The organism is Streptosporangium lutulentum (assembly GCF_030811455.1).
GTDB classification, from domain to species: domain Bacteria; phylum Actinomycetota; class Actinomycetes; order Streptosporangiales; family Streptosporangiaceae; genus Streptosporangium; species Streptosporangium lutulentum.
Map to the genome: position 1 here is coordinate 7,445,446 of NZ_JAUSQU010000001.1, position 57,089 is coordinate 7,502,534.

At 66.8% G+C, this 57,089-nt stretch carries 58 protein-coding genes, 1 tRNA gene and 3 pseudogenes (2 of these 62 only partly in view); 27 read left to right on the plus strand and 35 right to left on the minus strand.

Annotated elements, in window-relative coordinates:
- From J2853_RS33345 to J2853_RS33355, 3 genes are all read left to right on the plus strand, one after another.
- Window positions 1–26 carry the end of a hypothetical protein gene (locus tag J2853_RS33345; RefSeq protein WP_307564677.1) on the plus strand. The gene continues 2,224 nt to the left of window position 1, outside the view, so only the last 26 of its 2,250 coding nucleotides appear in the window; its start codon lies beyond the left edge, outside the window; the stop codon is at window positions 24–26.
- Window positions 27–194: 168 nt separating this feature from the next.
- The gene (locus J2853_RS33350) at window positions 195–365 is read left to right on the plus strand and encodes a hypothetical protein (RefSeq protein ID WP_307564678.1); all 171 of its coding nucleotides are present in this window, start codon (window positions 195–197) and stop codon (window positions 363–365) included.
- Between the two features lie 42 nt (window positions 366–407).
- Entirely contained in the window at window positions 408–758 is a 351-nt protein-coding gene (locus J2853_RS33355) for a hypothetical protein (protein WP_307564679.1), read from the plus strand.
- 322 nt (window positions 759–1,080) lie between these two features.
- Here the strand turns inward: J2853_RS33355 and J2853_RS33360 are convergent, their stop codons facing one another.
- Window positions 1,081–1,530 carry a MarR family winged helix-turn-helix transcriptional regulator gene (locus tag J2853_RS33360; protein ID WP_307564680.1) on the minus strand — a complete coding sequence of 150 codons (450 nt, stop codon included), beginning with the start codon at window positions 1,528–1,530 and terminating at the stop codon, window positions 1,081–1,083.
- Between the two features lie 239 nt (window positions 1,531–1,769).
- Here J2853_RS33360 and J2853_RS33365 point away from each other — a divergent pair, with 239 nt between their 5' ends.
- From J2853_RS33365 to J2853_RS33375, 3 genes are all read left to right on the plus strand, one after another.
- Window positions 1,770–2,732: an ATP-binding cassette domain-containing protein gene (locus J2853_RS33365; protein ID WP_307564681.1), complete on the plus strand. Its 963-nt coding sequence runs from the start codon at window positions 1,770–1,772 to the stop codon at window positions 2,730–2,732.
- A 29-nt stretch (window positions 2,733–2,761) separates the two neighbouring features.
- On the plus strand, window positions 2,762–3,517 hold the full coding sequence (locus J2853_RS33370; RefSeq protein WP_307564682.1) for an ABC transporter permease: 756 nt from the start codon (window positions 2,762–2,764) through the stop codon (window positions 3,515–3,517).
- Window positions 3,518–3,807: 290 nt separating this feature from the next.
- Window positions 3,808–4,746 carry a DUF8094 domain-containing protein gene (locus J2853_RS33375; protein WP_307564683.1) on the plus strand — a complete coding sequence of 313 codons (939 nt, stop codon included), beginning with the start codon at window positions 3,808–3,810 and terminating at the stop codon, window positions 4,744–4,746.
- A 194-nt stretch (window positions 4,747–4,940) separates the two neighbouring features.
- Here J2853_RS33375 and J2853_RS33380 read toward each other — a convergent pair whose 3' ends face one another.
- From J2853_RS33380 to J2853_RS33390, 3 genes are all read right to left on the minus strand, one after another.
- Entirely contained in the window at window positions 4,941–6,131 is a 1,191-nt protein-coding gene (locus J2853_RS33380; protein ID WP_307564684.1) for a TolB-like translocation protein, read from the minus strand.
- Window positions 6,128–6,628: a SigE family RNA polymerase sigma factor gene (locus J2853_RS33385; protein WP_307564685.1), complete on the minus strand. Its 501-nt coding sequence runs from the start codon at window positions 6,626–6,628 to the stop codon at window positions 6,128–6,130. Before J2853_RS33385 ends, J2853_RS33380 begins: the two co-directional genes overlap by 4 nt.
- Window positions 6,629–6,983: 355 nt before the next feature.
- Window positions 6,984–7,457 (minus strand): hypothetical protein, encoded by a 474-nt coding sequence (locus tag J2853_RS33390; protein ID WP_307564686.1) that lies wholly within the window; start codon window positions 7,455–7,457, stop codon window positions 6,984–6,986.
- A gap of 622 nt (window positions 7,458–8,079) precedes the next feature.
- Between J2853_RS33390 and dnaE the strand changes: the two genes are divergently transcribed.
- The 3 genes from dnaE (at window position 8,080) to J2853_RS33405 (ending at window position 12,871) form a co-directional block, all read left to right on the plus strand.
- On the plus strand, window positions 8,080–11,628 hold the full coding sequence (gene dnaE, locus J2853_RS33395) for a DNA polymerase III subunit alpha (RefSeq protein WP_307564687.1): 3,549 nt from the start codon (window positions 8,080–8,082) through the stop codon (window positions 11,626–11,628).
- Entirely contained in the window at window positions 11,625–11,972 is a 348-nt protein-coding gene (locus J2853_RS33400; protein ID WP_307564688.1) for a DUF6300 family protein, read from the plus strand. The genes dnaE and J2853_RS33400 overlap by 4 nt, the downstream gene beginning before the upstream one ends.
- Window positions 11,973–12,184: 212 nt before the next feature.
- Complete coding sequence (locus J2853_RS33405; RefSeq protein WP_307564689.1) at window positions 12,185–12,871, plus strand: DNA alkylation repair protein; 687 nt, start codon at window positions 12,185–12,187, stop codon at window positions 12,869–12,871.
- Window positions 12,872–12,876: 5 nt separating this feature from the next.
- Here J2853_RS33405 and J2853_RS33410 read toward each other — a convergent pair whose 3' ends face one another.
- From J2853_RS33410 to J2853_RS33420, 3 genes are all read right to left on the minus strand, one after another.
- The gene (locus J2853_RS33410) at window positions 12,877–13,617 is read right to left on the minus strand and encodes a hypothetical protein (protein WP_307564690.1); all 741 of its coding nucleotides are present in this window, start codon (window positions 13,615–13,617) and stop codon (window positions 12,877–12,879) included.
- Between the two features lie 141 nt (window positions 13,618–13,758).
- Window positions 13,759–14,769 carry a WD40 repeat domain-containing protein gene (locus tag J2853_RS33415; protein WP_307564691.1) on the minus strand — a complete coding sequence of 337 codons (1,011 nt, stop codon included), beginning with the start codon at window positions 14,767–14,769 and terminating at the stop codon, window positions 13,759–13,761.
- A complete protein-coding gene (locus J2853_RS33420; RefSeq protein ID WP_307564692.1) occupies window positions 14,769–14,978 on the minus strand; it encodes a hypothetical protein in 210 nt (69 codons plus the stop codon). The genes J2853_RS33415 and J2853_RS33420 overlap by 1 nt, the downstream gene beginning before the upstream one ends.
- Window positions 14,979–15,449: 471 nt before the next feature.
- Here J2853_RS33420 and J2853_RS33425 point away from each other — a divergent pair, with 471 nt between their 5' ends.
- Window positions 15,450–15,890, plus strand: coding sequence for a hypothetical protein (locus tag J2853_RS33425; protein WP_307564693.1), 441 nt, complete (start codon window positions 15,450–15,452; stop codon window positions 15,888–15,890).
- A 137-nt stretch (window positions 15,891–16,027) separates the two neighbouring features.
- Here J2853_RS33425 and J2853_RS33430 read toward each other — a convergent pair whose 3' ends face one another.
- Entirely contained in the window at window positions 16,028–16,702 is a 675-nt protein-coding gene (locus tag J2853_RS33430) for a macro domain-containing protein (protein WP_307564694.1), read from the minus strand.
- Window positions 16,703–16,984: 282 nt separating this feature from the next.
- Window positions 16,985–17,359, minus strand: a complete 375-nt coding sequence (locus J2853_RS33435) for a hypothetical protein (RefSeq protein ID WP_307564696.1) — start codon at window positions 17,357–17,359, stop codon at window positions 16,985–16,987.
- Between the two features lie 98 nt (window positions 17,360–17,457).
- Between J2853_RS33435 and J2853_RS33440 the strand changes: the two genes are divergently transcribed.
- Window positions 17,458–18,636: an ADP-ribosyltransferase domain-containing protein gene (locus J2853_RS33440; RefSeq protein WP_307564697.1), complete on the plus strand. Its 1,179-nt coding sequence runs from the start codon at window positions 17,458–17,460 to the stop codon at window positions 18,634–18,636.
- 229 nt (window positions 18,637–18,865) lie between these two features.
- Here J2853_RS33440 and J2853_RS33445 read toward each other — a convergent pair whose 3' ends face one another.
- From J2853_RS33445 to J2853_RS33480, 8 genes are all read right to left on the minus strand, one after another.
- Window positions 18,866–19,696: an SDR family oxidoreductase gene (locus J2853_RS33445; RefSeq protein ID WP_307564698.1), complete on the minus strand. Its 831-nt coding sequence runs from the start codon at window positions 19,694–19,696 to the stop codon at window positions 18,866–18,868.
- Between the two features lie 272 nt (window positions 19,697–19,968).
- Window positions 19,969–22,257, minus strand: a complete 2,289-nt coding sequence (locus J2853_RS33450; protein ID WP_307564699.1) for a helix-turn-helix domain-containing protein — start codon at window positions 22,255–22,257, stop codon at window positions 19,969–19,971.
- 436 nt (window positions 22,258–22,693) lie between these two features.
- Window positions 22,694–23,470, minus strand: coding sequence for a Stf0 family sulfotransferase (locus J2853_RS33455; RefSeq protein WP_307564700.1), 777 nt, complete (start codon window positions 23,468–23,470; stop codon window positions 22,694–22,696).
- Between the two features lie 440 nt (window positions 23,471–23,910).
- Entirely contained in the window at window positions 23,911–24,954 is a 1,044-nt protein-coding gene (locus J2853_RS33460; protein WP_307564701.1) for an RDD family protein, read from the minus strand.
- Between the two features lie 244 nt (window positions 24,955–25,198).
- Window positions 25,199–25,786 carry a DUF6461 domain-containing protein gene (locus J2853_RS33465; RefSeq protein ID WP_307564702.1) on the minus strand — a complete coding sequence of 196 codons (588 nt, stop codon included), beginning with the start codon at window positions 25,784–25,786 and terminating at the stop codon, window positions 25,199–25,201.
- Between the two features lie 487 nt (window positions 25,787–26,273).
- Window positions 26,274–26,837 (minus strand): hypothetical protein, encoded by a 564-nt coding sequence (locus J2853_RS33470; RefSeq protein WP_307564703.1) that lies wholly within the window; start codon window positions 26,835–26,837, stop codon window positions 26,274–26,276.
- 132 nt (window positions 26,838–26,969) lie between these two features.
- Entirely contained in the window at window positions 26,970–27,878 is a 909-nt protein-coding gene (locus J2853_RS33475; protein ID WP_307556253.1) for an IS3 family transposase, read from the minus strand.
- A gap of 2 nt (window positions 27,879–27,880) precedes the next feature.
- Window positions 27,881–28,204, minus strand: coding sequence for a transposase (locus J2853_RS33480; protein WP_307556252.1), 324 nt, complete (start codon window positions 28,202–28,204; stop codon window positions 27,881–27,883).
- Window positions 28,205–28,322: 118 nt separating this feature from the next.
- Between J2853_RS33480 and J2853_RS33485 the strand changes: the two genes are divergently transcribed.
- Complete coding sequence (locus J2853_RS33485; protein WP_307564704.1) at window positions 28,323–28,943, plus strand: hypothetical protein; 621 nt, start codon at window positions 28,323–28,325, stop codon at window positions 28,941–28,943.
- Between the two features lie 540 nt (window positions 28,944–29,483).
- On the opposite strand, the gene J2853_RS33490 is transcribed toward J2853_RS33485, so the two are convergent.
- Entirely contained in the window at window positions 29,484–30,233 is a 750-nt protein-coding gene (locus J2853_RS33490; RefSeq protein ID WP_307568914.1) for an ABC transporter ATP-binding protein, read from the minus strand.
- 118 nt (window positions 30,234–30,351) lie between these two features.
- Between J2853_RS33490 and J2853_RS33495 the strand changes: the two genes are divergently transcribed.
- Window positions 30,352–31,623, plus strand: coding sequence for an IS256 family transposase (locus tag J2853_RS33495; protein ID WP_307568692.1), 1,272 nt, complete (start codon window positions 30,352–30,354; stop codon window positions 31,621–31,623).
- A 42-nt stretch (window positions 31,624–31,665) separates the two neighbouring features.
- Here J2853_RS33495 and J2853_RS33500 read toward each other — a convergent pair.
- Window positions 31,666–31,854 (minus strand): annotated as a pseudogene (locus J2853_RS33500) (ATP-binding cassette domain-containing protein); the annotation flags it as partial.
- A complete protein-coding gene (locus J2853_RS33505) occupies window positions 31,851–32,522 on the minus strand; it encodes a FadR/GntR family transcriptional regulator (RefSeq protein WP_307564705.1) in 672 nt (223 codons plus the stop codon). The pseudogene J2853_RS33500 and the gene J2853_RS33505, both read right to left, overlap by 4 nt.
- A 415-nt stretch (window positions 32,523–32,937) precedes the next feature.
- Here J2853_RS33505 and J2853_RS33510 point away from each other — a divergent pair, with 415 nt between their 5' ends.
- Both J2853_RS33510 and J2853_RS48170 read left to right on the plus strand, forming a co-directional pair.
- The gene (locus J2853_RS33510; RefSeq protein WP_307564706.1) at window positions 32,938–34,125 is read left to right on the plus strand and encodes an MFS transporter; all 1,188 of its coding nucleotides are present in this window, start codon (window positions 32,938–32,940) and stop codon (window positions 34,123–34,125) included.
- Window positions 34,126–34,150: 25 nt separating this feature from the next.
- Window positions 34,151–34,502: pseudogene (locus J2853_RS48170) on the plus strand (transposase); the annotation flags it as partial.
- A 137-nt stretch (window positions 34,503–34,639) separates the two neighbouring features.
- Here the strand turns inward: J2853_RS48170 and J2853_RS33525 are convergent.
- The 5 genes from J2853_RS33525 to J2853_RS33545 form a co-directional block, all read right to left on the minus strand.
- Window positions 34,640–35,569, minus strand: a complete 930-nt coding sequence (locus tag J2853_RS33525) for a CU044_5270 family protein (protein WP_307564708.1) — start codon at window positions 35,567–35,569, stop codon at window positions 34,640–34,642.
- A complete protein-coding gene (locus J2853_RS33530; protein WP_307564709.1) occupies window positions 35,562–36,134 on the minus strand; it encodes an RNA polymerase sigma factor in 573 nt (190 codons plus the stop codon). Before J2853_RS33530 ends, J2853_RS33525 begins: the two co-directional genes overlap by 8 nt.
- Window positions 36,135–36,478: 344 nt before the next feature.
- Complete coding sequence (locus J2853_RS33535) at window positions 36,479–36,871, minus strand: integrase core domain-containing protein (RefSeq protein WP_307564710.1); 393 nt, start codon at window positions 36,869–36,871, stop codon at window positions 36,479–36,481.
- A gap of 33 nt (window positions 36,872–36,904) precedes the next feature.
- Window positions 36,905–38,115, minus strand: a protein-coding gene (locus tag J2853_RS33540; RefSeq protein WP_307568558.1) for an IS3 family transposase whose coding sequence is annotated in 2 segments (ribosomal slippage) — window positions 36,905–37,806 and window positions 37,806–38,115 — 1,212 coding nt in all. Because the reading frame shifts where the segments join, the coding sequence is not laid out codon by codon here.
- A gap of 25 nt (window positions 38,116–38,140) precedes the next feature.
- Entirely contained in the window at window positions 38,141–38,521 is a 381-nt protein-coding gene (locus J2853_RS33545) for a hypothetical protein (RefSeq protein WP_307564711.1), read from the minus strand.
- A gap of 122 nt (window positions 38,522–38,643) precedes the next feature.
- Between J2853_RS33545 and J2853_RS33550 the strand changes: the two genes are divergently transcribed.
- From J2853_RS33550 to J2853_RS33565, 4 genes are all read left to right on the plus strand, one after another.
- Window positions 38,644–39,690, plus strand: coding sequence for a Mu transposase domain-containing protein (locus J2853_RS33550; RefSeq protein WP_307564712.1), 1,047 nt, complete (start codon window positions 38,644–38,646; stop codon window positions 39,688–39,690).
- Window positions 39,687–40,349: an ATP-binding protein gene (locus J2853_RS33555; RefSeq protein ID WP_307564713.1), complete on the plus strand. Its 663-nt coding sequence runs from the start codon at window positions 39,687–39,689 to the stop codon at window positions 40,347–40,349. Before J2853_RS33550 ends, J2853_RS33555 begins: the two co-directional genes overlap by 4 nt.
- Window positions 40,350–40,513: 164 nt before the next feature.
- The gene (locus tag J2853_RS33560; RefSeq protein WP_307564714.1) at window positions 40,514–41,101 is read left to right on the plus strand and encodes a hypothetical protein; all 588 of its coding nucleotides are present in this window, start codon (window positions 40,514–40,516) and stop codon (window positions 41,099–41,101) included.
- Window positions 41,101–41,340 (plus strand): helix-turn-helix domain-containing protein, encoded by a 240-nt coding sequence (locus J2853_RS33565; RefSeq protein ID WP_307564715.1) that lies wholly within the window; start codon window positions 41,101–41,103, stop codon window positions 41,338–41,340. The genes J2853_RS33560 and J2853_RS33565 overlap by 1 nt, the downstream gene beginning before the upstream one ends.
- A gap of 105 nt (window positions 41,341–41,445) precedes the next feature.
- Here J2853_RS33565 and J2853_RS33570 read toward each other — a convergent pair whose 3' ends face one another.
- The 4 genes from J2853_RS33570 to J2853_RS33585 form a co-directional block, all read right to left on the minus strand.
- Window positions 41,446–41,691, minus strand: coding sequence for a hypothetical protein (locus J2853_RS33570; RefSeq protein WP_307564716.1), 246 nt, complete (start codon window positions 41,689–41,691; stop codon window positions 41,446–41,448).
- Window positions 41,692–41,726: 35 nt separating this feature from the next.
- Complete coding sequence (locus J2853_RS33575; RefSeq protein ID WP_307564717.1) at window positions 41,727–42,737, minus strand: site-specific integrase; 1,011 nt, start codon at window positions 42,735–42,737, stop codon at window positions 41,727–41,729.
- A 371-nt stretch (window positions 42,738–43,108) separates the two neighbouring features.
- Window positions 43,109–43,423, minus strand: coding sequence for a helix-turn-helix domain-containing protein (locus tag J2853_RS33580; protein ID WP_307564718.1), 315 nt, complete (start codon window positions 43,421–43,423; stop codon window positions 43,109–43,111).
- The gene (locus J2853_RS33585) at window positions 43,420–44,481 is read right to left on the minus strand and encodes a tyrosine-type recombinase/integrase (RefSeq protein ID WP_307564719.1); all 1,062 of its coding nucleotides are present in this window, start codon (window positions 44,479–44,481) and stop codon (window positions 43,420–43,422) included. Before J2853_RS33585 ends, J2853_RS33580 begins: the two co-directional genes overlap by 4 nt.
- A 147-nt stretch (window positions 44,482–44,628) precedes the next feature.
- Between J2853_RS33585 and J2853_RS33590 the strand changes: the two are divergent.
- The 4 genes and pseudogenes from J2853_RS33590 to J2853_RS33605 all read left to right on the plus strand — a co-directional run.
- Window positions 44,629–44,769, plus strand: a pseudogene (locus J2853_RS33590) (ATP-binding protein); the annotation flags it as partial.
- A 309-nt stretch (window positions 44,770–45,078) separates the two neighbouring features.
- Window positions 45,079–46,002, plus strand: coding sequence for a GNAT family N-acetyltransferase (locus J2853_RS33595; protein WP_307564720.1), 924 nt, complete (start codon window positions 45,079–45,081; stop codon window positions 46,000–46,002).
- Window positions 46,003–46,242: 240 nt separating this feature from the next.
- A complete protein-coding gene (locus J2853_RS33600) occupies window positions 46,243–47,430 on the plus strand; it encodes an ISAs1 family transposase (RefSeq protein ID WP_307564721.1) in 1,188 nt (395 codons plus the stop codon).
- Window positions 47,431–47,463: 33 nt separating this feature from the next.
- Window positions 47,464–47,784 carry a hypothetical protein gene (locus tag J2853_RS33605; RefSeq protein ID WP_307564722.1) on the plus strand — a complete coding sequence of 107 codons (321 nt, stop codon included), beginning with the start codon at window positions 47,464–47,466 and terminating at the stop codon, window positions 47,782–47,784.
- A 137-nt stretch (window positions 47,785–47,921) separates the two neighbouring features.
- On the opposite strand, the gene J2853_RS33610 is transcribed toward J2853_RS33605, so the two are convergent.
- Window positions 47,922–47,994: transfer RNA gene (locus J2853_RS33610), tRNA-Arg, on the minus strand.
- Window positions 47,995–48,395: 401 nt separating this feature from the next.
- Window positions 48,396–48,944, minus strand: coding sequence for a hypothetical protein (locus J2853_RS33615; RefSeq protein WP_307564723.1), 549 nt, complete (start codon window positions 48,942–48,944; stop codon window positions 48,396–48,398).
- A gap of 131 nt (window positions 48,945–49,075) precedes the next feature.
- On the opposite strand from J2853_RS33615, the gene J2853_RS33620 reads away from it, so the two are divergent.
- Both J2853_RS33620 and J2853_RS33625 read left to right on the plus strand, forming a co-directional pair.
- Window positions 49,076–50,206, plus strand: a complete 1,131-nt coding sequence (locus tag J2853_RS33620; protein WP_307564724.1) for a sensor histidine kinase — start codon at window positions 49,076–49,078, stop codon at window positions 50,204–50,206.
- Window positions 50,203–50,904 carry a response regulator gene (locus tag J2853_RS33625; RefSeq protein ID WP_307564725.1) on the plus strand — a complete coding sequence of 234 codons (702 nt, stop codon included), beginning with the start codon at window positions 50,203–50,205 and terminating at the stop codon, window positions 50,902–50,904. The genes J2853_RS33620 and J2853_RS33625 overlap by 4 nt, the downstream gene beginning before the upstream one ends.
- 96 nt (window positions 50,905–51,000) lie before the next feature.
- Here the strand turns inward: J2853_RS33625 and J2853_RS33630 are convergent, their stop codons facing one another.
- Genes J2853_RS33630 through J2853_RS33640 form a run of 3 tightly spaced genes read right to left on the minus strand, consistent with a single transcriptional unit; the run spans window position 51,001 to window position 53,394 of the window.
- The gene (locus J2853_RS33630) at window positions 51,001–51,465 is read right to left on the minus strand and encodes a MaoC family dehydratase (protein ID WP_307564726.1); all 465 of its coding nucleotides are present in this window, start codon (window positions 51,463–51,465) and stop codon (window positions 51,001–51,003) included.
- Between the two features lie 10 nt (window positions 51,466–51,475).
- On the minus strand, window positions 51,476–52,882 hold the full coding sequence (locus tag J2853_RS33635; protein ID WP_307564727.1) for a hypothetical protein: 1,407 nt from the start codon (window positions 52,880–52,882) through the stop codon (window positions 51,476–51,478).
- Window positions 52,882–53,394, minus strand: coding sequence for a SigE family RNA polymerase sigma factor (locus J2853_RS33640; protein ID WP_307564728.1), 513 nt, complete (start codon window positions 53,392–53,394; stop codon window positions 52,882–52,884). The genes J2853_RS33635 and J2853_RS33640 overlap by 1 nt, the downstream gene beginning before the upstream one ends.
- A gap of 190 nt (window positions 53,395–53,584) precedes the next feature.
- Between J2853_RS33640 and J2853_RS33645 the strand changes: the two genes are divergently transcribed.
- Window positions 53,585–54,757 carry an esterase-like activity of phytase family protein gene (locus J2853_RS33645; RefSeq protein ID WP_307564729.1) on the plus strand — a complete coding sequence of 391 codons (1,173 nt, stop codon included), beginning with the start codon at window positions 53,585–53,587 and terminating at the stop codon, window positions 54,755–54,757.
- Window positions 54,758–55,227: 470 nt separating this feature from the next.
- Window positions 55,228–55,932 (plus strand): hypothetical protein, encoded by a 705-nt coding sequence (locus tag J2853_RS33650; protein WP_307564730.1) that lies wholly within the window; start codon window positions 55,228–55,230, stop codon window positions 55,930–55,932.
- Between the two features lie 522 nt (window positions 55,933–56,454).
- Here J2853_RS33650 and J2853_RS33655 read toward each other — a convergent pair.
- On the minus strand, window positions 56,455–57,089 hold the end of the coding sequence (locus J2853_RS33655; RefSeq protein ID WP_307564731.1) for an alpha/beta hydrolase family protein. Its footprint extends 724 nt past the window's final position; only the last 635 of its 1,359 coding nucleotides appear in the window; its start codon lies off the right edge, out of view — the gene reads right to left on this strand; the stop codon is at window positions 56,455–56,457.

Here is a 57,089-nt window from a genome sequence, read left to right on the forward strand (position 1 = left end):
TCGCACGGCTCGCCAGACCGGCGTGATGGCTCTGACGTGTGGGAACGCCGCGCTGTTCACCGCAGCGCCAGGTCCGGCGGGATCCGTCGCGATCGCGGACGCCGCCTTCTCGCGAAGACCGTTTGTGTGTCGTAGTGCACGCTCGGCTCTATGTGTGTACTCGTACGCAGAACGAAGGCTTTCGTCTTCCTAATGTGAGTGATGTCCGAAACGAGCGGCCAACAAAAAAGCTCACCGGACGCAGGTTCTCCCCCGAACGCCCTCACTCCAAAGGAAGTCCCCTCATGCGTAAGCTCCGCAGCGTCCTGGTCGGCACCGCCCTGGCCGGCGCTCTGGCCGCCGGTATCGCCGCCGCCCCCGCCTAGGCCGCCACCGCCACCACCGCGAGCGCCGCGAGCACCGCCTCGGTGGTGCAGGCCCAGTACGCCAAGCACTGGTTCTCCGGCTCCTCCGGCTACGGCCGCGGCGAGTCACGCGGCGAGCGCTCCACCTACAAGGGCTCCTGGTACTACGCGAACGGCCGCTACTACTTCGACCTCGAAGCATGGGACCACGACCGCGACCGGCAGAACACCTACGTCGACTTCTCCTACCACGACAACCGCGGCTGGCACACCAAGCGGTTCGCCACCGGCGGCCACAGCCGGTGGACGTTCAGCTACAGCGCCCGCGGCGGCTTCGACGGCTTCCGCACCCACATCGGCGAGGGCACCTCCCGCGACTTCGACTGGGGCACCTACTACCGCCACTCCTTCTGAAACCCCATCGGGCACCTCACCCCGATGACCCGACCATAGGAACCAAGAGCGGGCACTCCATCAGGAGCGCCCGCTCTTCCTCGTTCCCGAGACACGGGCAGGCAACCGAGACCGACGCCGGCTCCGTACCCCGGACGGGGCAACCGGCCACGGCGGATGTGCGACGGCCTTCCTGAGCTGGTCGTTCGCAAGAGCCGGTGACCGTATCGGTCTCGGTCAATGGGCGCGGGGGTGAACGACTCGACCGCCTACGCGAACAACAGTGTCTACGGCCGGCTCCGCGCCGACGTCGACGACCTGCGTCGTCACGGCCGGAGCGCCCTCACGTTCCCGCCAGCCAGGTCTCGTCGTCGGTGGCGTGGGCCAGCAGTCGCTGCAGGAGCGTGCGCAGCGTCTCGACCTCGGACGGATCCATGTCGCCGAGGAAGTCGGCTTCCATCCGCATCAGCGGCCCCTCCGTGTGGGCGACCAACCGCCTGGCACCCGGTGAGAGGACGAGCCTGCGGGTCCGGCCCGTCGCCCCGGGCAACCGCCTCAGGTGACCGGCCCTCTCCAGCTCACCGACCAGTTCGTGCAGGGACTGCCGGGAGACGCCCAGTTGCCGCGCCAGCTCCGACATGGTGAGCTCCGGCTCGATCTGGAGCTGCACCAGCAGCCCGAACTTCCGCACGCTGAGGCCGTACGGACTCAACTCCTCGTCAGCCCGTCGGGCCGCGAGGGTGAAGGCATAGGCCAGCAGGTACGGGATGGGGGGCTTCGGCTGCGGCTGCACGCCCTCACGATACGGTCCGCGCCTGCCGGAGCCCGGCGAATACTGTCAGGGACCTTAACGGTTTAGACGTATTTCAATCTAAGCTTTTTCAGCCGCCACAACCGGTGCCGACCGACGCGAGCATCCCGAAACACCCGATCCGCCCCGCCGGGCGTGGTCTCGCCGTGCCCGAAACACCTGATCAGCCCCGCCGAGGGGTGGCTTCGCCATGCCCGAACCCACACGCGCTGGAGGAACAGATGATCCACACTCGCGGACTGACCCGTCATTTCCGGGTCAAAGGAGAGACCGTCGAGGCCGTGCGCAACCTCGACCTCGACGTCAAGGAGGGAGAGCTGGTCGCCTTCCTCGGCCCGAACGGCGCGGGCAAGTCGACCAGCCTGCGCATGCTGACCACCCTGCTCCCGCCCACCTCGGGCAACGCGACCGTCGCCGGATGCGACGTGCTGACCGACCCCGAGGGCACACGCCGGCACATCGGCTACCTCGGCCAGGGCAACGGCGCGGGCAACCATTTCCGGGTCCGCGACGAGGTGGTGACGCAAGGACGCTGCTACGGACTGAGCCGGACGGAGTCACGAAGGCGAGCGGACGAGCTGCTCGCCGTACTGGACCTCGAATCCCTGGCCAATCGGGAGGCGGGCACGCTCTCCGGCGGTCAGCGCAGGCGCCTCGACATCGCCATCGGGTTGGTCCACCGGCCGCCGCTGCTGTTCCTGGACGAGCCGTCCACCGGGCTGGATCCACACAACCGCGCCAACCTGTGGAAGCACATCCTGCGGCTGCGCGACGAGCACGGCATCACGATCTTCATGACCACCCACTACCTGGACGAGGCGGACACGATGGCCGAGCGGGTGATGGTCATCGACCACGGACGGATGATCGCCGACGACACCTCGGAGAACCTGAAGGCGAACCTGGCCGGCGACAGCGTCACCGTCACCACCGGCGACGAGGCGGACGCCAGACGGTCCGCGGAGATCGCCGGACGGATGCCGTCCGCACGCGAGATCACCGTCGACGCCATGACGATGAACCTGCGCGCGTCCCGCGGCAACGCGCTGCTCCCGGATCTCCTCCGGTCCCTGGACGCCGCCGGGGTCAGGGCACTCACCGCCGAGGTCAGGCGCCCCACGCTCGACGACGTCTTCCTCGCGCTCACCGGCCGCAGCCTGCGCGAGGGTGACGGCGCCCAGTGACCCCGATCTTCCACCCAAGGAGCCCGAACGTGAACGTCCTCAGTGCCGCCGGCATCGTGTTCGCCCGTGAAATCCGTCCCAGCCTGCGCAATCCTCTCGGCCTCGCCTTCACCATGCTCGAACCGCTGGTCTTCCTTCTCCTCTTCGGCCCGCTGCTGTCCGGCATGCCGGGAGTCGGGGAGGGGGCACCGTGGCAGTGGTTCGTACCGGGGATCCTGGTCATGCTGGCCCTGTTCGCGACGACGGGCGCGGGATACCTCCTGCTCATCGAGATGGCTTCCGGCTCCCTCGAACGAATGCTGGTCACCCCCCTGAACAGGACGGCGATGATGATCGGCCGGAACCTGAAGGAGATGGTGACGCTGCTGGCGCAGGCCATCCTGATCGTCGTCGCTCTGCTGCCGTTCGGTTTCCGGCTCTACCCCCTCGGCGCGCTGACGGGACTTCTCATCCTGGCGGCGTTCGGCCTCGGGCTCGGCGGACTGACCTTCGCGCTGGCCATCGCCGCCAAGCATCACGAGAACCTCTTCTACGGCGTGCAGCAGGTCGTGCTCTTCCCGCTCCTGCTGCTGTCCGGCGTGCTGATGCCCATGGACGCGGCTCCCGCCTGGCTGTCCGTCCTCTCCCAGGTGAACCCGGTGACCTACATCGTCGACGCCGAACGAGCGCTGTTCGCCGGCGAGTTGTCCTCGGCAGCGGTCCTGCACGGCGCGATCGCCGCCGCGGCCACGGCCGTGGTGGGTCTCGCGCTCGGGACACGAGCCATGCGCCGCGCCTCCCTCTGACCGCCCTTCCGGCAGTCGCACGACTTCCGGACAGTGACCCCGCCGCCCGGCAAGGCACCCTCCCGTGCGGAGTCCACGCGGACTCCGCACGGGCTCCGCGCGCAACCGGCTCGCGTCACTGACCGCCGGGGAGGAAAACGTGGTCAGGGCACCGGCCGGTGGCCTGCCGAACGCGGAGGCCGGCGGGGGCTCACGCCGAGGCTGCGCCATACGGTGCCTCGGACCGATCTGGGCGTTCGATACGGTCTCTTGGTCATGTTTGTCGCAATAAAGCGAAGGAATTCGGCACTGTGCGAAAAGCGCTGCTCATCGTCATCCTGATAGCGAGTCTCGCCGGCTGCGGTTTTGTGCTCAATCCCGTCGCCTACCTGGTCGGCCCATCGGATACAGCCCCCTCATCCGCTGCGGCACCCACGCCCGTCCCCGTTTCCACCCCCACCCCCACCCCCACCCCCACGCCTACGCCTACGCCTACGGCCGAGGGCATCCGGCTCACCATCGCCGACGCCAAGAAGGAAGCGGCGGCCTGGTTCGCCAGGAACAATCAAATGATCAAGGATCGCGACTGGTGGGACGACCCCTCCAAGCGGGACGCATTGTTCGCAGAGGGCACCAGGCACGAGGTGGTCATCGACCAGGGCCATGTGGAAGACGGGGACAAGAGCAGGATCCGCAAGCCGATCCTGCTGACCGGCAGGCAGACGTACTACGTGCCCCGCGAGCAGCCGTCCGACGGAGAGTGGTTCATCCTTCATACGACCTACAAGGGGCAGGACCGGTCGAGCGTCCTGGCATTCTGGCGCTGGAAGGGCGAGTCCTTCAAGCTGGCCGCGAAGACCCCGCTGCACTACGGCCAGCGGGTGCCGGCGCCGCGCCTGGACGCCGAAGGCTACGTCACCGCCGCCTCGGACGGCGATGGCGCGGGCAAGGAGTATCTGGCCTTCTGGGACTACCCCAACAACAAGGCGGGAAAGAACGGCTACCGGCTGGCCAAGGACAACTTCAGCCGCCTCGCCTACGCCAAGGTCTCCAAGGGCCTTTACATGGCGTATGAGTCCCACACCTACCCCTACGGCTTCAGCGTCGAAGGCGGCGGCTCCTTCTACCTCTTCAGCCTGCTCAACAACCCGGAGATGATCACACAGGTCTACACCGTGGGCCTGTATGTGAGCCCGGAGCGCAAGGGGATCAAGGAGATCCAGGAGATCGCCGGCGACTGGTACGCCTGACGCTCCGTTCCTTCGTGAACAAGCTTCTCGGCCCCATCGGGACGTCGGCCGCGTCGGCGGAGGGAAAACGCGGCACCGCGGACAACCAGGGGTCATCCGCGGTGAACCGCTACGTGGCGGCCGGGACACGTTCGGGAGAAGACCCCGAGCCGCCGCGCACCGCCGGGCCCGCCGAGGAGAGGTCCGGCGGCGGACTACCGGATCTCGGCCAGGTCGATCATGTAAAGGTCGTCCCCGAGTGTGTAGCTGAGGAGTCTGCCGGTCGAATCCTCGGACGGCAGGGTTATGAAGGAGCCCTCCCCTCGAATACCCAGGTAGCCCGATTCACCGGTGTTCAGGTCGTACAGTCCCACGCCCTCGAACTTCTCATCGCCGTATGCCGAGACGTAGAAGCGATCCTGAGTCGGCGGGATCGCGCTGGACACCCTGGTAGGCACCATCTTCTGTGAGGAGCCGTCCCGATGCCGGAAGAAGGTCTGGAATTCCGAGGTGGTGCCCAGGCAGATGGTCACGCCACAGGATCGGATCACCTCGCCGGGGTGGGTGACGGCGGCTCTGGTCTCGCCGGTCTCCACGTTCAGGATTCGGGCGAACACGGTGCCTTTGGGCTCGCCTCCTCTCCCCGGCGTGCCGATCCACGGCCAGGACAGCAGATGCATCCCGGTGCCTCCCTCGACCGGTTCCACCGTGCCGCCCTCCAAGGGGACGGAGAAGACCCCGCCCGTGTAGAGCGAGAAAACAATCTTGCCGTTGGCCACGGTGAGATTGTCGATCCCGCTGCCGTCCCCCTCCTTGATGCTCTGGTCGGCGACGATCTTCGCCGTCCCACCGTCCACCGGCACGGCCCAAAGGTGTGCGACGCGGTCCTTCGTCGAGGTCCACCACACCACGTGTCCGTCGCCCACGGCGAAGCCGTTGGCGGCGCCCGCCGGGCTCTCGGGCGACGGCAGGTCAGCGATCTTGCGCCGCGAGTCGCCGTCGAGGTCGTAGGCGTAGACGGCGGTCGGCTGGTCGAACCCCGCCGGAGCCGTCACGAGCAGCGTACGGTCGTCGATGAACGTCTCCGGTCGCCATGACGCCCCGTCGGGCCCCTTCGCCGGGACCTTCCGCACCGCCTCCGGCCAGACCTTCTCCACGTGCTCGGCCGGCGTCGCGGCACGCGCCTCCGAAGCGGTCGTGGTCGTCATGACGTCGCCGCCGGGCACCACGGCGACGGCCCCGCCCGCGACCAGCACGACCGCCGCGGCGGCCAGCGCCACCCGGGTCCGCCGCCTCCTGCGCCGGTGGATCCGCTCAAGCCGCTCAGGCAGCAGGGCGGGCAGGCGGGGCGCCTGCCCGGCGGCCTGGCCGAACGTCCTGCGAAGAGTCTCCTCAACCTCGGTCATCGTACGTTCCCCCTGGTCATCGGCTTGGTCGGAACAGCGCCGCGGAGCTTGTCGAGCGCGCGGGCGGCCTGGCTGCGTACCGTGCCGCGCGAGATCCCGAGTACGGCGGCGATCTCGGCGTCGTCGAGTTGCTCGTAGTAGCGCAGCACCAGCACCGCGCGCTGCTTGCGCGGCAGACCGGCCAGCGCCTGCCACATCCTTCGCTCGTCGCCGCTGGGCAGCGAGTCGTGGTGCTCGCGCTCCGGCAGATCCCAGGCGAGCTGCTCGCGTTTGCGTAATCGCCAGGTGGCGATGTGCAGCCTGGCCATCGTGGTACGGGCGTAGCTCTCCGGGTTCTCCTTCGAGTGCAATCGATGCCAGGCGCCGCGCAGCTTCAGCAGCGCCTCCTGGACCAGGTCGGCCGCGTCATGCGGATTGCCGGCCAGCATGTAGCCGTAGCGCAGCAGCGCGTCGCCGCGTTCGGCGACGAACTCCGCGAAACGGGGATCAGCTTCCAACAGCCCTTGCCTTTCGTCGGTCCTTCACCTCTGAGAGGGGCCAGGGGCGGAAACTGTTGCATGAAGAGACTCTTCACCTCGAACCGAGCCTGCTCGCGAAGGATCCGGCGGAGTCCGTCGCCGGGCCGGGCGCGGCGTCCGATCGGCCGGGCTCACCGAGCCGATCGTGGCCCCGGCGCTGGAGACCGTACACGCCCGAACCCGGCCGGCGGCGGTCAGGTCGCGCACGGCGCCTGCGTCGGCCTGGGTTGCCTGCCCGCGTCTCGGGAACGAGGAAGAGCGGGCGCTCCTGACGGAGTGCCCGCTCTCGGTTTCCCTATGGTCGGGTCATCGGGGTGGGGTGCCCGATGGGGTTTCAGAAGGAGTGGCGGTAGTAGGTGCCCCAGTCGAAGTCGCGGGAGGTGCCCTCGCCGATGTGGGTGCGGAAGCCGTCGAAGCCGCCGCGGGTGCTGTAGCTGAACGTCCACCGGCTGTGGCCGCCGGTGGCGAACCGCTTGGTGTGCCAGCCGCGGTTGTCGTGGTAGGAGAAGTCGACGTAGGTGTTCTGCCGGTCGCGGTCGTGGTCCCATGCTTCGAGGTCGAAGTAGTAGCGGCCGTTCGCGTAGTACCAGGAGCCCTTGTAGGTGGAGCGCTCGCCGCGTGACTCGCCGCGGCCGTAGCCGGAGGAGCCGGAGAACCAGTGCTTGGCGTACTGGGCCTGCACCACCGAGGCGGTGCTCGCGGCGCTCGCGGTGGTGGCGGTGGCGGCCTGGGCGGGGGCGGCGGCGATACCGGCCGCCAGAGCGCCGGCCAGGGCGGTGCCGACCAGGACGCTGCGGAGCTTACGCATGAGGGGACTTCCTTTGGAGTGAGGGCGTTCGGGGGAGAACCTGCGCCCGGTGAGCTTTGTGTTGGCCGCTCGTTTCGGACATCACTCACATTAGAAAGACGAAAGCCTTCGTTCTGCGTACGAGTACACACATAAAGCCGAGCGTGCACTACGACACACAAACGCCCCTTCCCTCGGGTTCCGGTGACCGCGAGCGAAGCGATCTGCGGTCAGGGCGGCCGGGCCGGCGCGTTCCGTCTCTTCGGTGCGCGGCTCATGGCTCTGACCGTTCACGCGACGATCGACGCCGTCGCCGTCCGGCTCCTCACCGGTCTCGACCCCGCCCTCGCCGCCGTGGAACCGGTCACCGCCTTCGGCCTCGCCACCCGTGACGGAGACCGGCCCCTTTCGGACGGCGCCCGCAGGCGAGAGCAGCCGCCCCGCCGGCGGAACCGAGCCAATATCCCCAGGCCAGAAGGCCGTATCGCGACATTTGCAAGACTCTTCCGGTGGATGTGCCGAGGGTCGTTGTGCGACCCGTACCCGCCTGTGAGGCTCGGGGGAAGGGTGGTGAGAAACAGGGCTGAAGGGCGTAAGCTCCGGGGCCAGCAACCGGCGTTCAGATCGTAGAAAAGGGGCCCAGGTGACCAAATCGTTTGCGCATCTGCATGTACACACCGAGTATTCGATGCTCGACGGCGCAGCGAAGGTCAGCCCCTTATTCGCGGAGACGTCGCGATTGGGCATGCCCGCCATCGCGATGTCCGATCACGGCAACATGTTCGGCGCCTACGAGTTCCAGCAGGTCGCGGGGAACCACGGCGTGAAGCCGATCATCGGGATCGAGGCCTATGTCGCCCCGGCGTCCCGGTTCGTGAAGAAGCCCATCTTCTGGGGGGCCGGCGGGCAGCGTGCCGTCAGCGACGACGGCGAAGGCAGCAAGGACGTCTCCGGCGGCGGCAGGTACACCCACCTGACCATGTGGGCGGAAGACGCCACCGGTCTGCGCAACCTGTTCAAGCTCTCCTCCCTGGCCTCCATCGAGGGCTACTACGGCAAGCCCCGCATGGATCGGGAGCTGATCGCGGACAACGCCCGGGGGATCATCGCGACCACGGGCTGCCCGTCGGGGGAGGTGCAGACCCGGCTGCGACTCGGTCAGTACGACGAAGCGGTCAAGGCCGCGGCGGCCTACCAGGACATCTTCGGCAAGGAGAACTACTTCCTGGAGTTGATGGACCACGACCTCGACATCGAGCGCCAGGTCCGCGAGGGGCTGCTCCGGGTCGCCAAAGAGCTCGGCATACCGCCGCTGGCCACCAACGACAGCCACTACGTGCTGGAGGACCAGGCCGACGCGCACGACACCCTGCTGTGCATCGGGGTCGGCAAGAACAAGGACGACCCGAACCGGTTCCGCTTCAACGGCTCCGGCTACTACCTCAAGACCCCCGAGGAGATGCGGGAGCTGTTCCGGGAGTTGCCGGACGCCTGCGACAACACCCTGCTGATCGCGGAGCGCGTCGGCGACTACAGCGAGGTTTTCGCCCACGTCGACCGGATGCCGCAGTTCGACGTGCCCGAGGGCGAGACGCAGGCGTCCTGGCTGCGCGCGGAGTGCGAGCGGGGCCTCAAAGAGCGCTACGGCGACAGTCCCGGCCAGGAGGTCCTCGACCGGCTGGAGCTGGAACTCGGCGTCATCTCTCCGCTGGGGTTCGACTCCTACTTCCTCGTGGTCGCCGACATCTGCCGCTACGCGCGTGACAACGGCATCCCGGTGGGCCCGGGACGTGGTTCGGCGACCGGTTCGATCGTCGCCTACCTGACCCGCATCACCGAGCTGGACCCGCTGGAGCACGGCCTGCTGTTCGAGCGGTTCCTGAACCCCGAGCGCGTCAGCCCGCCCGACGTCGACCTCGACTTCGACGACCGCCGACGCGACGACATGATCAACTATGTCACCCAGAAGTACGGCGCGGCCTATACCGCGCAGGTCAACACGTTCGGCATGATCAAGGCCAAGGCCGCGGTCAAGGACTCCGCTCGTGTCCTCGGCTACCCCTTCCAGGTGGGCGAGCGCATCACCAAGGCGATGCCGCCGGACGTGATGGGCAAGGGAGTCCCCCTCACCGGCATGTTCGACGAGGACCACCCGCGCTACAGCGAGGCCGGCGAGTTCCGGGCGATGTACGACAGCGACCCGGACGTCAAAAAGGTCGTCGACACCGGCCTCGGCATCGAGGGACTGATCCGCAACACCGGCGTCCACGCCGCCGCGGTCATCCTCTCCTCCGCTCCGCTGCTTCAGTTGATCCCGCTGCATCGCCGCGACAAGGACGGCGTGATCATCACCGGGTTCTCCTACCCGCAGTGCGAGGACATGGGCCTGGTCAAGATGGACTTCCTGGGTCTGCGGAACCTGGGCGTCATCGACCACGCCATCCAGATCATCCGAGAGCACCGGGGGGTGGAGATCTCCACCGAGAAGATCCCCCTGGATGACGCCACAACCTATGAGCTGATGGCCCGCGGCGACACCCTGGGGGTGTTCCAGCTCGACGGCGGCCCCATGCGCAACCTGCTGAAGCTGATGGTGCCCACCCGATTCGAGGACATCGCCGCGGTCCTGGCCCTGTACCGGCCCGGACCGATGGCCGCCAACGCGCACATCAACTACGCCGACCGCAAGAACCACCGCCAGGAGATCGCCCCGATCCACCCCGAGCTCGAAGCGGCGCTGGAGCCGATCCTCGGCACCACCTTCCACCTGCTGGTCTACCAGGAGCAGGTCATGGCCATCGGCCGGGAGCTGGCCGGCTACAGCCTCGGCGGCGCCGACCTGCTGCGCCGGGCGATGGGCAAGAAGAAGAAATCGGAACTGGACAAGCAGTACGAGTTCTTCGAGCGCGGCATGAAGGACAACAACTACTCCGACGAGGCCATCAAAGCCTTGTGGGACGTGATGCTGCCGTTCTCCGGTTACGCGTTCAACAAGTCCCACACCGCCGGATACGGCCTGGTCGCCTACTGGACGGCCTACCTGAAGGCGAACTACCCGGCCGACTACATGGCGGCGCTGCTCACCTCGGTCGGCGACGACAAGGACAAGGCGGCCATCTACCTCGCCGAGTGCCGGAAGATGGGCATCCAGGTGCTGCCGCCCGACGTCAACGAGTCCTCCCTGCACTTCGCTCCGGTCGGGAAGGACGCGATCCGGTTCGGTCTCGGCGCGGTCCGCAACGTCGGTGAGACCCCGGTGGAGGCCATCCTCGCCGCCCGCAAAGCCACGGGGGCCTTCACGGACTTCAACGACTTCCTGGCCAAGGTCCCCCTTACGGTGTGCAACAAGCGGCTCATCGAGTCGCTCGTCAAGGCGGGGGCGTTCGACTCGCTCGACCACCCGCGCAAAGCGCTGATGATGATCCACGAACAGGCCGTCGACAGCGTCATCCCGATCAAGAAATCCGAGGCCCACGGGCAGGACTCGCTGTTCGGCGACGACGCGGGCGGCGTCGACGAGACCTTCGCCGTCTCGATCCCCGACGGGGAATGGGACAAGAAGACGCGGCTCGGCTTCGAGCGGGAGATGCTCGGCCTGTACGTGTCCGACCATCCGCTGGCCGGCACCGAACGGCTCCTGGCCCGCAACCGGTCCCACACGATCGTCGACCTCCTCGAAAACGGCCAGGACCGCACCGACGCCAAGGTGTGCGGGCTCATCACCAAGGTCGACAAAAGGGTGAACAAGGCCGGGAAGGTCTGGGCGATCATCGTCGTCGAGGACATGGACAGCGCCGTCGAATGCCTGTTCTTCCCGAAGAACTACGAGCTGTACGCGCCGGAGCTGCGCGAGGACGCCGTCGTGTCGGTCAGCGGAATGGTCAGCAGCCGCGACGGCGCGATCTCGATCTTCGCCAACGACCTCGTTCCGATCGATGTGTCCGGCGTGACCAGCGACTCCGGGCACCCGGTCACCATCACTCTGCGAGAAGAGCGCGTCACGCCGGATCTGCTCCATGAGTTGCGGAACATCTTCAAGACCCACCAGGGAAAGGTGCCGGTCCGGATCCACCTGCACCGACCCGGCGCCAAGGTCCTGATCATGGCTCTGCCGGAGTTCTCGGTCAGAGCCGAACCATCGTTCGCCGCCGATATCAAGACATTGGTAGGGCCCGAGGCGATCAGCTTGTGACCGACGCCCCCCTGGAGATCCGTTCCGTCCCGGAGCCGTCCCCCTGCCCGCGCTGCACAGGAAAGGGCAGCTTGTCAGCGCGGGTCTCCTACGGGTGGACCAACTCCCGGGGCATCGACGTACGCGGCTGGAACCACGTCACGCTGTGCGCCGGCTGCGACGCCGACGCTCCGCACGCGGCCCCGCTCATCACGTGGTTCCATGTGCACGGCAGCGTCGTGGGCGACAACTGCGAGGAGTTCGTGGTGCTCCTGACCGACTGGGCCGAGCACGTGCGAGTGCCGGAGCTGGACCAGGCCGCGTTGGAGGAGGAGATCGACGCCTGGCGGTGCGGCGAGCTGTGACAGACGAGCGTGCGTGCCCGCCGATCGTCCGGCCAAGAGACCCGAGCCCCATCGGCGGCTCGGAACGAAAGCGAGGGCCGGGGAAGAGAACCGCTGCGAATGTGTGAGGGCTCGGGATTTCGTGTCGGTGACCGCCGCCGAAACGGTGTGTACGACAGGAGGCCGGCTCCCGTCATAGGCTGGATCTCGCCCGCGATGGACAGGAGTCCGAGATGGCCGAGACGACGCTGACCGAGACGACGGTGGCCGAGGTGACGGCCGAGCTGGCCGAGCTCGAAGACCCGAAGATACGCGCGGCGAACGAGAGACACGGTGACGATCACGGGGTGAACCTCGGCAAGCTGCGCGCGCTCGCGAAGCGGCTGAAGACGCAGCAGGAACTCGCGCGCCGGCTCTGGGAGACGGATGACACCGCGGCGAGACTGCTGGCGATCCTGATCTGCCGCCCGAAGGCGTTCGAGCGTGACGAGTTGGACGTCATGGTGCGCGAGGCGCGTGCGCCCAAGGTGCACGACTGGCTCGTGAACTACGTGGTGAAGAAGAACCCGCACTCCGAAGAGCTGCGCCTGGCCTGGTCCGCCGATCCGGATCCGGTGGTCGCGAGTGCCGGCTGGGCGCTGACCATCGAACGGGTGGCGAAGAGGCCCGAAGGCCTCGACCTCGCCGGACTGCTCGACGTCATCGAGGCGGAGATGAAAGGCGCCCCGGATCGCCTGCAGTGGGCGATGAACCACTGCCTGGCTCAGATCGGGATCGAGCGCGCCGAGCACTGCGCCCGCGCGCTCGACATCGGTGAGCGCCTGGAGGTGCTCAAGGACTACCCGACGTCCCCGGGCTGCACGTCTCCGTTCGCGCCCATCTGGATCACCGAGATGGTGCGCCGGCAGCACGACAGCTAGGAAGGCTACTCGGGGAGCAGGTAGCGGGTGTGGGTCCCGTTCATCCACTCCCTGTCGAACTCCCGCCCCGTCACCCTGCCGACCAGTGTCAGCGCAGAGGTGACGCACGTCGCCAGTCGCGGGCTGTATCCGTTGTGAGCGAGGGCGATGAAGTCGTCCCACCCTGATGGCAGAATCTCGTCTTCTTCCCCGTAGTCTCGCCCGCTCTCCATCCGTGCCTCCTCCCATGCGGCGTACTCAAGCCATCCCGGTGTGAGGTCGGGGTCGCTCTCCCAGCTTGAATCCGCCAGGTCGAACCGCAACCCGTGCGCGTATGAGTCGAGTGCGGCGGGGTGACGGCCCCACCGCTCCCCGGGGGTGGTGACGCTGAACCCCGTGGCATGGACACCGTTGACCGCATACTTAAGGTCACGAGGCCCGTTCAAGTCCCACCACACCAGCAGCGCCCGTCCTCCGTACGAGAGGTCCCGCAAAGACCCGTCGCAGTCGTGCCCCCGGACCTGGATGATCTGCGTCCAGTTCTCGTTCAACCGGCCGGCCCAGATCACTCCCGGGCCACCGTCGAAAGACATCCCCTCCAGGAGATCCCCCCAGTCGCAACCGACCGCGTCATCCACATCCGCGACCGAGACCCCCAGCCGCCGGGCCACCTCCCACGTCTCCAGGCCCTCCACCCATGCGGCCATGAACCACTCGCCCATGCCGTAGGACCGGGCAAGGTGCCACAGACGCTCCGACTGCCGCATGCTCTCTCCTCGACCGTCCCCTGCTCATTCCAGCAACCCAAGCAGACGGTCCCGACACTTCCATGATCGACAGCACGAAGATCCGCCCCTGGCTGAGCGGTCACCGGAGGAGTCGATCAGCTGAACTCCGACGTCGGCAGGTCAGGGGATTCGCCACAACTTCGCGGTATCGTCCTTGCTGCCGGTGGCGAGGGTCGTTCCGTCCGGGCTGAAGGCCACCGACATGACAGCGCCGGCGTGGCCGGTGAAGGTGGCGACGGTTGTGCCGCTGTCCACGTTCCACAGCCGCGCGGTCCTGTCGAGGCTGCCGGTGGCGAGGGTCGTTCCGTCCGGGCTGAAGGCCACCGACATGACAGCGCCGGCGTGGCCGGCGAGGGTGGCGGTGGCTGTACGGCCGGCCACATCCCACAACCGCACCACGCCTCTTGACGGCGACGAGTTCTCTTCCCTGCCGCCGGTGGCGAGGGTCGTCCCGTCCGGGCTGAAGGCCACCGAGTCGACAGTGCCAGTGCCGGTGGGGATGGCGGTGGCGGTGGTTGTGCGGCCGGCCACATCCCACAACCGCACCGTGCCTTCGGCGTGGTCGCTGCTGCCGACGGCGACGGTCGCCCCGTCCGGGCTGAAAGCCACCGAGAGGACGGTGCCGGTGAGGCCGGTGAGGGTGGCGGTGGCTGTGCGACCGGCCACGTCCCACAACTGCGCCGTCCTGGCATTCCCGCCGGTGGCGAGGGTCGTCCCGTCCGGGCTGAAGGCCATACTCCAGACGAGGTCGGTGCGGCCGGTGAAGGCGGCGATGGTTTCGCGACTGGCCACGTCCCACAACCGCACCGCGCCGTCGCTCTCACCGCAGGCGGCGAGGGTTCTCCCGTCCGGGCTGAAGGCCACCGACACGACAGTGCCGTCGTAGTCGGTGAAGGCGGCGATGGTTTCGCCGCTGTCCACGTCCCACAACCACACCTCGCCGTTCTGGCTGCCGGTGGCGAGGGTCGTTCCGTCCGGGCTGAAAGCTACCGAGCCGACAGTGGCCGTGTGGCCGGTGAGGGTGGGAGTGCGGGTAAGGGCGATCGCGACCGGCACCCCGACGGCGGTCACGCCGAGGACCCCGAGCCCGGCCATGAGCAGGACCTTGCGCCGCGGCAGAGAGCGACCCATTACGCGACCCACGCTGCCACGGCGGCGGAAAACCCCAGCACGCCGACCCCGTCGCGCGACCAACGGGTGAAAGCGGTGAACGCCTCGACAATCCGACCACCGCCGAAGCGTTCGGCGAGATCCTCACGCGGCAGACCGACCGGCACCGGCGGTACGAGATCCTCGCGGTCCCGCCAGACCCCGCCCCTGCCGCCACCCACCTCGATCACCCGATATCACCCGCCGATAAACGCACTACCGCCCCGATCATCACGGCACACTAACGCACTCTTGATCATAAAACAGCACACGCCCGACGAATCCAACCGAATCATCCGTCCCGATCAACCGTTTCTCCATCACGCCCGAGAGAACCGCCTCCGGCCCACGTGGTGGCCGACATCCTCGTGGAAGTGTGAGCGGATTGGCTCCTGGAGTTCTGGAGGAGCATCCCGAGGCCGTCGAGCGTCGGCCGCAGGCCGAGCCTCACCGTCCTGACCGGCCACCTCACCACGCACGGTCTGGTCCGCGCTTCCCTCATCAGGGGCTTGACCTGGTCAGGATCGGTTTCCATCGGCTTCTCCGCAGTCGCCGAGGAAAGCCCGCTACCGCCCTGGTCAACCGGGGAGTGGGGCTATCCCCACCCACCCGTGCGTCCAGACGGATACCGCCTCGACCAGGCACTTCGTAACGTTTGTGACATGAAAACCAACACGCGCACCACGACCGAGCCGGCACTCCTCAACGACCCCCGCACCCAGGAAGCCTTCGACACGGCGAAGAGCGGCATCAAGATTTACGCCGCACTCAGCGCCGTCGCCCTTCTGGCGATCATCGTGGTGTCGAGCAGCGGTCATACGATCAACACGTTCATGTGGGTCCGGGCGATCCTGCTGCCTGTGATCGCGGTGCTGTTCTACCGGATGACCGTCTCCGCTTCCCGGGGATCTCGACGGGCCTTCGAGCGCGTGAGCGTCCTCACCGTCACCGTGCCGATCGCGATCATCGCCGTCGACCTGATCCCGGGTGTCTGCCCGCCGTGGTACGCCGTCACGCAGGCCGTCTGCATGCTGCCCATCATCCGGGTCGCGTTCGTCACCCGTGGCTCCGTACTGCGCGCCGCCTTCCCCACGTCACGCTGACCCCTCAGCTCCTGCGTGCTTCCCGAACGCGAACCGCACCCACGACGGTTCGACGGCCTTGGCGTAACGAAGGCATCGTTCACGGCCGCATCAAGCCGGAACACGGGAAGCCGCTCGATCGGGTCGCGTTCGCCTCGTCAACCACGAGACCGGCCGGCGGGCGGCGTGATTCGCACCCGCTCCTCCTCAGGGCGGCTGTCGATGTCGTCGAGTTGCTCGCGGACCGTCTTCTGCAGGTCCTCGTAGTCCCGGAAGTAGTAGTCGTTGAACAGGGTGTAGCCGGTCCACATCAGGTTGGCGCACACCCTCGGCGGCACCCGGCCCGTCGCCACGCCCATGCCGACCAGCGCCACCGACCCGACGCTGCCCGGCTCCTTCTCGTTCTGCATGTGAATGGCCTGAAACGCGGCGGCGCACGCCAGCGCCACGTTCAGCGTCTCACTCACGTTCTGCACCGACTGCACCATCGTCGGCGTCGAGATCAGGAACTTCGGGTTGGTCGCCCCCGACGGCACGCACACGGCACTTCCCACCGGCAGCGACCCTCCGAACTGATCGCGGATCGCCCGCTGGACGCGCAACTGGATCCCCGCCCCGAGGTGACGCTTGATGGCCGCGTCGACCCCACCGTCCATCCGTCCGCGGGAGTTGGTCGGGTTGACCCAGGCGTCGACGTGCCGGGTGAGGATCGACCCCTTGTAGATCTCGACCTCGGGGACGTCGGCGAACGCCGCTCGCCACTCCTGCACCACTTTCGCGTTGATGTCCACCAGCACCACCTTGAGCGGCGGCTTCATGTGTTCGACAGTCATGGCTCACTCCGGGCGCAGGGGGTGGTTCCAACGTCCACGAAGATATCGCTCCACACCGACAAATCTGATCTTGTCTGGAGATTCAGGAACGATCTCCGCGCCTGCGGACGCATCGACTCCGGGCCTCCCCGCCCCGGGCCTTCCGCGGACCAGGCCTTACGGTGAACCGGCGCTCACGACAGGAAAGCCCACCCGCTGGAAGGGGGTGGGCTTTCCGGTTCTCCGACATCGCATTCTGGATCTTCGCACGGCACAATTCCCCCACCTCAATCACCTGTGCCGTCACCGGTACGACTCCCCGATCCAGGAATTCACGATGAGCGACGTCAACGCCCCCACCCCGCCCGACCCGAGTGACCCGCTGGCCCTCGCCGAACTCTTCAAGGGCGGTGGCGAGCCGTGGCTGCCGCTCTTGAAGCCGGTCATCGAGGCGCAGCCGGCCGCGGCCACGTTCATCGGTCCGGGCCGCAGCCCGGAGGTCGTGCCCATCCGGGAACTGACCTTCCAAGCGCTCAAGCCCAATCCGCTGCACAAGTGGAAGGTCGTCGTCTTCGGCCAGAACCCGTACCCGCGGGCCGAGAGTGCCACCGGCATCGCCATGTTCGACAACACCTTCCACGACTGGAACGACAGCCAGTTCGGCAGGGTCATCACCATCCGCTGCATCATCAAGGCGGCGGCGATGTGGAAGCACGGCGTCCCCCAAGAAGACGCCGATCGCCGACATCCGCGCACTCCTGAAAAAGCAGGACACCGTGCAGCCGCCGGAGTGGTTCCAGGCGATGCTCACGCAGGGCGTGTTGCTGTTGAACGCGGCGCTCACCGCCAGCGGCGACGGGGCGATGGCCACCGACCGGCACACCGCGTTCTGGCGACCGGTCGTCGAGAAGCTCATCGAGGAGATCCTGAAGGCCAAGCAGAACGCCGACGAGAAGGACCGGGGCGTGGTGTTCGCGTGGTGGGGAGCTCACGCCCGCAGCCTGAAAGAGGTCGTGCTCCGGCTCCAGCAGAAGTACCCCGAGGTGGAGGTCCTGCACATCGACCACCCCAACCCCGCGGCACAGGGCGACATCTTCTGCGACGGGAACCATTTCGCCGCCGTGAACACGGCACTCAAAATGCTCGGGGCCGACGAGATCGACTGGCTGCCCGGCAAGGGGTGGAACACGCTCGCGGCGCAAGCCGGCGGGGCGGACGCGGACACCGCCGACCGCATGGGGGCGTTCATCGCCTCCACGATGGAGTTGCACAAGCTCTACCTCGAACGGCTCGCCGGCGTCAAAGACGAGGGGCTGGAACTTCCGGCGATCACCGGCGTGTTCGACACCCCGCTCATGGACTTCCGCGAGGCCGGCGCCCCGGTGGCCAAGCTGCTGTCGGGTCTCGACCGGCACATGGAGCAGTCGTACCTGTTCGGCGAGAAGCACGCGGACGGCGCGGCCGACAGCCTGTCCGCCGACGAGATCGCGGCCCTCTATCTCTACACCTGCGAGTCGGGGTTCTACCGGCAGATCAACGCCATCCTGCGCCACCCGGACCGCACCCGGATCGTCCCCTACCTCCCGTATCTGCGACTCCTGTTCTCGGCCGTGTCGCGCCTGCCGGCCCGCAAGGAGCCGCTGTGGCGCGGGGTGTCGCTGGACCTGCGCGCGCAGTACCCTCTCGGCCGAACCGTGACGTGGTGGGGCGTGTCCTCGTGTACGTCGAGTCTCAGCGTGGCCCAGACGTTCCTCGGCCACCGCGGCAAGCGGACGCTCTTCGAGGTGCTCCCCCTGCGGGCCGTGGGCATCCGCGGTTTCTCCGCGTTCACCGGTGAGGAGGAGTTCATCCTCGCCCCCGGCACGCAGCTCAAGGTGACCGACGTGAAGGCCGAACGCGGTGGCCTGTACACCGTGAAGCTGACCGAACTGGCCGAGCAGCACCTGGTGGCGTGAGCGGCGGAGGGTGTCTCCGTTCATGAAGCTCCGGCGGCCCGGCGACAACGCTCCGGGCCGCTGGAGCTTCGTGTCCACCGGCCCGCGACGCCTGCACCAGGGGTCGGCGGATCTCCCGTCCGCTGCTCGCATCGCGATGCGGGGATGACGCCGCTACTCCGTACGAGGCAGGCGCCGTGGCGTCATAACACCCTGCGCGCGGGCCGTCCTCACCGGGAGAAGGTCGCGATCATCGGTGAACGTCACCCAGAAACCGCCGCGCACCACGCAGCCTGGTCCGAAGCCGCCGCTGAGTCATGCCGCACTCCAGGCGCACGTCCATCGGGCCGGGCACGTTGGTGTCCGCTCGCCGGCCCGAAGGCAGTCGGTCCGCGTCGAGTCCGTCACGTCGGGCGATGAGCAGCCCGAGCTCGTATCGGCTCACCGCGTCGGCTCCGGCGACATGGTGGATGCCGTGATACTCGGATGCGGCAAGTTCGAGGAGCGCCGCGGCGAGATCGACGACATGTACAGGACATCGCACGTCGTCGGTGAACAGCACTCCTCCTGCCCTGCCGGTGGCCAGTGAACGCACCAGCGCCTCGTGCGAGGAGTCACCGTCACCGATGATCAGGGATGTCCGGGCTATCACCGCGGTTGGCGCGATCGCGTTCACCGCTGTCTCGGCAGCGGCTTTGGCCGCACCATACGGGGTGATCGGGTCAGGGAGACACGTCTCGTCATAGCGAATCGCGGCGCCGGAGAAGACCGCGTCGCTGGACACCTGGACCAGGCGCCCACCTGCCGCGGAGACGGCGAGAGCCACGTTCGCGGCTCCCACCGCCGTGATCATCCAGTCTGTCTGCCGATACGCGGCGTTGATGACCACCTCTGGTCGAAACGCGCTGATCAGCGCATCGACGTCGTCTCGTCGACGCACATCGAGCGGCAACCACTCGACGCCCGCGGTCTCTCCTGGTCGGGTCAGGTAGGTCGCAGCCACCTCATGCTCGGCCATCGAACACTGCCGAGCGAGTTCGCCGCCGAGAAAACCGCTGCCACCGACGATGAGGAATCTCATGGCCGGTCACCGTAATCGATCAGTCGTTCCGAAGCGGCCGCCGCGTTCACGTCCCGAGACATGGTGCTCATCCTCACATGCCTGTTCAAGGGCCTTCTGGCACTGCGCGGCCGGAGACACTCGAAACCCCGACCTTCTGATGTTCCCGCAGGCAAGGGCAGAAGCCTCGTCAGCGACGTCCCGGCCTGCTCAGACGATAGATGCGGTCCGGTGACGTGTGATCGTATGAGGTGGTGTCGCTGTACATCACCTTCGTGGACGTGAACCGGCGCTCAGCGCCCGGTTGCCGCGCCAGGTCCGTCTAGCTCCTCGAGTTCCATGACCACCTCGGCGGCTTGCTCGGTTTCACCGCATATCTCCAACAGTCGTAGCCCTTCCGTCAACGCCTGGCGGGCCTCCTCGATCCGGCCCAGGTGCCGTAGCGCGGTGCCCAGCCTGCGCTGAATGCGCCCCACGATTATGTCGATTGAACTGGTCTGCAACTCGGACAGCGCCTGGTCGAAGGCGTCGACCGCCTCCTCCCAGCGTTCGAGCGTGAGGTAGGCGGTGCCGACCTCGCGCAGGGCGATCCCGAGACAGTGGGTGATGAGGGCCGGGGAACCGCCGTATTCGGGGTCACGCAACGTAGTCACAAGTGCGAGGCTGTGCTTCAAGGCTTCTTCTACCCGGCCCGCCAGCCGCAGGACGTTGATATAGCTTGCCATCGCCTGGGGATAGCGATCCAGGTCCCCTGCCTGGAGGAGAAGATCAGCGGCTCGCCGGTTGTAGTCCAGCGACCGCTCCATGCTCGCCGGCTCCATCCTCGCCTGCTCCAGGCTCGCCGAGCCGGCACAATTCAGCGCCTGTCCCTGCAGACGTAGATCGCCGGCCTCGCGGGCCAGCTCCAGCGCCCGCAACGCGGTCGCCTCCCCCTCCTCATTACGGCCTTCGCACGCGGACAGCGCCCAGCACAAGAGGTTGAGATGCACCGCCTCCCGCCGCGGGTCGCCCAGGGCGTGTGCCGCACCTGCGGACAGCTCGAACACCTCGCTCCAGTGCCCCCACGCGATCCAATGGTCGGAGAACCAGTGCATGGACTCGGCCATTTCGACCACCGTCGCGTGCTCTCCACGCCGAGCCACTGAGCGCAGCGCCTCCAGCCAGGCCGTGTCCTCCGTCTGCAGCCAGTCGGCGGCTTCCTGCCGGCTGTCGAGCGCGACCAGGGAGTACCACTCCGGTGGCGGCGCGCCGTAGCCCGGCTCGAACCAGCGCCCCGCCACCGTGGCCACCTCCAGTAGCCAGTCCTCCATCCGCAGGCGCGCCGCTTGCCGCGCCTCGATCGGCTCCTCCTGCTCCAGCTGGGCGCGCGCATAGAGCCGGACCAGGTCGTGGAAGACATAACGCCCGGCGTACGGCGAGGTCAGCAGGCCCAGCTCGACCAGCTCCTCCAGCGCGTCCTCGGCCTCGAACACATCCACCTGGGTCAAGACGGCGGCCAGCGGCACCCCGAACTCCGGCGCGGCCGCCAGCGCCAGCCGCCGGAAGCTGCATCGCGCCGTCCCGGTCAATTGCCGGTAGGACAGCGCGAACGCGGCGGCCACTGCCAGGTCCCCGGCCGCCAGGGCCTCCAACCGGCGCCCTTCATCTCCCAAACGGCCTGCCAGCTGGCTGACCGTCCAGCCTGGCCGGCTCTGCAGCCGGTTCCCGGCGATCCGTACGGCCAGCGGCAGGTGGCCGCACAGCCGGGCCAGCTCGGCCACGCCGTCCGGGTCGTTCTCGGTCCGTTCCGCGCCCACGATCTCCCGTAGTAGCCCGGCCGTCTCATCACCGGTCAGCTGGGCGAGCGGGATCTGCCGCACCCCTTCCAGCCCGGCCAGCGAACGGCGGCTGGTGACGATCGTCATCCCGGGACCACCGGACGGGAGAAGGGGACGCACCTGTGCCTCGTGCGCGGCGTTGTCCAGCACGATCAGGCACCGTCGGTCACTCAGCAGGGTCCGATAGAACCCGGCCTGCTCTTCCTCATCGCCCGGAATCCGCTGTTCGGCCACGCCCAATGCCTTCAGCAGCCGCGACAGCACCGCCCCCGGGGCCGGTGGGGCGCTGTCCATGCCGCGCAGGTCCACGTAGAAGCGGCCGTCAGGGAACATCTCGGCCAGGTGCCGGGCGGCGTGCACGGCCAGAGCCGTCTTGCCGATCCCGGCAGTGCCGGAGATAGTGGCCACCATCGCAGGCTCCCCGGACCTGGCCTGCTCAGCGAGCCGGCGCAGCAGATCGAGCTCCCTCACGCGACCGGTGAAATCACCCGTTCCGTACGGCAGCTCACACGTGCCCGGCACCGGGCCACTCGGCCGCGGCCGGCCCGCCCTGGCGGCCTCGACCAGCTCCGCCTGTTGCTCGTCGCCGAGCCCCAAGGCTTCGGCCAGTTCCTGCACCGTGCGCTGTTGCGGGCCGCGGCTGACGCCCCGCTCCATGTTCCCGATGGCCCGTACGCTCACGCCGGAGGCGTGGGACAGCTCTTCGATCGTCAACTTCGCGTCCTGCCGCAAGCTTCGCAGGAGCGACCCGAACGAGCCGACCATCCATCCTCCTCGACGCCGACTTCACCCCGGACACCGGCCGGCTGTACTGAAGTCACCTGCGGGCGCCTGAGCGCATCGACCGAGCACCCCTACCTTACGAATCACCGTATCCCGGTGTTCAGGCACAGTGCCTCTGGCCGAAAACGGTTCCACGCGGGCGTTGCCGAGATCCATGGTCACGTCGCCCATGCTCAAGGGGCGGCTCGCCGAAGACGTCCGGCAGGCTCAGCCACGACTAAATATCCGAATACGTGACGGCGGCCATCCTCGAGCCTTGAAACGACGAGCGTCGCGGCCCGCTCTTCGAAGGATGACCGCCTCGCCCTGCAGTTGGCTGCCTCAGGCGCGCACGGTGAGAAGAAGTGCGCGTCGAAAGGTCAGTATCGGTCCATTGGCCTGGATTCCCCCTTCGGGGAGGAGGACAGGAGAATCTGCGTCACTCTGCCGGCTCCGTCCTGTAGCGATCGATCCACTGGCCGTTGAGCTCGTCGGCCTGGCGCTTGTGCCGTGGCACGATCACGTGTCCATCGGGTAGGTCGAGCCCGAGGAAGTCGAGGATGCCCTGGGTGACACCGATCATGTCGGCGTCAAGCTCCTCGTAGCGCACCACGTGCTGCTGGATGCCGAACGAGGTGAACCACTCCTCCCACGCCGTATTGTGCTCATCGATCAGCCGGATCAGCTGACCGATCCGGTTCGAATCGAAGCTGGGCGGTCGCCCCTTTCCGCCGGTGTCGCCGATTTCGCCGTTCCCGCCGATGTACCAGGCATTGGTCTGCTCAGCGCGTAGCCAGGACACCGCCTGCGCCAGAACATCGTCGCGTCGTAGATACACGAAGCGCGTGCGCCCGCATGCCCGGTTCAACAACCTGACGTCCTCACCGGCGAGGTCCGGGTAGACCGTCCTCAACTTGTCGACCACCTCGCCCAAGGTTCCCCACATGAGCTTCGCCCCGAACACGCCGTTCTCGGTCCGGCCTGCGTCAAGTGCCGCTCGCATGTAGTCCGCATAGTCGAAACCACCATCAGAGGTGCGTGGAATCCGCCACCGGTCGGCCCACAGCGGCTCGTCGGGCTCACGGAAATACGCCTGAGGCCGGCCAGCGACCCCGGTGGTCTCCAGCAGTCCGAGGAGCAACGAGCTGCCGGTACGAGGAGTGGCGCAAACGAAATACGAGTCGACATGTTCCGCAACGTCCATCGGCGTAGTCACGACGACAAGGTAAGACCCCGCGATCACGACACGCAACCCGGTTGACCACCGGCGGCTATTGAGCTTCAGCCTCCTCGAATGATCTTTCCCCGCCCCCGTCCTGCATGTACGGTGCGACGATTCCGCCCGGGTCGTGGGCAAGGAGAGCGGCGTTCATCGCGTCCACCACCACGCCGTCGCCGTCGGCCTGGACGCCCCGCAGGTCGGTGACCCACTCCCCTCACACCGACACGGTAAGAGCACAACGACACAGATCTCACACGGCATGGAGCAATACCTACGCCAAAGCACTTCATTATGAGTTGAGGGACGATTGTCCGGGACCGTCCACAGGCGTCTTCCGGGCCAGATCGGACAGGCTCTCTGAGGTCTCTCAGTCCATGGTCGTCCAGACCTGTGATTGGCATCCGCGTCAGCAAGATCACGCAGATGACGTCGAGTCAGGTCTGCGGCTGAGCGTCCCGTACCCGGTCGCGTACCACCGCGGCGCCCAGCCAGCGGTCATGCAGCACCCGGCCTTCGGGATCGAGGAGCATCCACAGCCCACCCGCCAAAAGACACAACAGCCCGACCTCGGGGACAAAGGCGAGCAGGGGGAAGACCAGCGCGCGGAGCGCGGTCCTGCCCGCGCCCAGCCGTCCACCCGTATTCGCTGCGATGACCCGGATGCCCAGCAGCCGCTTTCCGAGCGTCCGCCCCCACAGGGCGTGCTGCACCCAGAAGTAGAGGAACAGCACCGACAAGATGACCAGTTCCACGGGCTCCGGGCTGCTCTGGAGCACGTCAATCCGCTCCAGGAACCCGAATGCCATCGGGTACTCGGTACCGATGCCGATCAAGGACCAGACCGGTCCCACGATGACGCCCAGGACGGTAACGACGATCAGATAGTCGGCCAGGGCCGCCACCGGCCGACGCCACACCATCCCGGCACGTGACCCGGCCGGCTCGTCCCCGGTGACGGGCCGCATCTCGCGCGACGCGGCGAACACCAGCGCCGCGGCCACCAGAAGGCACAACTGGGTGACAGCCCAACCACCGGCCACCGCGCCGAACCCGTCGGCGTTGAACGGCGGGAACATCTCGGCGTAGATTTCCCGCCCGCTGTACGACCGGACGAGAAGTGCGATCACCGCGATCAGGACGAGGAGTCCCGCCACCCTCCGGCCCGTCACCCTGGGATCTCTGCGGCCGAGACATGCCAGGAGGCCGAGAAGAACCACGAGAGCCGGAACCGCCCAGTCCCCCGTGATCTCCATGACCACTTCGAGATCGACCTGCAGCGGGACGAACGGCGACAGCGTTGATCCACTGCTGTACAGGCCCACAAATCCATAGATCGTTTCGGGCACTCCATGGGCCTGGACGAACTCCTCAGGCTTGAATCGTTCGTACCACAGCTTCAAGTTCGGGAAGGCGGCGACGACCGCGGCCGCCATCCACGCCGACAGCGCTGACCACGATAATCGGGGGAACTGCGGCACGATGATCCTTTCGCCCTGGGAGCGACACCCTACGATGCTCCAGCACGCAACACAGACACGACGGCCAGGTCCGGCATCGCACCACAAACCGGAGAAGGATCCTGTCCTACGTCGGTTGGCGCTGTTCCCGTCGCGCTGGGTTCTCCGATGTCATGCCTGCGGAGAGCCTGCCCCGGAGGCTTGCAGCAAAGTGAGCCCACCTGCCGCGACCTGGCCCCATGGGGTCACGGATGGTGGATCCGGCTCACCACGGCCAGGGGATGTCTGTGGACAGGGGTTCGGGAACGACTCCGCACAGGTAGGTGGACTTCTTTATCAGCTGTCGCGTCAGGGTGATCCCGGTGAGGCGCTCGGCCAGGAGGAACATCGGCCCCTCGTGGGGGTCGGTGAGTGGAGAGTAGACGGAGTCGATCAGGTTCATGGTCTCCGCGAGTTCGTCCGGCACCTCCTCCAGGTAGCCCTCCTGGGCGATGAAGCAGAACCGGAGCTCTCCGTCCTCGATCCAGAAGAAGTAGTCGAGGGCCTTGATGTCGAGGAATTGGTGGGAGACGAGGCGGGTGCCCGCCGACAGCGGCATGACGACTTCTTCGGTGATACCGAGCCGGCTTCTGGTCTCGACGATGAACGCCCAGTCCCCGACGGTCGTGACGCCGAGAAACACGCCGGATCCGCGCGGACCGGAGGGGGCTGCGCACATTTCGTCGAACGTCATGGGCGTGAAGTCCTCCGCCCGAGCGCCGAGCCGGGTCACCACTTGCTCGGGAGCCAGGCCACGGACGTAGGTGAAGCAGCCACCGGAGAGCCAGGCGTAGTCATCAGGGGTCGTGATCACCCCGCCATGCTCGCAGCGCCTACCGACATAACGGGCGCAGGCGGTTCACCATCGAGAGCTTGCGCCGAACCTGCCACTGCTCGGCCTGGCCCTGGCTTGCTGCCCCGACTCAGCCTGCCGAGGTCAGCGATCTATCCGATCAGTTCCCTGGTCACGGCTACCGGTACGCGACTGAGAGGACCCGGGCTCTAAACCTTCTGAGCCTCCGCACCGCTCGCGCCCGCGGACTCCCTATCGTCATCTGGTCAGCGTGTGGCCCGATAGCAAGGCTCGACGAGGAGAGCCATAAGTGATGAACGTTTTCGCAAGCGGACATCCTAGGCTCGAACCAGTGACATCTCGCTTGCAAGGCAACCGGAACGAGACCCTGACCAAGACATACGGTCCGTCGTGATCCACCGGAGTCCAACCCTGTCCGTGATCGTTGTTACCCGGTTGGTCACTCACCCATCCCTCCGCCCACAAGGGGAAGCGCCAGCGTCACCCGTTACAGGGTTGATTCGCCTCGGACATGGATAATGCGATCAGGCGTCCCGAGGGCAGCGGTATGGACTCTGCCTTCGCTCAGACCCTGGCCTGTGTCCGCGAAAAGAAATCTATCAGCGTAGATCTGTCCGGACCGAAGCCACTCATGGCGAACGACCGGGCGTCTCCAGATGGTTTCGAACCAATCTCCTGTGATCACCGCTAGCTCCTCAGGGCTACCGGACCCTATGAAGGCAAGCGGCGTGGGCTCTGCGGGAAGGGTGAACACCTGGTTGTGGAGCTTGTCGCCGTGAATCTTCGACCCATCGAGGTAAGCACCCACCGTCAAAAGACTGAGGTTGAATCCCGGGGCGGGAAGATCAGCGCAAACCAGCAGCTTACCGAAGGACGTTTCTCCTGGCTGGAGGTCGTACCCGTACGCGATGTAATCCGGAAGCAGTACCTCAACGTCGTTGACTGCCAGCGGCCATGAGGCTGCGCGCCCCCTCAGCGCGTCGATGAAAGCAGCCTGAACTTCATCGGGCTCATCATCATCGTCAAGGGGGAACCATCGATCTTCGACCATACGACACCATAGATCGAGCCGACGAAGGTCAGAGACAGCCTCGACCTGAGCACATGCCGGCAGTCTCCCCTGCCACTACGCGGCCCGAAGGTCTTCGCGGCCTGTCTATCCCCTGAAAACGTGGAGATTCGGTTATGCGGCGCTGGCCTCCTGAAGCCTCGCTCTGGCGGCTATTCGAGCGGTCATGATCTGCTGCTCGTAGACGATCGGTGGTAGCCCGTCAGCGGCGCTGTGTCGTCGGCGAGCGTTGTAGAAGTCAGCGATCCAGGTCGCGATCTTCAGCCGGGCTTCGGCCCGGGCGCGGAAGCGGTGTCGGTGCACGTATTCGACCTTGAGGGTGGAGTTGAACGACTCGGCGGCGGCGTTGTCCAGTGCACAGCCGACCCGGCCCATCGACTGGACCACGCCCCAATGCCGGCAGGCTGCTTGGAAGCGGGCAGCGGTGTACTCGCTGCCGCGATCGGTGTGGAAGATCACCCCGTCGACGTTCCCGCCGCGGGTGACAGCGGCCATCTGCAGGGAGGCAATGGTCAGCGCCGCATCGTGATGCTCCGACATCGCATACCCCAGCAACCGGCGGGAGAACAGATCCTCGACCGTGGCCAGATACAGCTTGCCCTCGTCGGTGACGATCTCGGTCACATCGCCGCACCACAGCACGTCCGGCGCGACCGCAGTGAACGAGCGCCGCACCAGGTCAGGGGCGGCAGGCCGTTTGCCCTGCCGGGTCAGCGATCGGCGTCTCCTTGGTGCTCTGCCGGCTAAGCCAAGCTCGGCCATGCGCTGCGCGACGGTGTTCTCCGATATCCGCCATCCCTGTTCGTGTAGGTCACGGGTGATGCGTGGGCTGCCGTAGGTGCCGCCCGAGGCGGTGAACTTCGCCGCAATCTCCGCGTCGAGATCCTTGCGGCGCTGCTGGCGGGCCGTTGGCGCCCGGTCGCGCCACTTGTAGTACCAAGACTGCGAGACACCCAAGGCCCGGCAGGTCACCGCGTGGGGGACGTCGTGCTCGGTCTTCTGGGAGCTGATGAAGGCCGCCACGCTTACCGGCCCGTCGCTTCCTTGACCCACAAGACCACGGAGCGTTTGAGGACATCACGCTCCATCTCCAGCTCGGCGCGCTCCTTGGCCCACTCCGCCCGCTGCCTGCGCAACCTGGCGAGCTCTTCCCGCTCGGATCCGGACAGTTCCTCGCTGCCGGCGTTCTGCTCGCGGGCCAGCCGGTCCATCTGCACCCAGTTGGCCAGCGTGCCCGCATTGATGCCCAGATCCTTGGCGACTTGCGCGATCGACTTTCCTGTCTCCCGCACGATGCGCACCGCGCCCGCCCGGAACTCCGGATCGAACCTGCGTCTGGTCTCTCCCACGACCCAACCTTCTCCTTAGGTCAGATCTCCACGATAGAAGGGGAAGGCCAGCCTGCGCCGTGGGTGATTGAGGACGAATAACGGACCTGCTGGCTGACCGACTGGTGAAGGAGAATCAGTGGCGCTCACCTTTGGCGAGGCGATCGGACGACTTGCCGATCGCGCGGCAGCTCGCCGGCAGTCAGGAGCCAAGCGGCTGCAAAAACTCGCCGACCCAGAGGCGGGGCCGGCGTTGCTGGAAGCGTTGCGGCGTGAAATCGAGGGTCCTCGGGCTTGGGAGACCCTCTACCACCTGGTGATGGCGCTCGGTGCTTGCGATCATCGAGCAGCGGTGCCGTATCTCTACGAACTCGCGCGTCACCCGCTCAAGGCCACCACGGTCTATACAGCGATCGGGGATGCACTCGTTCGGTTGGACTCGGAGGACGACAACGACTCCACTCCAATTCTTTGGTGCCTCAACACCGGCAACGACCGGCTCGTCGACGGGGCTTTCCGTGCGATGGCGATACTGCGTATGGTTCCCGACGACAAGACCATCGGACGAATCCTCGATTTTCTGGCCCCTCGACTACCTGAGGACGGACTCCGTTTCTGGCCTGCTGTGGCGGCGGCGGGTTGGCAGGGACCGCCCGTGCACGCCTTCCTCACCACATGCGCCACAGGATCCCGGGAAGACGTCGCGGAGGCCGCCGCCGCCTCGCTCACGGGGAAGTACAAGGCTTATCGACATCTGTGAGCGGATGGACACCACCAGGCCGACCTATGGCGGCGTGCTCACTCCGCCCGTCATCAAGATCCACAATGGCGGGCGGAGTCGGTCATCTACGCGGCCATGGACTGCTCGCCCACTCCGTACAAGAGATCGGAAAGCAGCGGGAACCACCCTGTTATCAAGGGTGTTGGCAAGAAGCCCGAACGATCTGGAAACCAGGAAGGCCCCTGACGGCGTAATACCCTGTTCAGGGGCCTTCCTGAGCTGTGCAGCCGGAGGTACTCGACACCCCAACCTTCTGATCCGTAGATCCCCAAACGACGCCCAAGAGCATTCAGACCAGTTCGCCACGCAGGTCGCTCACGATCCGCCTGTTCATATCAGTCCAGCTCGGTCCGAGACCGTACGGTCCGTTGGCTCCCAGGTTGGCTCCCACATCGCTGGGGGTCCAGCACTTCATGGCAGGCTGACCCCTGTGACCCGCGGCTCCGACAAGACCTTCCCAAAGGATCACGCGATGGCCGTACTCATTTCACGACGCCACGCCTCCACCAGCGGAAACACTTACACCACACCCGTAGACGCAACCCTCGGCCCCGATGCGCAGGTCTTCGGATCCGGCCCTGATGGGGGGCGTGAGGCGTCCTTCAACGGCCAGTTGACATACCCAGACCCGACCCCCGATGGGCCATGGCGCCGTGCCTTTGCAGTCCATCTGCCGTCCTGGTGCTGGACGTTGATTGGGTGATTGAAGGCAGCCGAGACGTTCTCCGTTGTGACGGCTGCCCGCACTGCGCCGGAAGTGACCACCCGCCCGTCAGTGATCAGCAGAGCGTGGGTCGTCGTGGTCGGCAGTTCTTCGAGATGGTGGGTGACGAGAATGGATGCGATGTCGGGATGGGTGCTGTCGAGCAGGTCGATCGTCTCAAGGAGTTGTTCTCGTGCGGCGACGTCGAGGCCAGTCGACGGTTCGTCGAGGAGAAGCAACCGTGGGTTGCAGATGAGGGCGCGAGCGATGAGGACTCGCCCGCGTTCTCCTTGGGACAGGGTGGGCCACTTCTCATCTGCCTTTCCCGCAAGACCCAGGGTGTCGATAAGAGAGTCGGCCTGGGCAAGGTCGCTGGGCTGAGGATGCCACCTCAGCGGGGTCTCGATCGACCCGGTGATGCCCGTCAGGATGACCTCGCGGATGGTCAGCGGTGACCGCAGCGGATGACGCGGGTTCACATGGCCGATTGAGCGGCGGAGCGCTTGCAACTCGACCCGGCCGAGTTGCTTGCCGAGGACGTGAACAGTTCCCGAAGGAGCAATGATCGAAACCTGTGGATCTGCCGGGGAGGGGTGTACCTTCCCGGATCATCCGATGATGGTTTCGAGATAAGGCCGACGTTGGCGCGTCGGTCGGGAAGGCACACCCGTGCCGCTCACCGTAGTGCCCGAACCGCCCGCTGACGACAGCTCATCGACGGCCGCCGCCTCCTCGTTGATCGATGAGATCGTCCGTGAGGGCGCCCGTAAGATGCTGGCCGCCGCGTTGCAGGCCGAGGTGGACGCCTACATCGCCGCCTTCGCTGACGAGCGCGATGCGGCCGGTCGCCGTCTGGTGGTGCGTAACGGCTCCCATCAGCCGCGCGAGATCCTCACCGCGGCCGGCGCGATCGAGGTCACGGCCCCGCGCGTCAACGACAAGCGCATCGACGAGCAGACGGGTGAGCGTCAGCGGTTCTCCTCATCGATCCTGCCGGCCTGGGCGCGTAAGACCCCGCAGGTCAGCGAGGTGTTGCCGCTGTTGTACCTGCACGGCCTGTCCTCGGGCGATTTCATCCCCGCGCTGGGCCAATTCCTCGGCTCGACCGCGGGCCTGTCCGCGCCGGTGATCACTCGTCTGACCGAGACCTGGAAGGGCGAGCAGCGCGCGTTTGCCGCCCGCGACCTGTCCGGCGCCGACTACGTCTACCTGTGGGTCGACGGCATCCACGTCAACATCCGGCTGGAGGAGCACAAGCTGTGCCTGCTGGTGATGATCGGGGTGCGCGCTGATGGCCGCAAGGAACTCGTCGCGCTGAGCGACGGCTATCGGGAGTCGGCTGAGTCGTGGGCCGATCTGCTGCGCGATGCCAAAAGGCGCGGGATGCGGGCGCCGGTGCTGGCGATGGGGGACGGTGCGCTGGGGTTCTGGTCCGCGCTTCGGGAGGTGTTTCCGCAGGCCAGAGAGCAGAGGTGTTGGTTTCACAAGATCGCTAATGTGCTGGGGGCGCTGCCGAAGTCCGCTCACCCCGCAGCGAAGAAGGCCCTGGCCGAGATCTGGAACGCCGAGGACAAAAACCATGCCCAGGCCGCGGTCAAGGGCTTCCAGGCCGCCTACGGCGCCAAGTATCCCAAGGCCGTGACCAAGGTGGTCGACGACCTCGAGGAGCTGCTCGCCTTCTATGACTTCCCGGCCGAGCACTGGGTGCACCTACGCACGACCAACCCGATCGAGTCGACCTTCGCCACCGTCCGGCACCGCACCAAGGTCACCAAGGGGCCCGGCTCACGCGCTGCCGGGCTGGCCATGGCGTTCAAGCTGATCGAGTCCGCCCAGGCCCGCTGGCGCGCGGTCAACGCCCCTCATCTGGTCGCGCTGGTCCGCGCCGGGGCGACCTTCACCGGCGGCAAGCTCGTCGAACGACCCGACGACCACGTCCCATCCGCAGCCGCTTAAAAGATCTTGATCCACAGGTATTGACGATTGCTCTCCCGAAGTCGGGTGCGTGACTGCGCCGCAGAAGTCGAGAATGGTGCTCTTTCCGGCGCCGTTCGGCCCGAGTAGAGCCCAGTGCTCCCCCTCATGTACGGCGAAGGTGATGCCGTGCAGGATCTCTTTGCTCTCGCGACGGAACGTCACGTCACTCAACTCCACCACGGGGAGCGGCCCAGACATCGCTGCCGTCATACGAACGCTCCCTTCAAAGCTGCCAGGTGCGAGCGGCTGAACTCGGTAGCCGCCTGTGGGTCTCGGTCTGCGACGGCTTGTACAAGCGCCGTGTGCAGGGCGTGATCGGCCTCTTCGGAGACGAGAGGTCGAATCTTGAGCATGTCGATCATCGCGGTGCGCACGCGGGGGATGAACCCGTCGAACAGTTCTGTGAAGACGTCGTTGTGAGCGGCGAGGACCACAGCGCGATGGAAGCCCATGTCGGCGTCGACATGCTCATCAATGCTCTGCCCATCGGCACGACGCTCCATCAGCGCGCGTCGCATCGTTCGTAGGTCGGCGGGTGTGCGCCGCTCGGCGGCGAGGCCGGCAGCCTCGGCCTCGATCGCAATTCTGGCCTCGATCACCGACACGATGGACGCTCGCCGTAGGACGGTATCGCGATTCTCGGGCACGTCGAGCGCGGTGACGAATACCCCGGAGCCTTGACGAGTGTCAAGAATTCCTTTTCCGGACAGTTCGCGGATCGCTTCGCGCAGGGTTGAGCGGCCGACGCCGAGCTGAGCCGCGAGCGTGGTTTCGCCGGGCAGCTTGTGCCCGAGCGGCCACTCGCCCGCTCGGAGGCGCTCCAGTAGGACGTCGGCAGCCTGCGCCGCCAACGGGTGACGCTGGACTGGTGATGGCATCGGCAACTTCTCTACTTGTCTGAGGTGATGGCTCCAGAGTAGTCCAAGGTTCTCAGCAGACGATACGTCTGAGGCTCCGAAAAGCGGGTGGCCCAAGCATGAAACACCTCAGCTTGTCTGAGGAGTTATTTCGTTCTACTGTGGCAAGCATCCCGGCCCACTACGTGACGCCAGCCATCTCGGCCTGGCCGTGATCACGAGCCGAAGCCACGTCTACCTTCGGTCAGCAGCGGCCCGGCAAGCCGATCGTCGTCAAGGAACCCAGCCACATGATTCTCAGCACCTTCATTCTTCAGAAGCGGTGCCGCCAAGCCCTGCCGGCCTGCGCCGACGCAACGACCAGGGCGGTGACGGAGTGGTGACGGCCGCTGTCGCCTTGCCGCGTAGCCGCCGCGCAAAGCTCTGGGTTCTGGTGGTGACCCACGGAGTCAACGACTTCTACACCGGAGCGGTGGCCGCGCTCCTGCCGTACCTGGTCTCCGAACAGCACTACGACTACGCCGCCGTCGCCGGAATCACCCTCGCCGCGACCTCACTGTCGAGCATCGCGCAGCCGCTGTTCGGATACCTCAGCGATCGCTACCCGCTGCGCCCGCTGATCCTCATCGGGCTCCTCGCCGCCGCGGCGGGCGTCGCCGTCAGCGGCCTGACCGCATCGTCGTATTGGACGACCTGGGCTGCCGTCGCCCTGTCCGGCATCGGAGTCGCCGCCTACCACCCGTCGGCGACGATCGACGCGAAAGAAGCCGGAGGCGGGACCAATCGTTCGATGAGCACCTTCTCCGTCGGCGGGAACATCGGCGTCGCCCTCGCCCCGGTTGCCGTCGGTGCCAGCGTCGGCGTCCTCGGCCTGCACGCCACCCCGCTCCTGGCGATCCCCACCATCGCCGTCGCCGTCGTCTACCTGGCCGTTCACCGCAAACCCAGCGGACCCCTCGCGCACGCCGCGCCTGCGGCAGTCAGTAACGCCGCACCGACCGCCGGGGCCAAAGACGATTGGGGCCGCTTCGTCTGGCTGCTCGTGGTCGTCTCGTTCTGGTCCATCGCCTACGTCAGCACGACCTCGTTCGTGTCCCTGTATTCCATCCAGCGCTTCCACGTCACCGCGGAAACGGCATCGCTCGCCCTGACCGTCTTCCCCGCAGCCGGCGCCGTCGGAACCCTGGGCGGCGGATGGTTCGCCGACCGTTTCGGCCGCCTGCACACCATCCGCGCCGGCTACCTCATCGCCGCCCTCGCCGCCCTCGCGATCGTCCTCGCACCGAACACCGCGACCGTCGTCTGCGCGGCAGCAGTCCTCGGCTGCGCTCTGTTCCTCCCGTTCGCACCGCAGATCACGCTCTCGCACGCCTACTTGCCGAAACACATCGGCACGGCCAGCGGCGTGACCCTGGGGTTGTCTCTCTCCCTCGGCGGCTTCCTCACCCCCGCGCTCGGAGCGCTCGCCGACGACACGACCATCCGAGCCGTCTTCACTCTCCTCGTCGCCCTTCTCGCGATCGGCTCCGTATGCGCGCTGTTCCTACGCGAGCGACGAGACCGTGATCCTGTTGAAGCCTCACCGCGGCCGTCAGGCAGCTCAGAGGGAGAAAAAACGGTGTAATTCCCGATCAAGGAGGAAACACCTGATGAGTACTGAGATCCAGGCATCCGTAGACATGGACCTGGAGGAGACCGCAGTGGCGCGGCGAGACGATCGTGAAGCGTCGGATCGGGAGCTGATGGCCAGGCTGGTCGGCCAGGCGCGGGCCGATGGACTGGAGTTGGTGGGCGAAAACGACCTGCTGGGCCGGCTGACCAAACTGGCGGGAGGAGTCGGCGCTGGAAGGTGAGATCACCGACCGCCTCGGCTACGACAAGCACGATCCGGCTGGGCGCGGGGCGGGTAACTCCCGCAACGGCACCCGGTCCAAGATGGTGCTGACCGAGGTCGGGCCGGTGGAGATCACCGTCCCGCGCGATCCCACCACCTTTCGCCCTGGTAGTCATCCCGGAGCGGGAGTGCCTTCGCTGGACGCCAGGGGCCCATGCGTCCAGTTCCGGACGCCGGGCATTGGGGACTCGCATGAGCGGGCGTGCTCACACGAGTCCCACGCGCGGCCGGTCGGCGTCCGGGGCTACTCGGGCAGGTGGTCCGTCCACTCGGCGACGATCGATGCGGTTCCGTCCATGAGGAAAAGCCGCCCTCCGCCTTGGGGAACATAGAAGTTCGTGTCACGCACCCACGAAGTCTCCGGATCGACGACCAACCTGACCTGCTCCGATGACAAGGAGACCTGCAGGCCATGCCCGCCCTCGACCGCACCGAGGCTCTGGACGTTCGGCAGCGAGGCGATCGCCCGGAAGGCCGCGGCACGGACCTCCGACGAGACCGGCACCTGGCTGATTAGGGAGGTCAGCGCTTCGAAGACGAAGTCGTTCCGGTCATCTGCGGATGGCTCGCCGGCGCTCGTTCTGATATCGCCGCGCCGCACACCATCGGCGATCTCAGTCCGCAACGCGGCCTGTAACGCGGCCGGATCAGTCGGCAACTTCCGGAGCTTCTCAAAACTTGTCTCGAGCGGCCCCAGCCGGAACGGCTGCGGCCCTGTGAAGTGTTGGATCTTTCCTTCTCCCTTCAGCCCCAGGCCCCTGATCCAGGTTTGACCGTTGCGCTGGAACCAGTACTCTTCCCGGCGCTTCTCGGAGACCCTGCCGTTATCGTCCTTGCGCGTCACCGTGACGTGCCAGTACTTACCGGATCCCTCCGGGATCCGCTCTGCGATCGCGGCGGCCACGAGCAGAACCTGCCGGGCGGACTGCTGCTGCGCCGCGACCGGCGGGCCGCCGGGGGAGCCGGTGGGCAACGTCGCACCCGAGGCGACCACGACCGCGACGGCCGCAGCGACGGCGGTTAGTGCCAGACCGCCTGTCAGCCAGCCGATCCTGCGCCTACGGACTGGGGTACGGCGCATCGCGTTCTGCAGCTGGTGTCGGCGGCGGTCGATCACGTCACGCGACGGCTCCGGCTTGGCCAGCAGGGTGCCGATCTCATGCAGATCATCCATGGAAAGCCTCCTGATCGATCGCGTTGTGGAGCTTTTTGCGTGCCCGGCTGAGCCGGGAGCCGACCGTGCCGTAGGAGACACCGAGCGCCTCGGCCACCTCCTGGTGGCTGAGCTGACCCAAGGACACGAGCATGACGACGTCGCGTTCACCCTGGTTCAGTGCGGCAAGGGCCTTGACCAACTGCGGCTTCATGCGCTCGGCGGTCACCGAGCTGATGACGCGGTTCTCGTGGCTGTCAGGCACGGGCTCGACCCTCACACGAGCCAGTGCCCGGTAATGGCGCGCTTCCTTACGCCGATGCCGAGCCATCAGATTGGTGGCGATACCGAATAACCAGGGCCGCAGGCTGCCGCGTTCGGGGTTGAACCGTTCACGGTCACGGAAGGCCACGCAGAACGTCTCCGCGGCGATGTCCTCGCCCGCCTGCACGTCCAGGCGTCCGGCCGCATACAGGTAGATGTCGCGGAAGTAGCGGTCGTAGACGGCCGTGAACAGCTCTGGATCCCGCTGGAACCGATCGACAAGCTCGGCGTCATTCACCTGCTCGCGCATCTCGGCGGTCAAGTACTCGTCTCTCTCATGCGAGTGCCTCCGAGTGAGATGGTCAACTGTCATCTACTCTTCGCCACGAGCCCGGATCACTTTCCCGCGTCATCTGCGCGATATGACACTGGTCGGGAGGCCAAGGGCTGATCCACTCAGGAGGCCGTTCTGAAGCGGTTTCCCTCATCTGTGACCCCCGAGACCTGCGGACCGTCGACGATGCGCGAAAAACCGACCTTATGGTGACGACCACGCGAATACGCTGTGATCGCCCTTCTGACGGACACCCAACGAGCACGACACCAGAGCCTCCACCCAAACTGGGGGGCCACGATGATTCCGGACAGCCGCCTTATGGGCGTAGCCTATGCGGCTGGTTGGGATGAAAGGGACTCGTTGAGCACTTCAAGCGGCGTCCGGTAGCCGAGCGCCGAGTGCAGGCGCCGCTGGTTGTAGAACCCTTCGATGTAGCGGATGACCTGCCGTTTCGCTTTGGCTCGGGTGGTGAAGACGAAGCGGTGGAGCCATTCGTTCTTGATCGCGGCGAAGAACGACTCGGCCATCGCGTTGTCATAGCAGACACCGGTGCGGCCGACCGAGCGACGGATTCCTAAGCCGGTCAGGAACCGGCCGAACTCATCTGAGGTGCAGTTCGAGCCGCGGTCGGAGTGGAAAACGGCGCCTGACTGGAGCAACCCAGTGCCGGCCGCCATCCGGATCGCGTCCTTGATGAGCTCAGTGCGGTAGTGATCAGCCATCGGGCCTTGGCCCCAAAATGTGGACACCAGCTGTCATGCGGCGAGCAGGACCCTATCGGACCGCTGCTCGTAGGTGATCGGGCTGAGGTAGTTCAGGCTGGAGTGCCTCCTTCGGGTGTTGTAGCGAGTGATCCACTTGAAGACCTCCAGGCGAGCCTGGCGGGCCGAGGACCAGCGTTTGGCGCCCTGCAGCGTCTCGCGTTTGAGAGTGGCGTTGAACGCCTCGGCGGCAGCGTTGTCCGCGCTTGTCCCGACGGCGCCCATCGACTGGCGAACACCGAACTCCTTGCACACGGCGGCGAAGTCGGCGGAGGTGTATTGCGCCCCGTGATCGGAGTGAAAGACCGCCCCGGCCAGGTCACCACCCCGCGTGGCGGCGGCTGCCCGCAGCGCGTCGGTCACCAGCTCGGTGCGCATGTGATCGGCGATCGACCAACCAGCCAGGCGACGTGAATGCAGGTCCAGCACCGTCGCGAGATACAAGAACTGTCCCTCACCGACGGGCAGATAGGTGATGTCGCCCACGTACCGCTGGTTCGGCGCGGCCGCGGTGAAGTCCCGCTTGATCAGGTCGGGCATCTTCTGATGGGAGGGCTCGGGCACCGTGGTGCGGACCCTCTTACGCAGATGCAGCCCGACGATGCCGAAGACCCGCATGATCCGCGCCACCCGCTTGTGATTGACCCGCCGGCCCGCATCGCGCAGCTCGGCAGTCACCCGCGGGCTGCCGTAGGTGCCATCGAAGTCGGCGTGGATCTGCCTGATCTCCGCCGCGAGCGCAGCGTCGGCCGCCGTCCGCACCGCCCTCGCCGGTGTGGCGGCCACCCACCGATAGAACCCCGACCGGGAGACCTCCAGCACTCGGCACAGTCGCTTCACCCCGAAGGCGTCACGGTGATCGGCAACGAACTGGAAGCGACTCACCAGTTCGTCTCCCCGGCGAAATACTTGGCCGCCCGCCGCAAAATCTCGCGCTCCAGCTCCAGTTCCCGGATCCGGGCCCGCAACTGCTTGTTCTCCTCTTCCAGCACGTTGCCGGAGGTTACCAATCCCGTCGGCGGCCTCTTCACCGAGCCCGTCTTCGGAGCAGTGCCGGCAGACCGCGCCTGGTGCACCCACAGGCGCAACGTCTCACGGTTGACGCCCAGGTCCTTGGCCACCGACGCGTACGTCCGCGACGGGTCCGACAGATACAACGCGACGGCGTCTGTCTTGAACTCAACTGAGTAGGCCTTCATGGCCACGAGGAACTCCTTGGTCTCCAGATCTCTATGATCTGGCACTCAAGATGTCCACACCTCGGGGTGAAGGCCCCACCTCGATCACTTGGCGGGTCTTGTCGAGTTCGGCGCGCAGCCGCTCAACCTCGCCCTCCAGCGTGTCGATCTTCTTATCGCGTGGATCGGCCTTGGGGCGGCCGACCGGCCGGGCCAGAGCCTCGCTCGCGCCATGGTCTCGGGCTGTCTTCCAACTGGAGATCAACGACGAGTACAGGCCTTCCCGGCGCATCAGCGCGCCCTTGCCGGCCTTGTCGAGCTGGTCGTACTCCGCCAGGATCCGGGCCTTGTAGGCCGCGGTGTATCGGCGGACCGCAGCCCGCTCACGCACCTGCGGGTCAGGGATTTGCGGATCCAGCTTGCTTGCTTCCACGAAGGGATGTCTCCTTCCCCGCCCTCGATACAGAGTTTTATGCCTACTTGCTACCTCTGTCCATTTTGGCAGGGAGGGGCACCCCAACCCGGCACATCCGCTACGACAATCTGACCTCGGCGGTGACCAAGGTCCTCTTCCGCGGCCGGGCCCGGGTGGAAAACCCCCGCTGGCGGCTGTTTCGCTCGCACTACCGCTGCGAGGCCTTCTACTGCGAACGCGGCATCGAGGGCGCTCATGAGAAAGGCGGGGTGGAAGGCCAGATCGGCTACTTTCGCCGCAACTACCTGTCGCCGGTGCCAGAGGTGGACAGCCTGGCCGAGCTCAACGCCCGGATCGAGCACTTCGAGCAACTCGAAGACGGCCGCCGGATCGGGGCGCGGCTGCGCACCATCGCTCAGAACTTCGCGATCGAGGCGCCGCTCCTGCGCACGCTGCCCGACGATCATTTCTCTACCGCGCTGCTGCTAACGCCCCGCGTTGACCGCTATGGCCAGATCACGGTGCGCTGCTGCCGCTACTCGGTCCCGATTCATCTGATCGGCCGCACGGTGCGGGTGATGCTGCACGCCTCCCAGCTGATCATCTACGACCGGCACCACGAGATCGCCCGGCATGAACGGCTGGCCGGCAAGGGCACCGAAACCATTGTGTTGGACCACTATCTGGAGGCGTTGATGCGCAAACCCGGGGCGTTGGCCGAGTCGGTCGCATTGGAGGTGGCCCGCGCCGGCGGCGCGTTCACCGACGCCCACGACGCCCTATGGTCAGCAGCTCGGCGCTCGCTGGGCGAACCCGGCGCGACCCGCGCGCTAATCGAGGTGTTGTTACTGCACCGCACCATGGACGACGCCGACGTCATCGCCGGGATCCGCGCGGCGTTGTCGGTCGGCTCGTTCGCCGCCGACGTGATCGCGGTGGAGGCCCGCAAGGCCGCCGACGCCCGTGGCACCGGCCGCCCCACTCCGGGCATCGCCCGCCTGAGCGCACCGGCCACGACGGTCACGGCCCAAAGCCTCCAGGTGAGCAGTCTGACCCGCAAACGCCTGGCTGATCTTCCCCCCGACACTCGTCCGCTGCCCAGCGTGGACGCCTACGACCAGCTGCTGCGCCGCCCAGCGCCGAACACCTGCCATCAGCCCGACACCCACCAGGAGAGCGCGTCATGACCCGCAACCGGGGCATCACCGAACCCGCCGCCGAGGCCGCGATCGACACCGCCTGCCGAGTGCTGCGCCTGCCAGCCATCCGCGGCCAGTTCGCTGAGCTAGCCGACCGGGCCGAGCGTGAGCAACTGACCTACCGGGGATTTCTGGCCGAACTCTTCATGGTCGAATGCGATGAGCGAGACCGCCGCCGCGCTGAACGCCAGCTGCGCGCCGCCGCCTTCCCCCGCCCGAAATGGCTCAAGGACTTCGACTACGACGCCAACCCTCACATTGAACCCGCCATCATCAACACCCTGGCGAACTGCGAATGGGTCAGCAAAGGCGCCCCGTTGTGTCTGATCGGCGATTCCGGGACGGGTAAGTCGCACCTGCTGATCGGCTTGGGCTCGGCCGCGGCGATGGCCGGCTTCAGGGTCCGCTACGTGCTGGCCTCCAAACTCGCCAACGAACTCGTCGAGGCCGCCGACGACCGTCAGCTCACCAAAACCATCAACCGCTACGGCCGCGTCGACCTGCTCTGCATTGACGAGCTGGGCTACATGGAACTCGACCGGCGCGGCGCCGAACTGCTGTTTCAGGTTCTGACCGAACGCGAGGAGAAAAGCAGCGTCGCGATCGCCTCCAACGAAACTTTCTCCAAAGCGCACATGTTCGCGTGAACCTGCGTCAGGTAGTGCCGAAACCTCACGGGTTCGCTGGGACGTCCCGTCGACTGGGGCTCGCTTGCCATATCGACTATCAATGGATACGTTTATCGATACCATCGAAAAACGATATGCCTTGGAGTGGCCTGATGGCAACGCAGCACAGCACGATCGGACGAGTGGCGCGCCAACCCACGGTCCTCGCGGTCCTCATCCTGGTGACCGGGGTGATCACCGGCATGGTGCTCTACTCCCGGGCCGGTTTCTTCGGCTTGACCTACGACCTCGTGGTGGCCCAGTCGCCCAATGGCTACGGGATCCGTCTCGATCACCCGGCGTACACGCAGATGGCCCGGCCAGGCGTCATGGCCTCGGCGAATGGCCTCGAATACATCGACGGTTCCCCTGACGCCGGCCAGTACCTCTGGCAGGCCCTGACCACCTTCCCGGGCTTCGTGGTGGCCGTCGGCGCGTTTTTCCTGATATGGCGGCTGATGTGGCGCGCTCGCGGCGGTGTCTACATGCCGCAGGTCGCGCGTCGTGTGCGTTTCTTGGGCTGGTGGCTGCTGGTCGGTGGTCTCCTGGCTCCCCAGATTGAGAACTTCGCGATGATGAGGCTGCTGGACACGATGGCCATGGGGGTGGCCAGCTACCAGATAAGGGAGATCCCGCTGGTCGTGCCGCTCGTCGCGCTTGGGCTGCTGGCGCTGGTGGGCATCCTGCGCGATGGAGTGCGGATGCGTGAGGACCTGGCAGGAACCGTCTGATGTCATCCGCTGAGATGGACGCCCATGCCATCACCGTCCACCTCGACCGGCTCCTGGAAGAACGCGGCATGACTCTCACCGAACTGGCCAACCGGGTTGGGGTGACCGTCGTCAATTTGTCCATCCTGAAGAACGACCGGGCCAAGGCCATCCGGTTCACCACGCTGACCAAGATCTGCAAAGTCCTCAACTGCCAACCAGGTGACCTGCTGGGCTATCACCCCGAGGAGAAACGATAAGCGGATGCGCTGTTTTCGCCGCTCGTCCATCGCATCAGCCATGTGACAAACCTGACCACCAACGCCGACGAGAGCCGATCGAAGCCTGAGCGGCGACGTCAGATTTCACCCAGGCCACAACTTGGTTGGCAGTCTCCCGTCGTCGATGTGATCTGCGAGGTAGATCATGGCGCCTTCGGGGTTCATGCCAAAGGCGGCCGCCACGAGTTTGGGGTCCATCGTGTTGACCAGGTCGACCAGTCGAGTGCTGCGGAGCATCCGGGGCGGGACACCGCACAGGTCCAGGACGTGGCTGACATAGGCGGTGGACGCCGGGGCGCGCCCGGCCTTGGTGCCCTTGGTGACCATCACGTGGGGGTTATTGGTGCGCTGAGTCTCGCGGTGTGTCAGGCAGCGTTGCAGAATTGTCCAGCTGGCGGGTCCATCGGCACCGGGTGGGGTCGCTGTCCAAGGCGGATCGTCCGGGCGGCGGAATCGATGGCGGCGATTTGCAGGTGGCGGACCTCGTTGCTGGAGGCTCCGTGCAGTAGGGCGAGGATTCCCATCAGGGCCTCGTGCGGGTGGACCGCCGGGTCGGTGGTCCATCGGCGAAACAGCATACGCTGCCGGCCCAGTGTGAGGGTCTGGCCGGTGAAACCCTTCGGTGCCTTGGCCGACAGGCCACGAGCGGGGTCGACGAGCACGATCTTGTGGGTTTTGGCGAAGCGGAAGAACTGCCCGACGATGGTCAGCCGTCGCGCCCGGCCTTTGGGCAGCACGGCCAAGAACGCGTCGATGTCGTGCACGTCGGCCAGAGCCCAATCCTGCTTGCCCCGCTCGTTGTTCAGGAATCTGGCCAGATCACGCACGGTCGAGAGCACCGCGTCGATGGTGGTGTCGCTGCGGGGCAGAGTCCCGGCCCTGCGGGCTCGTTCGCGTGAGCGCAGCAGGAAGGCGGCGAAGGACTCCACCGCCGGGCGCAGCGGCGCAGGAGTTGCGTCGATACGGCGCCTGCGCCGTCCCTCGGCCAGCCTTGCTGCCTGATCGACTGGCAGCGCCAGCCCGTGCTCGGTGAAGTAGTTCTCCAGGAGGCGGGCGAGAGATCCCATGGAGCGTCCAGGGCGGCGGGCGCGCTCCAGCAGGGCCTGCGGGTAGTTGGGGTGCTCGTCTTCCAGCAGTCGACCGAGGCCGCTGATCATGGTGCAGGCACGTCCGACGCTATAGCGGGCGGCCAGCTGCGCGATGAGGTCGCCGAGCCAAGGCGGCGGCTCGGTCAGGCGAGCGATGAGGTTGTCGCCGGCGATGAAGGGCCGGTCGGGATGACGTTGCCAGCAGGGCGAACACAGTCCCAGCCCGGCATGAGGGCGGACCTGGCCGCATCCGGCGCAGGCGCGCGGCGGCTGTTTGGACTGCCGCACGCGCGAGCAGTGACCGCACCAGCCGGTGTCCTGGCGCAGATAGCCGGGCCGGCCGCAACGCGGACACGGGCACTGATCGGCCTGCCGATCGGCTCGGCGCCGGCAGTCGCGACACAGAGTCGCCTCTTGGGCCCGCACCGGATGCCCGCACCTGGTGCACGCTCGTGAGCAGCGGATGCACACTCCGGTGTCGGCCTGCAAGATGCGCTGTTTGCCGCATCCCGGGCAGGGGTCCTTCGCCGCCTCCTCGGTCAGTCGGCGCCGGCACCGGCTGCAGTGCTGCCGATCGGGATCGTGAAGGCCGACCGGACCACCGCAGCCGATGCAATCTCGTTGTCGTTTGCCCATCGCCCACGTTCGCCTTTCCCCGGTCACACCGGCGGCATCGACCGACCACCAAAGGAGGCGCTCTTCGGCTGGTCGACCGTCACCCGCGGCGTCGGCGCGGGCCGCTCGACGGGTGTGGTGTCCACCTCGAACAGGTCGTTGGGGGTGCACTCCAGCGCGGTGCACAACGCCGCGAGGGTGGACAGCTTCATCTGGGCGGGTTCCTTGGTGAGCAACACTGATACCGATGCCGCTGACAGCTCCAACCCGGCCTTTTCGGCCAGCAGCCGCCGCAGCTGGGCACCGGTCCACACCTCGCGCTGGGCCGCGGCCATCCGCAGCTTCCAGCGAATCTTCATGGCGAGGGGTCCTCTCGGGTCAGTTCGCTCAGCGTGCCGGCCACCGCGCGTCGATAGGCGTCCTCGATGAACGTGACCGAGGGCCGGACATAGCGCATCGTCGAGCTGACCGTCCAATGCCCGAGCAACTGCTGGATGGCCACCAGGTCGACGCCGCGTTCGTAGTTGTGCGTCGCGCACGCCCGCCGCAGCGCATGCGGACTGAACCGCTCGGCGGCCGGACGGCCCTCCAGCTCCATCAGATAACGCAGCCGGTTACGGATGGTTCCCGGATGCAGACTGCCGCCGGACTCGTCGGCGAACAGCACCGGCGAGTCGGGAAACTTGCCGCGCACATCGTCCAGGAACCAGCGCAGCACCAGGTCCAGGTGATCGAGCATCGGCACCCAGCGAGGCCGGGGCCCAGAGGTGCGGGCGCCCTTGCCGAAACGGACATGCAGCTTGCCGAACGGACCCCGGCCGAAATGCACATCGGCTCGATCCAGCAGCGCGCACTCCTCCGAGCGCAGACCGGCGTGATACAGCGTTCGAAACAGCGCGTAGTCCCGCGCCGCGGGCGCGTACTTGCGGGCGGAGGCGATCCGAACCTTGAGGAAGTCGAAGAACTCCGTCACCCGCTCCGGGGTCGGCGGCGGCAGCTGGGCCGGGGAATCGTCGCCGACATGGCGGGAGGCGTTGAACTCATCAACCGGGCAGACCAAGCGGACCCCGAAGGCCGCCTCGATCTGGGCCGCCTTACGAGCCTGCAGGAACCGATGGAACCCTTTGAAGATCTGCACGTAATCGCGGCGGGTGGAGGTCGCCCGGCCCGCCACCGCCAGGTCCCCGACGATTCGGTCGATGTCTTCAGGAGCCACCTCCCAGGCCAGACGCCCCAGGGCGGTCAGGGTCCGCTCCAGTAGGCCGGTGTCGTTGTCGATCGTCACCGGGCTGAACCCGCGGGCTGTCCACGAGGCCACGAACGCCTCGACGCACTCGGCCTGGAACTGCCACGGGTCCGTGGTGACCGGCTCCTGCGGGACGCCACCGCCCTGGACGATCTGTAATCGCGACCGCACCACCGGCACACCTTCCTCGCACCTAAAGGATTAAGGCAGCACCTAACATAACGTGTCTACGCCTTGACAATCGGTGAAACGAGAAAGAACGAAAGATCCCAGGAACCAGCCGAGATCCCGGGAACCGAACAAGTACGAGCCCCAGATGGCTGGACCAAGACCTTCACCGACCCGCGCCTTTGCGCCGCGATCGTCGACCGGCTCACCTTCGGCGGCACCATCATCGAGACCGGCACCGAATCCTACCGACTGGCCCGCACCAAAGCTCAGCACAACAGCAAACCCTGACACCACCCTGCCCCGCGCATCGAGGCGAGGACGTCGCCCGCCCCACTCCACGCCCGCCACCACGCCCGGCGGGCGGGCGACGCCCTCGCGGGGCAGGGGTTCGGGGGCGGCAGCCCCCGAGACCACAGACCGCATGATCACCCCGCAGCCGACTGTCTTGTGTCACCGAAGTTTGAGTAGTGGACGTGTGTTGGTCAGGAGGGCGATTGGGGGAATCGCGGAGGTGGACGCAGATCCCGTGCTGTGAACGACAGGCCTGCATCCGGAAAAAATGTTGCCGCGTGCCGCTTGCCCTGGGACAGTCCCGGCATGCAGATACGCGCCGCGATGATGAATGACTTGACTGCCCTGACGGAGCTGTTCCAGGCGATCGAACTAGTCGAGATCGGACGAGCAGAGACCAACAAGGCCGACATCCGGCACATCCTGATCACGCCAGAGCTGGACCTGGAGCGACGTAGCTGCGTATATGAGAAGGACGGTGACATCATCGGCTTTGCCGCGCTCCACTTCGCTCCGCACGCCGACCAGTTCCGCGCGCACCTTGGAGTGTCACCCGTCGCCCCGGACTCCCTGGCTGATGCGTTACTGCGGCAGATCGAGGAATGGGCGCAGAAGCAGACCGCGACAGCAGGTCGAGAGCGTGAGAGCGTCACGCTCTTCCAGATGCCTCAAGCTCTCGCCACGCCCGCGCTCCAAGATCACGGCTGGCACGTTGTCCGTCGTTACAGCCGCCTGATCATCGACTTGAACGGCGAACGGCCCTCCCTTCTGCAATTGCCGGCCGGAACCGAGATTCGGATCGCGGCTTGTGACGACGATCGGCGCCGCCTGCATGCGGTGCTGGAGGAAGCGCTGAGCGGACACTGGAACCACCACCGTCGAACGTTCGAGGAGTTCTGGGCCGATCAACAACAGCGAGACGGTCACGATCCCAGCCTGTGGTGGATCGCCGAGGTCGAGGGAACCCCAGCGGCTGTGCTGATCGCCCGCTCGCAACCGAACCGCGGCTGGATCGCCTGGCTAGGCACCGAGCAGCGTTACCGAGGGCGAGGATTGGCCCGCTGCCTTCTGCTCACCGCATTCGCCGAGTTGAAGGCACGTGGCCACCACATGGTCGGTGTCGATGTTGACAGCGCAAACGACACGAATGCCACGGGTGTCTATGAGGCTGCCGGCATGCGCGTGCTCGGCCAGGCCGACCAGTGGCAACGGGATATCAACATCAGTTGAGGGTCTGTCAAACCACTCAAGGTTCAGTGGCACAGAACACCGGCCGGCCAGGGTGGGGCCATTTCAAGCCGCCACATTTTCACCTAGTGATCAACAAATGGGTCCAGATCAGGCCGTCAACTGGGGCCAACTGAAGCCGTCCTAGCCAAGTAGAGGCCACCCCGATGCGGAGATGACAAACGCGACCCCTGATGATCGTCGGTGTCTAGCCAGTCGATCAAGAACAGGGGCCGCGTTCGCGTGCCATCATTCCCGATCAACGTGCTCGCCCGCCACTTGGAGCACGTCCCCGCTTTCGACCCATCGACCGATCTGCCCGCGCTGGCCGAGGTACTGGGCACCCTGCCCGACCCACGCAGCCACCGCGGACGTCGCTACCGACTCGGCCCACTGCTGGCCCTAACCCTGCTCGCCGTACTCAGCGGAGCCACCTCCATAGCGGCGATCAACAGATCCATCCACGGATACGACCCGGACATCCTGTCTCGTGCCGGGCTCCCCGGCACCGTTCGCCTGGCCGCCAGCACCCTGCGGCGACTACTCGCCCGCCTGGACGGCGACGCCTTCGACACCGCGACCGGCACCTACCTGGCCACCCTCGCCGCCGACGGCCCGCCCGCCACCGACCACCCCGAAAGCCGACCACCGCTGACCGGCCTGGCCATCGACGGCAAGACCCTACGCGGCAGTCGCACCGCCAACGGCACGGTGCACCTGCTGGCCGCCTTGCGCCACGACACCCAGACCGTCGTCGCCCAACGCCAGGTCACCGCCAAGAGCAACGAGATCCCTGCAGTTGCGCCCCTGCTGTCCGGCCTGGACCTGTCCGACGTGGTAGTCACCGCCGACGCCCTGCATACCCAGCACGCCCATGCCCGCCAGATCATCGACTCCGGCGGCCATTACCTATTCATCGTCAAAGGCAACCAGCCCACCTTGCACCGCCGGCTCAAGGCTCTGCCCTGGCGCCACGCCCTGCTCAACGACCGCACCGATACCCGCGGCCACGGCCGCCGCGAGATCCGCCGCATGAAGATCTGCACCGTCCGGCCCGGCCTGCCCTTCCCCCACGCCGCCCAGGCCATCCAGGTCAAACGCCGCCGCACCGACCGCCGCACCGGCAAAACCACCATCGTCACGATCTACGCGATCACCAGCCTGCCGCCCGGCCGCGTCACCCACGCCCACCTCGCCACACTGATCCGCGGCCACTGGAGTATCGAGGCCCTGCACCACATCCGCGACGTCACCTACCGCGAAGACGCCTCACGCGTTCGGACCGGCACCGCCCCACGGGTCATGGCGAGCCTGCGTAACCTGGCCATCGGCCTGGCCCGCTTGATCGGCTGGACCAACATCGCCGCCGCCACCGATCACTACCGCAGCCACCCCACGGACGGCCTTCAGCTACTCGGTCTCACAACATGAGAACGCTTCGGCCCTGACCGAATACCGGAGTACGTGACGACGATCATCATGCAGTCTCGCGAGGCCGAGGGTCGTAAGCCATTCCTGGAAGCACTGGTGCGCCTCGCCGTGCGAACTGCCTGGGAGCCCGTTAAGAAGATGGTCGACGCTACCGGAGTCCCGGAGATCCAACGGGCATGCCGGATCCTCGCCGTACTGATCTGCCCGGCACCCGAGAAGCACAAGGCCGTCCAGGACGGCGCCCTGCTTCCTTTGGCGAAAGAGGGTCTGCTGGCGACCAGCAAGGAGCGGCTTGAGAGAGTCTTCCCTGCGGACTGGGTTCGCCGTCTACAGGAGGGCTTCGGCGGCGTCTGAGCAGAGCGGCCGGCGGCTCGAAGGGTAGGAGCCGGCGGTAGGAGACCGTCTGTGTGCGGCTGCGTTGCTGTACGACGCTGCTGTGCGGGCACGGAAAAGGCCCTCCGGGATGATCCCGGAGGGCCTTTGACCTGCTGTGCAGCCGGAGGTACTCGAAACCCCAACCTTCTGATCCGTAGTCAGATGCTCTATCCATTGAGCTACGGCTGCTCGTTGCTTAAGTAATCATAGCGGGTCTTGAGCGATGCCTCGAACCGGTTAAACGGAATCTCTCCTGACGCGCTCCTCGATGCCGGATCCCCCTTCGTACGCGAGGAAACCGGCCGCCGCGGGGGCACCGGAAGCAGATCCCGGCAGACGCCACACACCCCACCCGTCCGCGCGGAGCGCGTTGGGTGCCGGAGGGTGAGGAGGGACGAAAGGGGTCTCAGGAGGTAAGAGATCTCAGAAGTCCGGAAGACCGAGGGAGGACGCCCCAGATGCGCTCCGAAGCGCTCCAAGGAACCTCGGGGTGCTCCAAGAGGCACCTCCGGGCGCTCCGGCGAAGGGCTTCCGTCCCACCCAGGCAGGGTTCGTAGCGGTGGAAGTCGCCTTCAAGACAGCAGAGGAGATCACACCCTGGAATCTTCGGCGACCTTCTTCGGGAACAGGGTGTAGCTCACCGGCCAGAGCAGGGCCACCAGCGGCACCTTGAGCAGGCCGCCCATGAAGGCGATCAGCGCCGCGGTTCGTGAGGAGTCGTCGACAATCCATATCAGGACGAACAGCAGGCCACAGGCGATGCCGTACGCGACGACGATTTGAAACCACACGCCCCATTCGTACCGAGCCCTCGCCATACCGCCCGCCGGGGGCTTCCACGGCTCGGGGCCGCCCGCGAAACGGTGGGCGAACTTGGCATCGGCCCATTTGACGGTCTTGTGGCCGAAGACGATCGAGTAGGCGATGTAGGCCGCGGCCAGGCCGTGGCGCCAGTCCGCCTCGGCTCCGCCGCGCATGTCGATGACGGCGGCGACCAGCAGGACCACGTCGACCAGCGGCACCGCCAGCAGCAGGGCGTTGCTGAGCCGCCTCATGCCCCACAGGTAACGAGAGGCGAGCCCCAGACCCAGCAGGACCCAGAATCCGATCTCGCAGCCGATGATAATCGCCAGAATCATGGTTCCATGGTCACGGGGGGATGCCCGGCGCGCATCGTCGACGCTGATGATCCGGCCTACATCCTTATATGTACGGAGCTCCCGCCCGCTGCAGGATCAGCGGGCCGTGCAGAGGTGATGAGATGAAGGGCATGAGACGAGACGACGCGCTGTGGGCCGCGTTGTGCTTCGCCGGTGGCCTCGTCCTGATCGCGACGGATGCCTATGTCCATCGGGGCGTCCCCGTCTACCTCCTCACCGGACCGCTGCTGCTCACCTGTCTCGGGATCGTGGTACGGCGGAGAGCACCGCTGGCCGCTCTGACGCTGGGCGTCGTCGCCGTCGTCGGTGACGCCCTGGTCGGCCCGTCCATGGGCACGATCCTGTTTTTCACCGACAACCTCTACGCCGCCGTCCTGTACGGCCCGCGCAGGCTGGGCAGGTGGATGCTCGGCATCACCTCGGTCTTCGCCGTCGTGGGCGGGACGGCCGCGGGATTCATCTCCCGCGACCTGAGCGTCCTGGCCATGGCCATCGTCCAGCTCGGCCTGATCGGGACCACCCCGGTCATCACCGGAGTGATCGTAAGACAGTACCGGGACCAGGCGAAGTCCGAGCGGGCCAGGGCCGAGCAGGTGGCACGGCTGGCCGAGCTGGACCGGCAGGCCGCGGTGAACACCGAGCGGACCAGGATGGCGAGGGAACTGCACGACATGATCGCCAATCACTTCAGCGCGATCGCCATTCAGTCCACGGCCGTGCTCTCCCGCAAGGACCTGGACGCGCGGACCGTACGGGAGGTGCTGGAGTCCATCCGGGAGAACAGCGTCCAGGGCATGGCCGAGATGCGCACCACGATCGAACTGCTCCGGCAGGACGGCGAGGAGGCCGAGGCGACCCGGCGCAGGGTGGCCGAGGCCGGCGAGCTGGCGAAGCGGGCGCGGGAGGCGGGGCTGGACGTACGGCTGCGCGTGGACGGCGACGCCCGGGAACTGCCCGCCTCGGTGGATCTGGCCGGATACCGGATCGTGCAGGAGTCCCTGACCAACGCGCTCAAGCACGGCGGTAAGGTCGCCGACGTGGTGATCGGTTATCGGCCTGGCCTGGTCACGCTCACCGTGGACAATCCCGTCGACGGCGTCGGGCGGGGTCTTCCCGGCGCGGGCGCGGGGATCATCGGCATGCGCGAACGGACCGCTCTCGTGGGCGGCGCCTTCCAGGCCGGACCACACGACGACGGCTGGCGTGTCCGGGCCGAACTACCCACCCGGGAGACCGTATGACCATCCGAGTCCTCGTCGCCGACGATCACGCGGCGGTTCGCGCCGGGATCGTCCTCATACTCGACGGCCACGAGGACATCGAGGTCGCCGGTCAGGCCTCGGACGGGGAGCAGGCCGTCGCGATGGCTTTCGACCTGCGTCCGGACGTGGTGCTGATGGACATCCGGATGCCGAAGCTCGACGGGATCTCCGCGACGCGTGAGCTGACCGGGATCGCCGACGTGCTGATCCTGACCACCTTCGACCTCGACGAATACGTCTTCGGGGCGTTGCGGGCGGGGGCCGCCGGGTTCCTGCTCAAGAGCACCGACGCCGACGCGCTGGTGGAGGCGGTGCGGGTGGTGGCCCGGGGGGACGGGCTCATCGCTCCCTCGGTCACCCGGCGGCTGATCGCGGCCTTCGGGTCCGCGGCTCCGGAGTACAGGCCACGGGAGGTCGACAGCCTGACTCCGCGTGAGCGCGAGGTGCTGGCGTGCCTCGGACGGGGCCTGTCGAACGCCGAGATCTCCGCCGAGCTGCACATGGCGGAGGCGACCACGAAGACCCACGTCAGCAGGTTGCTGAACAAACTGGGTCTGCGCAGCCGCGTCCAGGCGGCCATCCTGGCCCAGGAGCTCTCAGCGGGAGACCGGAGGACCCCCGAATCCCTCAAGGGGAGGCAGAAGACCCCGGACCAGGGGTTTCCTGCGGGAGCGTAGCGGCCCCGGCCACGGGTCCTCGACGAAAGCCGAGGCTCCCGGTACGGAAGCCCTCACCGTGCGGGAACCGTACTCGGGGGCGGGGAAGACCCCGGCTCAGGGGCTCTCGGCGGGAACGTAGAGGGAGAGGGTCTCCGCGATGCAGGCGGGCTTCTTCTGACCCTCCACCTCGATGGTCACGCGCACGCTCGACAGGTAACCCGAAGGGGTGCCCTTGAGGTCGACGAGCTCCGCCCCGGCCCGGATCCGCGCGCCGACCGGGACCGGCGAGGGGAAGCGGACCTTGTTGAGTCCGTAGTTGATGCCCATGGCCAGACCGCCCACCTTGATCAGCTCCTGCATGAGCGAGGGCAGCAGGGACAGGCTCAGGTAACCATGGGCGATGGTGCCTCCGAACGGGCCCTCCTTCGACCTCTCGACGTCCACGTGGATCCACTGGTGGTCGCCGGTCGCGTCGGCGAAGAGATTGACCTGTTCCTGGCTGATCTGGCGCCACTCGGTGTGGCCGAGGTGCTCGCCGACAGCGGCCTTGAGTTCGGTGATGTTCGCGAAGGTCCTCATGAATGGAACTTTATTCCGTCGGAGGCACGGCGAGAAGGTTCACGACCGTCAGCTCCTTTCCGCCGCCCACCTCCTTCATCGAGCACGCCGTGCCCTCGCCTCTGGGGACGGGCTCTCCCGACGCCTGGGGAGGAAGGATGCGGCCGTCGACCGTCTTGCACTCCGTGACCTGTTTCTTGCCCTCGTCCCAGTAGAGGATCGAGGTAGGCGAGGAGGAGATGCCCCTTCCCAGGCTTCCTCCGTTCCCGGTCCCTATCCCTGCCACGAACCCGCTGTCCGGGTCGTACACCACCCGTGAAGGGAAGTAGCCGCCCGTGCCCCGTTCCCCGCCGACGCTCAGCATTCCGAACCTGCCACCGATGTCTTTCATGTAAGGCGCGGGAAACAGTCCCGGCAGGATCTTCCCGTCCGAACCGTCCAGCTTCTGCACCAGGGTCCCGTCCCCTTCATCACTCCCGTCCCCGAAGCACCAGATCGGGCCGCAGCGGAGACTCGTCACCCCTTCGGGGGCTTTCACCTCGGTGACCCGTCCCGTCTCCAGGTCGACCACCTTGCTCTGGTTCTTGAACACGTCCCCGCCCTCCTTCTCCCCGAAGTCGACCGCCAGCGGCCAGGACAGCAGGTGGAGCCCGTCGGTCCCCTCGACCCGCTCCGGCGCTCCGCCGCTCATCGGCATGCGGTAGATCCCCCCGCCGGTGACCGACCAGACGACGGAGTCCGAGGTGACGCCGATTCTCGTGACGCGCGAGAGATCACCCGTGACCTCGCCGACCCGCTTCGGAGTGCCGCCGGACCGAGGCATGACCCAGAAGTCGGCCCATCTGTCGGAATTGTTGGGCGTCTCGCCCCACCACGCGATGGAGTCGGCCCCCACCTCGTAGCCCTGAACGAAGTAGCCTTTCACGCCCGTCGCGGGCATGTCCGTGAGCACGGTGCTCTTTCGTGTCACCGTGTCGTACACCTCCAACCGGCCGGCCTTCTCGAACGACGACTCCGCGGTGAGCAGCAACTCCGTGGCGCTCAGTCCCGTGACCGGCCGGTATCTCCAGCCGTCCGCGGCCTTGGCCGGGATCGTGAACACCGCCGAAGGCCAGACCTCGGCCGCGGGCCGCACCACTCTGCGGGGCGACGCCGAGGGAGAGGGCGTGACCAGGGGAGAGCCTTCGGTGGAAGACGTGGCCCTGCTGACGACCTGACCTTCTCCGCCCCTGTCGAAGAAGGCCCCCCTGGCCACCGCCGTACCGCCACCGATCATCGCGATCACCCCGGCGACCGCGAGTGCCGACTGCACCCGCCTGCGCGTGCGCCGCCCGCGTCGCCGGCGGATCGTCACGACCAGGTCTCCCTTCGGCTCGGGTGCGGACTCGGCCGCCCTGGCCAGCGTGCGGATCAGCTCCGCCTCATCCCTGTCGTTCATCACACGTTCCTCATCTCAAGGGCGACCGCCCGGACTCTGAGCTTGTTCAGCGCACGGGCCGCCTGGCTGCGCACCGTGCCGCGTGAGATTCCGAGGAACTCGGCGATCTCCTGGTCGGAGAGGTCCTCGTAGTAGCGCAGGACCAGCACCGCCCGCTGTTTGGGCGGCAGCCCCTTCAGTTCCTTCCACAGGCCGGTGTCATCGGTGAAGCGATCTTCGATGTAGGCGACCTCGGGCACCACCGCGACCAGGCGTTCCCTGCGTAATCGCCGCCAGACGCTGATGTGCAGGCGGGCCATGGTCGTGCGGACGTACCCCTCCGGGTCGTCCCTTTTTCTGATCTTGGGCCACGCGTCCCCCAGGCGCATCAGCGCTTCCTGCGTCAGGTCGGCCGCGTCCTCGGCGTTGCCGGTGAGCACGTAGCCGTACCGGTACAACGCGCCTCCCCGCACGGCGACGAAATCAGTGAACTCCACGGACCAGGGACGCACGAGGGGTTCGTTCTGTTGCATCCGCTTTCCCCGTACGGCTCGCACGCGGTCGCCGCGCGGCTTCCGTACCGCTTCTCCATGCGGTTTCGCCGCGATTTCCACGCGCTTTTTGTACGGCCTCCGCCCACGATGTCAGTCTTCTCCGTACGGTCCGCGGCACAACACCGGCAGTTCATACAGGCGCCCTAGCGTGCCCGCCATGAGACGACGTATGACCATAACCATTGGTGCCGCCGTACTGGCGATGGCGATGGCGACCCCCGCGATGGCCACCCCCACGCGTCCTGGCTTCGAGCGCGCCACGCTGACCGGATTCGCCACCATGCCCGCCCTGACGTTCGTGCCCCGCAGCGAGCCGTCGGGTGCCTACATCGACCAGACCCCGGTCAACGGCGTGACCCCGCCGTTCACCGGGCAGCCGGTCCAGGGCTTCAGCGGCGTCGTGCGACGGGGTGACGACACCTTCGACGTGCTGTCCGACAACGGCTACGGCTCCAAGGCCACCAGCGCGGACTTCCTGCTGCGGGTGCACCGGGTGAAGCCCTCCTTCCGTCGCGAGAAGGTCGAGGTGCTGGGCGGGTTCAACCTGAGCGACCCCGACCACCGCGTGACCTGGCCGCTGACCCGGCCCGACCGGAAGCTGACCGGCGCCGACTTCGACGTGGAGTCGATCGTTCGGAACTCCGACGGCACGTACTGGATCGGCGACGAGTTCGGCCCGTTCCTGCTGCACTTCTCGTCGTCGGGCAAGCTGCTGGAGACCCCGATCTCGCTGCCCGGCGTGAAGGCGCCGGAGAACCCGTTCCTCAACGGCGCTCAGCCCAACCTGGGCGGTAGCAAGGGCTTCGAGGGCATGGCCCGCTCGGTCGACGGCCGCACGCTGTACCCGATGCTGGAGGGCACCGTGGCCGGCGACCCGGCGGGGACCCTGCGGATCAACGAGTTCGACCTGCGCAAGCGCGCCTACACCGGCAAGCGCTGGACCTACACGCTGGACAGCCCCGGCAACTCGATCGGCGACATGACCGCGGTGGACAGTCACCGGTTCCTGATCATCGAGCGCGACAACGAGCAGGGCGACGCGGCCAAGACCAAGCGCGTCTACATGGTGGACACCCGCGACCGCGACCTGCGCAAGACCCTCGTCGCCGACCTGCTCGACCTGGCCAATCCCCGTGGCCTGGGCGGGTTCGGGAAGACCTTCCGCTTCCCGTTCCAGACCATCGAGGACATCGTGATCCTCGACGACCGGACCCTGGGCATACTCAACGACAACAACTTCCCGTTCTCCTCGGGCCGTACGGCGGGCAAGCCCGACAACAACGAGTTCATCACCGTGCAGCTGTCGCGCCCGCTCCAGGCCGACCGCCGCGTCTACAAGTAACGCGGCTCGCGATCTCATGACGTGCTTCGGGGTCCCGCCGATCGGGTGAGCCGGCCCCGAAGCACGCGATCGGCGCCCCGGCGGCGGCCGGCGGTCCTCACGGGCCCCGCCCCGCCGGGATCCGCACGAATGGACGGGCGTCCGGGGCGGTCAGGCCGGAACGCGGTCCGGGTGATCTCCGAAGCGACCGGGGCGGGCCTCGACGTGCGGGGCCCGCCCCGGAGGCTCCGGCGGTATTTTTTCGCTCTCGCCAAGCGTGCATATTCACACTTATTTCACACTCAACTTTGATATTTGCTATAAAGCTCATTAAATGCCCGAAGTGGGTCATATTTCCCTTCTCTGGTACTACTTATTTGCCCTCCCCAAACCGGACCAATGCGTTATATCCAAATTTCCCGGGTACCTCCTGATCACTACCACTTTCGTGGCAGTACGGCAGATCCGATATTTTCGGAATCAGGAACGACATGGGAGATCAATTGCTTCCTCGTAAGGGTAAATTGGCGCCAGGTCCCCTCTCCAACAATCGTGTCGGGGCTTTGGCCGTCGCGGCAGCAGCCGGCATCCTTCTCGTATCGAGCCAGGTATCGGCAGACGCCGCAACCGGGAAATCAGAAGGCATTCACTCCTCTTCACAGAACAGCTCCGTTCTCCAGATCGGGAGCGGCCTCGGCGCCCACGATCTCAGCCTCCGCGATCCGCGCGGCCGGGCCGACAGGGGCAGGGGCCACAAGGCCGGCAGACACCGCCACCACCACAAGGGCGGCAAGGCCAACAGGGAAGGCCGAGGCGCCAGAGATGGCAGAAACGCCATGGACGGCAGGGACGACAGCGGGGAGAACGCCCCGAGTCCGACCGAATCCGCCGAGTCCGCCGGACCCGCCGAGTCAACCGATTCTCAGGAAACCGCTCCGCAGGAAAACGCTCCGCAGGAATCCGGAGGTGCGGGCGGCCCCCAGGAAGGCGCGGCTCTGGGGAACCTGCAGGGAGCCCAGGACATCAAGGACCTGCAAGGGATCCGGGATCTGATGGGCTCAGGGGGAATCCAGGGCCTGCTGGATCCGCAGGACACGCAGAGCGTGGACGGCCTGACCAAGATCCAGGGCCTGCTGGACCTCGGAGGTCAGAACGACGTCAACCTGCAAGGAATTCAGGGCCTGATCGGCCAGTAGGGAATTCCCAGCAGGGAATTCAAAGCCCGCTGGATTCACACGAAACTCAGAACGCAGACGCCCTGATCCCGGTTCAGGGCCCGATAAGTCCGAGAGCGTAATCGGCACGTAAGGCACACCGGACGGTCCTCTCTCTCCACGGGCTCCGCACCCGCGGTTGCCCGAGGCGAGAGGAATTCCGCCCGGCGGGGAAAACACCGCCTTCGCCGCCACGCCGCCGGATCGAGTCATATGCACGTCGCGTCATACACGCGTCGAAGAAGAAAGCGAATGCCGTGCCCGATCGAATCGGGCACGGCATTCGCCGTCTCGGCGTTGATCGGAGTCGCCCGGCGGCCAGGCGGGCCCGAGCGGGAGAGCGGGGCCTGTCCCCGGGCGGGCTCGAGCGGGAGAGTGGGGTCGCGGGCCTGTTCCCGGGCGGGCTCCGACCCGCATGGGCTCCTCGCCGTCCAGGTGACAACGCGCCACCGCGAACGAGCCCGGGTGCCGGGTCGAGGACGACGTGACAAAAGCAGCAGGCCGTCACGGGAGCAGCAGGCCCCAGTAGAGGGCCCACGGGACGAACACCACGCCACCGGTGAGCAGAAGGCCGAGCCGTACCCTCTCTCCTCGCGGAACGGAGTCCCGGGTGCGGTGCCAGGCCAGCGCGGTGAGGACCGCGGCGGCCACGGAGGCCCACGCCATGGCCTGCAGCGCCAGCCAGATCAACGGGCGCTCCGCCACCACCGGCCCGGGAGCGGCCAGCTTGCCGCCGGTCATCACCAGGTAGGACAGGTAGAACAACGAGCCGAGCACCGCCGTGAGCCCTCCGGCGCTGAGCAGCCGCGCGGCCCCGGTCACCGGAGCCGCCGAACGCCGGCGAAGGCGCCGCACCAGCGCGACCACCGGGTAGGCGGCGAACGCGATCACGAACAGCATCAGCGCCGCGAGCTGCATCGACGCCGACTCCCACCACGCCGAGGGATTCACCGGCACGGTCAGCGAGTCCTGCACGGGGGTGGGCCCCGAGATCTGTGCCGTGGGCGGCCTGCCTGACGTGACGTCGCCGACCCAGGAACCGACCAGGTCGGCGTAGCCGGGGGCGAGCTCGGGCAGCCGGGTGACGCCGCCGTCGGGAGTCTGGTGGGCGGCGTGGTCGGCGCCGGGGAAGAAGCGGA

Bases quoted from the DNA above. Each gene is read 5' to 3' on its own strand.
- J2853_RS33365 (WP_307564681.1), top strand. From the start codon at position 1,770: ATGATCCACACTCGCGGACTGACCCGTCATTTCCGGGTCAAAGGAGAG.
- J2853_RS33380 (WP_307564684.1), bottom strand. From the start codon at position 6,131: ATGACCGAGGTTGAGGAGACTCTTCGCAGGACGTTCGGCCAGGCCGCC.
- J2853_RS33390 (WP_307564686.1), bottom strand. From the start codon at position 7,457: ATGCGTAAGCTCCGCAGCGTCCTGGTCGGCACCGCCCTGGCCGGCGCT.
- J2853_RS33405 (WP_307564689.1), top strand. From the start codon at position 12,185: ATGGCCGAGACGACGCTGACCGAGACGACGGTGGCCGAGGTGACGGCC.
- J2853_RS33410 (WP_307564690.1), bottom strand. From the start codon at position 13,617: ATGCGGCAGTCGGAGCGTCTGTGGCACCTTGCCCGGTCCTACGGCATG.
- J2853_RS33415 (WP_307564691.1), bottom strand. From the start codon at position 14,769: ATGGGTCGCTCTCTGCCGCGGCGCAAGGTCCTGCTCATGGCCGGGCTC.
- J2853_RS33425 (WP_307564693.1), top strand. From the start codon at position 15,450: ATGAAAACCAACACGCGCACCACGACCGAGCCGGCACTCCTCAACGAC.
- J2853_RS33430 (WP_307564694.1), bottom strand. From the start codon at position 16,702: ATGACTGTCGAACACATGAAGCCGCCGCTCAAGGTGGTGCTGGTGGAC.
- J2853_RS33435 (WP_307564696.1), bottom strand. From the start codon at position 17,359: ATGGTGATGACCCTGCCGAACTGGCTGTCGTTCCAGTCGTGGAAGGTG.
- J2853_RS33445 (WP_307564698.1), bottom strand. From the start codon at position 19,696: ATGAGATTCCTCATCGTCGGTGGCAGCGGTTTTCTCGGCGGCGAACTC.
- J2853_RS33450 (WP_307564699.1), bottom strand. From the start codon at position 22,257: ATGGTCGGCTCGTTCGGGTCGCTCCTGCGAAGCTTGCGGCAGGACGCG.
- J2853_RS33470 (WP_307564703.1), bottom strand. From the start codon at position 26,837: ATGGTCGAAGATCGATGGTTCCCCCTTGACGATGATGATGAGCCCGAT.
- J2853_RS33505 (WP_307564705.1), bottom strand. From the start codon at position 32,522: ATGCCATCACCAGTCCAGCGTCACCCGTTGGCGGCGCAGGCTGCCGAC.
- J2853_RS33525 (WP_307564708.1), bottom strand. From the start codon at position 35,569: ATGGATGATCTGCATGAGATCGGCACCCTGCTGGCCAAGCCGGAGCCG.
- J2853_RS33535 (WP_307564710.1), bottom strand. From the start codon at position 36,871: ATGGCTGATCACTACCGCACTGAGCTCATCAAGGACGCGATCCGGATG.
- J2853_RS33555 (WP_307564713.1), top strand. From the start codon at position 39,687: ATGACCCGCAACCGGGGCATCACCGAACCCGCCGCCGAGGCCGCGATC.
- J2853_RS33565 (WP_307564715.1), top strand. From the start codon at position 41,101: ATGTCATCCGCTGAGATGGACGCCCATGCCATCACCGTCCACCTCGAC.
- J2853_RS33580 (WP_307564718.1), bottom strand. From the start codon at position 43,423: ATGAAGATTCGCTGGAAGCTGCGGATGGCCGCGGCCCAGCGCGAGGTG.
- J2853_RS33595 (WP_307564720.1), top strand. From the start codon at position 45,079: ATGCAGATACGCGCCGCGATGATGAATGACTTGACTGCCCTGACGGAG.
- J2853_RS33615 (WP_307564723.1), bottom strand. From the start codon at position 48,944: ATGATTCTGGCGATTATCATCGGCTGCGAGATCGGATTCTGGGTCCTG.
- J2853_RS33620 (WP_307564724.1), top strand. From the start codon at position 49,076: ATGAGACGAGACGACGCGCTGTGGGCCGCGTTGTGCTTCGCCGGTGGC.
- J2853_RS33625 (WP_307564725.1), top strand. From the start codon at position 50,203: ATGACCATCCGAGTCCTCGTCGCCGACGATCACGCGGCGGTTCGCGCC.
- J2853_RS33630 (WP_307564726.1), bottom strand. From the start codon at position 51,465: ATGAGGACCTTCGCGAACATCACCGAACTCAAGGCCGCTGTCGGCGAG.
- J2853_RS33635 (WP_307564727.1), bottom strand. From the start codon at position 52,882: ATGAACGACAGGGATGAGGCGGAGCTGATCCGCACGCTGGCCAGGGCG.
- J2853_RS33640 (WP_307564728.1), bottom strand. From the start codon at position 53,394: ATGCAACAGAACGAACCCCTCGTGCGTCCCTGGTCCGTGGAGTTCACT.
- J2853_RS33645 (WP_307564729.1), top strand. From the start codon at position 53,585: ATGACCATAACCATTGGTGCCGCCGTACTGGCGATGGCGATGGCGACC.
- J2853_RS33650 (WP_307564730.1), top strand. From the start codon at position 55,228: ATGGGAGATCAATTGCTTCCTCGTAAGGGTAAATTGGCGCCAGGTCCC.